This is a genomic window from Telluria sp. ZT3P39 (assembly GCF_059685935.1).
Genome location: NZ_JCASIH010000020.1, coordinates 1 through 57,671 on the forward strand (window position 1 = coordinate 1; position 57,671 = coordinate 57,671).

At 65.2% G+C, this 57,671-nt stretch carries 47 protein-coding genes; 25 read left to right on the top strand and 22 right to left on the bottom strand.

Translation table 11 applies throughout. The annotated features are described in order from the left end of the window. Nucleotides 1-210: 210 nt before the first annotated feature. Both AC56LR_RS16725 and AC56LR_RS16730 read right to left on the bottom strand, forming a co-directional pair. Nucleotides 211-1,788 carry an alkaline phosphatase D family protein gene (locus tag AC56LR_RS16725; RefSeq protein ID WP_497131950.1) on the bottom strand — a complete coding sequence of 526 codons (1,578 nt, stop codon included), beginning with the start codon at nucleotides 1,786-1,788 and terminating at the stop codon, nucleotides 211-213. Between the two features lie 6 nt (nucleotides 1,789-1,794). Further along, nucleotides 1,795-2,235, bottom strand: a complete 441-nt coding sequence (locus AC56LR_RS16730) for an acyl-CoA thioesterase (protein WP_497131951.1) — start codon at nucleotides 2,233-2,235, stop codon at nucleotides 1,795-1,797. 62 nt (nucleotides 2,236-2,297) lie between these two features. Between AC56LR_RS16730 and AC56LR_RS16735 the strand changes: the two genes are divergently transcribed. Further along, nucleotides 2,298-4,154: an ABCB family ABC transporter ATP-binding protein/permease gene (locus AC56LR_RS16735; protein ID WP_497131952.1), complete on the top strand. Its 1,857-nt coding sequence runs from the start codon at nucleotides 2,298-2,300 to the stop codon at nucleotides 4,152-4,154. A 187-nt stretch (nucleotides 4,155-4,341) separates the two neighbouring features. Here the strand turns inward: AC56LR_RS16735 and AC56LR_RS16740 are convergent, their stop codons facing one another. The 3 genes from AC56LR_RS16740 to AC56LR_RS16750 all read right to left on the bottom strand — a co-directional run bounded on the left by AC56LR_RS16740 (nucleotide 4,342) and on the right by AC56LR_RS16750 (nucleotide 8,078). Continuing rightward, a complete protein-coding gene (locus AC56LR_RS16740) occupies nucleotides 4,342-5,421 on the bottom strand; it encodes a type II asparaginase (RefSeq protein WP_497131953.1) in 1,080 nt (359 codons plus the stop codon). A 29-nt stretch (nucleotides 5,422-5,450) separates the two neighbouring features. Further along, complete coding sequence (locus AC56LR_RS16745) at nucleotides 5,451-6,734, bottom strand: metal-dependent hydrolase family protein (RefSeq protein WP_497131954.1); 1,284 nt, start codon at nucleotides 6,732-6,734, stop codon at nucleotides 5,451-5,453. Between the two features lie 81 nt (nucleotides 6,735-6,815). Beyond that, nucleotides 6,816-8,078 (bottom strand): dicarboxylate/amino acid:cation symporter, encoded by a 1,263-nt coding sequence (locus AC56LR_RS16750; protein ID WP_497131955.1) that lies wholly within the window; start codon nucleotides 8,076-8,078, stop codon nucleotides 6,816-6,818. A 236-nt stretch (nucleotides 8,079-8,314) separates the two neighbouring features. Here AC56LR_RS16750 and AC56LR_RS16755 point away from each other — a divergent pair, with 236 nt between their 5' ends. From AC56LR_RS16755 to AC56LR_RS16785, 7 genes are all read left to right on the top strand, one after another. Next, a complete protein-coding gene (locus AC56LR_RS16755) occupies nucleotides 8,315-9,040 on the top strand; it encodes an amino acid ABC transporter ATP-binding protein (protein ID WP_497131956.1) in 726 nt (241 codons plus the stop codon). 86 nt (nucleotides 9,041-9,126) lie between these two features. Next, nucleotides 9,127-10,176 (top strand): dihydroorotase, encoded by a 1,050-nt coding sequence (gene pyrC, locus AC56LR_RS16760; protein ID WP_497131957.1) that lies wholly within the window; start codon nucleotides 9,127-9,129, stop codon nucleotides 10,174-10,176. Between the two features lie 7 nt (nucleotides 10,177-10,183). Next, entirely contained in the window at nucleotides 10,184-10,975 is a 792-nt protein-coding gene (locus AC56LR_RS16765; protein WP_497131958.1) for a DUF3025 domain-containing protein, read from the top strand. 13 nt (nucleotides 10,976-10,988) lie between these two features. Beyond that, nucleotides 10,989-11,981, top strand: coding sequence for a Gfo/Idh/MocA family protein (locus AC56LR_RS16770; RefSeq protein WP_497131959.1), 993 nt, complete (start codon nucleotides 10,989-10,991; stop codon nucleotides 11,979-11,981). A gap of 101 nt (nucleotides 11,982-12,082) precedes the next feature. Next, complete coding sequence (locus AC56LR_RS16775; RefSeq protein ID WP_497131960.1) at nucleotides 12,083-12,418, top strand: hypothetical protein; 336 nt, start codon at nucleotides 12,083-12,085, stop codon at nucleotides 12,416-12,418. A gap of 1 nt (nucleotide 12,419) precedes the next feature. Further along, nucleotides 12,420-12,788, top strand: coding sequence for a glyoxalase superfamily protein (locus AC56LR_RS16780; RefSeq protein ID WP_497131961.1), 369 nt, complete (start codon nucleotides 12,420-12,422; stop codon nucleotides 12,786-12,788). A gap of 40 nt (nucleotides 12,789-12,828) precedes the next feature. Then, nucleotides 12,829-13,584 carry an NYN domain-containing protein gene (locus AC56LR_RS16785; RefSeq protein WP_497131962.1) on the top strand — a complete coding sequence of 252 codons (756 nt, stop codon included), beginning with the start codon at nucleotides 12,829-12,831 and terminating at the stop codon, nucleotides 13,582-13,584. 84 nt (nucleotides 13,585-13,668) lie between these two features. Here the strand turns inward: AC56LR_RS16785 and AC56LR_RS16790 are convergent, their stop codons facing one another. After that, the gene (locus AC56LR_RS16790; protein ID WP_497131963.1) at nucleotides 13,669-14,133 is read right to left on the bottom strand and encodes a GNAT family N-acetyltransferase; all 465 of its coding nucleotides are present in this window, start codon (nucleotides 14,131-14,133) and stop codon (nucleotides 13,669-13,671) included. Nucleotides 14,134-14,177: 44 nt separating this feature from the next. Continuing rightward, nucleotides 14,178-16,238, bottom strand: a complete 2,061-nt coding sequence (recG, locus tag AC56LR_RS16795; RefSeq protein WP_497131964.1) for an ATP-dependent DNA helicase RecG — start codon at nucleotides 16,236-16,238, stop codon at nucleotides 14,178-14,180. Between the two features lie 104 nt (nucleotides 16,239-16,342). Here recG and queA point away from each other — a divergent pair, with 104 nt between their 5' ends. From queA to secF, 5 genes are all read left to right on the top strand, one after another. Further along, nucleotides 16,343-17,365, top strand: coding sequence for a tRNA preQ1(34) S-adenosylmethionine ribosyltransferase-isomerase QueA (queA, locus tag AC56LR_RS16800; protein ID WP_497131965.1), 1,023 nt, complete (start codon nucleotides 16,343-16,345; stop codon nucleotides 17,363-17,365). Between the two features lie 9 nt (nucleotides 17,366-17,374). Continuing rightward, nucleotides 17,375-18,514: a tRNA guanosine(34) transglycosylase Tgt gene (gene tgt / locus AC56LR_RS16805; protein WP_497131966.1), complete on the top strand. Its 1,140-nt coding sequence runs from the start codon at nucleotides 17,375-17,377 to the stop codon at nucleotides 18,512-18,514. A gap of 138 nt (nucleotides 18,515-18,652) precedes the next feature. Next, nucleotides 18,653-18,985 carry a preprotein translocase subunit YajC gene (yajC, locus tag AC56LR_RS16810; protein ID WP_497131967.1) on the top strand — a complete coding sequence of 111 codons (333 nt, stop codon included), beginning with the start codon at nucleotides 18,653-18,655 and terminating at the stop codon, nucleotides 18,983-18,985. Nucleotides 18,986-19,043: 58 nt separating this feature from the next. Continuing rightward, complete coding sequence (secD, locus tag AC56LR_RS16815; protein WP_497131968.1) at nucleotides 19,044-20,930, top strand: protein translocase subunit SecD; 1,887 nt, start codon at nucleotides 19,044-19,046, stop codon at nucleotides 20,928-20,930. A gap of 2 nt (nucleotides 20,931-20,932) precedes the next feature. Next, nucleotides 20,933-21,955 carry a protein translocase subunit SecF gene (gene secF, locus AC56LR_RS16820; RefSeq protein WP_497131969.1) on the top strand — a complete coding sequence of 341 codons (1,023 nt, stop codon included), beginning with the start codon at nucleotides 20,933-20,935 and terminating at the stop codon, nucleotides 21,953-21,955. A gap of 451 nt (nucleotides 21,956-22,406) precedes the next feature. On the opposite strand, the gene AC56LR_RS16825 is transcribed toward secF, so the two are convergent. From AC56LR_RS16825 to AC56LR_RS16845, 5 genes are all read right to left on the bottom strand, one after another. Further along, nucleotides 22,407-23,807 (bottom strand): DUF1501 domain-containing protein, encoded by a 1,401-nt coding sequence (locus tag AC56LR_RS16825; protein WP_497131970.1) that lies wholly within the window; start codon nucleotides 23,805-23,807, stop codon nucleotides 22,407-22,409. Between the two features lie 9 nt (nucleotides 23,808-23,816). Further along, nucleotides 23,817-25,379, bottom strand: a complete 1,563-nt coding sequence (locus tag AC56LR_RS16830; RefSeq protein WP_497131971.1) for a DUF1800 domain-containing protein — start codon at nucleotides 25,377-25,379, stop codon at nucleotides 23,817-23,819. A 349-nt stretch (nucleotides 25,380-25,728) separates the two neighbouring features. Next, complete coding sequence (locus AC56LR_RS16835; protein WP_497131972.1) at nucleotides 25,729-26,562, bottom strand: HDOD domain-containing protein; 834 nt, start codon at nucleotides 26,560-26,562, stop codon at nucleotides 25,729-25,731. A gap of 92 nt (nucleotides 26,563-26,654) precedes the next feature. Next, nucleotides 26,655-26,936 (bottom strand): hypothetical protein, encoded by a 282-nt coding sequence (locus tag AC56LR_RS16840; protein ID WP_171088453.1) that lies wholly within the window; start codon nucleotides 26,934-26,936, stop codon nucleotides 26,655-26,657. A gap of 10 nt (nucleotides 26,937-26,946) precedes the next feature. Further along, complete coding sequence (locus tag AC56LR_RS16845) at nucleotides 26,947-27,354, bottom strand: MarR family winged helix-turn-helix transcriptional regulator (protein WP_497131973.1); 408 nt, start codon at nucleotides 27,352-27,354, stop codon at nucleotides 26,947-26,949. A 196-nt stretch (nucleotides 27,355-27,550) separates the two neighbouring features. On the opposite strand from AC56LR_RS16845, the gene AC56LR_RS16850 reads away from it, so the two are divergent. Next, nucleotides 27,551-28,492 (top strand): GlxA family transcriptional regulator, encoded by a 942-nt coding sequence (locus AC56LR_RS16850; RefSeq protein ID WP_497131974.1) that lies wholly within the window; start codon nucleotides 27,551-27,553, stop codon nucleotides 28,490-28,492. Between the two features lie 18 nt (nucleotides 28,493-28,510). Here AC56LR_RS16850 and AC56LR_RS16855 read toward each other — a convergent pair whose 3' ends face one another. After that, entirely contained in the window at nucleotides 28,511-29,698 is a 1,188-nt protein-coding gene (locus AC56LR_RS16855) for a M56 family metallopeptidase (RefSeq protein WP_497131975.1), read from the bottom strand. Further along, complete coding sequence (locus tag AC56LR_RS16860; RefSeq protein ID WP_497131976.1) at nucleotides 29,688-30,077, bottom strand: BlaI/MecI/CopY family transcriptional regulator; 390 nt, start codon at nucleotides 30,075-30,077, stop codon at nucleotides 29,688-29,690. The genes AC56LR_RS16855 and AC56LR_RS16860 overlap by 11 nt, the downstream gene beginning before the upstream one ends. A gap of 292 nt (nucleotides 30,078-30,369) precedes the next feature. Here AC56LR_RS16860 and AC56LR_RS16865 point away from each other — a divergent pair, with 292 nt between their 5' ends. From AC56LR_RS16865 to AC56LR_RS16895, 7 genes are all read left to right on the top strand, one after another. After that, nucleotides 30,370-31,611 (top strand): acetylornithine/succinyldiaminopimelate transaminase, encoded by a 1,242-nt coding sequence (locus tag AC56LR_RS16865; RefSeq protein ID WP_497131977.1) that lies wholly within the window; start codon nucleotides 30,370-30,372, stop codon nucleotides 31,609-31,611. A gap of 89 nt (nucleotides 31,612-31,700) precedes the next feature. After that, nucleotides 31,701-32,729, top strand: a complete 1,029-nt coding sequence (locus tag AC56LR_RS16870) for an arginine N-succinyltransferase (protein WP_497131978.1) — start codon at nucleotides 31,701-31,703, stop codon at nucleotides 32,727-32,729. Nucleotides 32,730-32,740: 11 nt separating this feature from the next. After that, a complete protein-coding gene (astA, locus tag AC56LR_RS16875; protein WP_497131979.1) occupies nucleotides 32,741-33,775 on the top strand; it encodes an arginine N-succinyltransferase in 1,035 nt (344 codons plus the stop codon). Then, entirely contained in the window at nucleotides 33,768-35,249 is a 1,482-nt protein-coding gene (gene astD / locus AC56LR_RS16880; protein WP_497131980.1) for a succinylglutamate-semialdehyde dehydrogenase, read from the top strand. Before astA ends, astD begins: the two co-directional genes overlap by 8 nt. A gap of 3 nt (nucleotides 35,250-35,252) precedes the next feature. Next, nucleotides 35,253-36,596, top strand: coding sequence for an N-succinylarginine dihydrolase (gene astB / locus AC56LR_RS16885; RefSeq protein ID WP_497131981.1), 1,344 nt, complete (start codon nucleotides 35,253-35,255; stop codon nucleotides 36,594-36,596). A 190-nt stretch (nucleotides 36,597-36,786) separates the two neighbouring features. After that, on the top strand, nucleotides 36,787-41,496 hold the full coding sequence (locus AC56LR_RS16890) for an NAD-glutamate dehydrogenase domain-containing protein (protein ID WP_497131982.1): 4,710 nt from the start codon (nucleotides 36,787-36,789) through the stop codon (nucleotides 41,494-41,496). A 3-nt stretch (nucleotides 41,497-41,499) separates the two neighbouring features. Next, nucleotides 41,500-42,501, top strand: coding sequence for a succinylglutamate desuccinylase (locus AC56LR_RS16895; protein ID WP_497131983.1), 1,002 nt, complete (start codon nucleotides 41,500-41,502; stop codon nucleotides 42,499-42,501). A gap of 413 nt (nucleotides 42,502-42,914) precedes the next feature. Here the strand turns inward: AC56LR_RS16895 and AC56LR_RS16900 are convergent, their stop codons facing one another. Continuing rightward, nucleotides 42,915-44,102 carry a globin domain-containing protein gene (locus AC56LR_RS16900; protein ID WP_497131984.1) on the bottom strand — a complete coding sequence of 396 codons (1,188 nt, stop codon included), beginning with the start codon at nucleotides 44,100-44,102 and terminating at the stop codon, nucleotides 42,915-42,917. A gap of 222 nt (nucleotides 44,103-44,324) precedes the next feature. Between AC56LR_RS16900 and AC56LR_RS16905 the strand changes: the two genes are divergently transcribed. Together AC56LR_RS16905 and AC56LR_RS16910 are read left to right on the top strand one after the other, a co-directional pair. Next, nucleotides 44,325-45,791: an APC family permease gene (locus AC56LR_RS16905; RefSeq protein WP_497131985.1), complete on the top strand. Its 1,467-nt coding sequence runs from the start codon at nucleotides 44,325-44,327 to the stop codon at nucleotides 45,789-45,791. 1 nt (nucleotide 45,792) lies between these two features. Continuing rightward, nucleotides 45,793-46,431 carry a CatA-like O-acetyltransferase gene (locus AC56LR_RS16910; protein ID WP_497131986.1) on the top strand — a complete coding sequence of 213 codons (639 nt, stop codon included), beginning with the start codon at nucleotides 45,793-45,795 and terminating at the stop codon, nucleotides 46,429-46,431. Nucleotides 46,432-46,530: 99 nt separating this feature from the next. Here AC56LR_RS16910 and AC56LR_RS16915 read toward each other — a convergent pair whose 3' ends face one another. The 3 genes from AC56LR_RS16915 to AC56LR_RS16925 all read right to left on the bottom strand — a co-directional run bounded on the left by AC56LR_RS16915 (nucleotide 46,531) and on the right by AC56LR_RS16925 (nucleotide 50,456). After that, entirely contained in the window at nucleotides 46,531-48,690 is a 2,160-nt protein-coding gene (locus AC56LR_RS16915; protein WP_497131987.1) for a S46 family peptidase, read from the bottom strand. A gap of 147 nt (nucleotides 48,691-48,837) precedes the next feature. Beyond that, the gene (gene cls, locus AC56LR_RS16920) at nucleotides 48,838-50,115 is read right to left on the bottom strand and encodes a cardiolipin synthase (RefSeq protein WP_497131988.1); all 1,278 of its coding nucleotides are present in this window, start codon (nucleotides 50,113-50,115) and stop codon (nucleotides 48,838-48,840) included. A 71-nt stretch (nucleotides 50,116-50,186) separates the two neighbouring features. Beyond that, nucleotides 50,187-50,456 (bottom strand): GlsB/YeaQ/YmgE family stress response membrane protein, encoded by a 270-nt coding sequence (locus AC56LR_RS16925; protein WP_497131989.1) that lies wholly within the window; start codon nucleotides 50,454-50,456, stop codon nucleotides 50,187-50,189. A gap of 271 nt (nucleotides 50,457-50,727) precedes the next feature. On the opposite strand from AC56LR_RS16925, the gene AC56LR_RS16930 reads away from it, so the two are divergent. Continuing rightward, the gene (locus AC56LR_RS16930) at nucleotides 50,728-52,233 is read left to right on the top strand and encodes a hypothetical protein (protein ID WP_497131990.1); all 1,506 of its coding nucleotides are present in this window, start codon (nucleotides 50,728-50,730) and stop codon (nucleotides 52,231-52,233) included. Between the two features lie 93 nt (nucleotides 52,234-52,326). Here AC56LR_RS16930 and AC56LR_RS16935 read toward each other — a convergent pair whose 3' ends face one another. Genes AC56LR_RS16935 through AC56LR_RS16945 form a run of 3 tightly spaced genes read right to left on the bottom strand, consistent with a single transcriptional unit; the run spans nucleotide 52,327 to nucleotide 54,039 of the window. Then, a complete protein-coding gene (locus AC56LR_RS16935) occupies nucleotides 52,327-52,893 on the bottom strand; it encodes a YceI family protein (RefSeq protein ID WP_497131991.1) in 567 nt (188 codons plus the stop codon). Between the two features lie 49 nt (nucleotides 52,894-52,942). Further along, entirely contained in the window at nucleotides 52,943-53,494 is a 552-nt protein-coding gene (locus AC56LR_RS16940) for a YceI family protein (RefSeq protein ID WP_497131992.1), read from the bottom strand. After that, nucleotides 53,491-54,039 (bottom strand): cytochrome b, encoded by a 549-nt coding sequence (locus AC56LR_RS16945; RefSeq protein ID WP_497131993.1) that lies wholly within the window; start codon nucleotides 54,037-54,039, stop codon nucleotides 53,491-53,493. Before AC56LR_RS16945 ends, AC56LR_RS16940 begins: the two co-directional genes overlap by 4 nt. A gap of 202 nt (nucleotides 54,040-54,241) precedes the next feature. Here AC56LR_RS16945 and AC56LR_RS16950 point away from each other — a divergent pair, with 202 nt between their 5' ends. Further along, nucleotides 54,242-56,182, top strand: coding sequence for a TOL_0244 family TonB-dependent receptor (locus AC56LR_RS16950; protein ID WP_497131994.1), 1,941 nt, complete (start codon nucleotides 54,242-54,244; stop codon nucleotides 56,180-56,182). 54 nt (nucleotides 56,183-56,236) lie between these two features. Here AC56LR_RS16950 and purB read toward each other — a convergent pair whose 3' ends face one another. Further along, a complete protein-coding gene (gene purB / locus AC56LR_RS16955) occupies nucleotides 56,237-57,616 on the bottom strand; it encodes an adenylosuccinate lyase (RefSeq protein WP_497131995.1) in 1,380 nt (459 codons plus the stop codon). Between the last annotated feature and the right edge of the window lie 55 nt (nucleotides 57,617-57,671).

Genomic DNA, 57,671 nt, shown 5'->3' on the forward strand with positions numbered 1-57,671 from the left:
CTGAACATGTTGCAGGGTTTGAGTTTTAAGTTTGGCGACTTCGGGTATACGCCCGTAACCCACTCCCTGCAACCCTTTCAGCGATTTCCCTACAAATTATTCCGGACAGCAGTGGGCCTTCGCCGGGATGACGTTTACAGGTAGCGGACTACGGTCGCGTCCTGTTTAGCTTGCTTAAAGACCGTCACCCCAATTCCGCACCGCACCACCTCAGCCCAGCCGCATCGCCCCCGCCACCCCATCATCCACCCTGAACGCCGCCAGCTGCCCGATCGCCGACTTCGCATCGTGCACGTCGTCCAGGCCCATGCAGCGCGCCACCGCCTGTTTCGGCGTGATCTCCAGCAGCAGGTAGCCGCGCTTGTCGCTGCGCCCGTACAGCATGTGCGGATTGTTTTCCATCTGCGCCAGGGTGCGCTGCTGCGGGCGCGAACTCGAGGTCACCGAAGTGCCCACGAACTCGGTCGCCACCACCGGGTTCTGCTTCGACACGGCTTTGGAAAAGTCCGGCCGCAGCGAGGCCGCATAGAAGGTGTGCACGTCGCCGCCCAGCACCAGCGGGTTGTGGGCGCCGTGTTTCACGATGGTGTCGAGCAGGCGCCGGCGCGCCGCCGGATAGCCGTCCCAGCCATCGGTCCAGAAGCGGCCATCATCCGGCGTGAGCACCGGCACGCTGCTCGACTGCGCCATCAGGGTCTGCTGGGCCAGGATGTTCCACTTCGCGCGCGAGGTCGCCAGGCCGGATTCCAGCCAGGCTTCCTGATCAAGGCCCAGCATCGTGCGGCGCGGATCGCGCAGCGCTTCGCAGCCGCGTGCGAACACTGCGTTCGAGCCGCCGCGGGTGCTCGATTTGGCGCACACCTGCGGCGAGCGGTACTGGCGGTCGTCGAGCACGTGGAAGCGCGCCAGCCGTCCCCAGTCGTAGCGCTGGAACAGCGGCACGGCGCCGAAGCCGTCACGCCTTACCTGGGGCAGGCGCAGCGGCATGTGCTCGTAGAAGGCCTGGTAGGCCGCTGCCCGGCGCGCCGCGAAGTCGCTTGCTAAGCGCTCGTCGCGCAGGGCGGCGTAGTCGTTGCCGACCTCGTGGTCGTCCCAGGTCACGATCCAGGGCGCGGCGTGGTGCGCCGCCTGCAGGTCCGGGTCGCTCTTGTACTGCGCGTAGCGCTTGCGGTACTCCTGCAGCGTGAACGACTCGTTGCTGCGCACCGCGCGCGCCGGGTGACGCAGCTGGTAGGGGCCCCATTCGTAGATGTAGTCGCCCAGGAAGGCGACCAGGTCGGGATTGGCGGCCGCGATGTGGCGGTGCGCCGCATAGCTGCCGAATTCCCAATGCTGGCAGGAGGCGACGGCCAGCTTGAGCATGCCCGGCATGCTGTCGCGGCCGGGCGCGGTGCGCGTGCGGCCGACCGGGCTGACGGCGTCGCCCAGCATGAAGCGGTACCAGTAGGGCCGGTCGGGAGCCAGGGCTTTCACGTCGACGTGGACGCTGTGGGCCAGTTCCGGCGCCGCGACGGCGGTGCCGCTGGCCGCAATGCTGCGGAAGGCCTCATCGCTCGCCACTTCCCAGCGCACCGGCATCGCCACGGGCGCCATCGGCGCGGCGCCCAGCGGATCGCTCAGGATGCGCGTCCACAGGATCACCGAATCGGGCAGCGGCGAGCCGGAGGCCACGCCCAGGCTGAACGGGTAGGGGCCTTTGCCGGACGAGGCGCAGGCGGCCAATGACACGCTCGACAGCGCTGCCGACAGGCGTGCGCCATCTAACAGGAAATGCCGGCGCGTCGGCATGGCGCCTTATTCGCGCGAGATCAGCGAATCGAGCGGCGGCAGCTGGCGCGGCTTGCGGTCCGGGCCGGTGGCGACATAGGTCAGCTGCGCTTCGGTCACTTTCACGACATCGGACTGCAGGCGGTTGCGCTCGGCATAGACCTCGACGCAGACGGTGATCGAGGTATTGCCGACCTTGACGATGTTGGCGTAGAACGACAGCAGATCGCCCACGAACACGGGCTGCTTGAACAGGAAGGAATTGACGGCAATGGTGGCCACGCGGCCATTGGCGCGGCGGGTGGCCGGCAGCGAGCCGGCGACGTCGACCTGGGCCATGATCCAGCCGCCGAACACGTCGCCGTACACGTTGGCGTCGGACGGCGCAGGCATCACGCGCAGTTCCGGCATCTTGCCTTCTGGCAGACGCGTGTGCGGGGCGGGTGGGGTGTTTTGGGGCGTGGTCATCTTGTTTTTCCGGTAAAAGCTACAATCGTCACGAATTGAACCATAAATCCAGAAGCCCTGCCATGCGACGCACCCCCGCCAGTACTGTCCCCCTGCCACCCGATTCGAAAGGCGTGCCCCGCAACGACTGGGCCACGCTGCGCACGCTGTTCCCCTACCTGTGGGTCTACAAGTGGCGCGTGCTGGCGGCGCTGGCCGCCCTGGTCGGCGCAAAACTGGCCAACGTCGGCGTGCCGCTGGTGCTCAAGCAGCTGATCGACCAGCTCGCGATCGACCCGGCCAATCCCAAGGCGCTGCTGGTGCTGCCGCTGGGCGCGCTGATCGCCTACGGCTTGCTGCGCCTGTCCACCACGCTGTTCACCGAACTGCGCGAATTTTTATTCGCGCGCGTCACCCAGCGCGCGGTCCGCACGATCGCCCTGCAAGTATTCCGCCACCTGCACGCGCTGTCGCTACGCTTCCACCTGAACCGCCAGACCGGCGGCATGACGCGCGACATCGAGCGCGGCACCCGCGGCGTCAATTCGCTCATCTCCTACTCGCTGTTCAACGTGCTGCCCACCCTGGTGGAGATCACGCTGGTGCTGGGCTACCTGGTGCTGAACTACGACATCTGGTTCACCATCATCACCGCCGTGGCGCTGGTCAGCTATATCGCGTTCACCGTGATCGTGACCGAATGGCGCACCCATTTCCGCCGCACGATGAACGACCTCGACTCGAAAGCCAACACCAAGGCCATCGATTCGCTGATCAATTACGAGACCGTCAAATACTTCGGCAACGAAGACTACGAAGCCAAGCGCTACGACCAGGGCCTGCAGAGCTACGAGAACGCCGCGGTGCGCTCGCAGACTTCGCTGTCGGTGCTCAACACCGGCCAATCGCTTATCATCGCCACCGCCGTCACCCTGATCCTGTGGCGCGCCACCGAAGGCGTGATCGCCGGCACCATGACCCTGGGCGACCTGGTGCTGGTGAACTCCTTCATGATCCAGTTGTACATCCCGCTGAACTTCCTGGGCGTGATCTACCGCGAGATCAAGCAGAGCCTGGCCGACATGGAGCGCCTGTTCTCGCTGCTCGACCAGAACCGCGAAGTGGCCGACAGTCCCGGCGCCCAGCCGCTCGTGACGGATCCCGTCAAGGGCGCCCGGGTCGAGTTCTCGCACGTCGAGTTCAGCTACGAAGCCAAGCGCCAGATCCTGTTCGACGTCGACTTCACCATCCCCGCAGGCACCACGACGGCAGTGGTGGGCCACAGCGGCTCGGGCAAGTCGACCCTGTCGCGCCTGCTGTTCCGCTTCTATGACGTCAACGGCGGGTCGATCCGCATCGACGGCCAGGACCTGCGCGCCATCACGCAAGCTTCGCTGCGCGCGGCGATCGGCATCGTGCCGCAGGACACGGTGCTGTTCAACGACAGCATCGAATACAACATCGCCTATGGCAAACCTGGCGCCTCGCACGAGGACATCGTCGCGGCGGCGCGCGCGGCGTCGATCCACGATTTCATCGAAAGCCTGCCGGACGGGTACAAGACCATGGTGGGCGAGCGCGGCCTGAAGCTGTCGGGCGGCGAGAAACAGCGCGTGGCGATTGCCCGGACCTTATTGAAAAACCCGGCGATCCTGATCTTCGACGAGGCGACGTCGGCGCTCGACTCCAAGGCCGAGCAGGCGATCCAGGCGCAGCTGAAAGAGATCGCGAAAGACCGCACCACCCTGGTGATCGCGCACCGCCTGTCGACCATCGCGGATGCGCAGCAGATCATCGTGCTCGATCACGGCAAGATCGTCGAGCGCGGCACGCACGGCACGCTGCTGGCGGCGCGCGGTTTGTATGCGCAGATGTGGGAACGGCAGCTGGCGCGGCCGGATGAGGAGTTGGCGTCGCCGCCGCTGGAGTTGGCGAAGTAGGGAGGGGGGCGGGACGGCAGTTGTGAGGCCGCTACTTCGTTTTCATCGTTACCCTCAAGACCGTCGTCCCGGCGAAGGCCGGGACCCAATTCCGTCGTGCTGTGAGTAAGCAAGCCGTATCTGAGCGCGTGCAAACTTGGATCCCGGCCTGCGCCGGGATGACGTGCTGACGGACGTGTCCTGACAATCAGTAGGTAGAAAACATCCGCTGAATCTCCTTGGTGCCGCTCGTCTTCGTCAACGCCAGCATCAGCAAGATCCGCGCCTTCTGCGGCGACAGGTTATCCCCCGCCACGAAATCGAGCTCGTCGTCATTGGCCTCGCCATTGCGCGCCACGATGCCCTGGCCGACCCGTGCCGAGCGCACGATGATCACGCCCTTCTTGCGCGCAGCGGACAAAGCAGGACGCACCTTGGCCGGCAGCGAGCCATTACCGACGCCCGCATGGACCAATCCCCTGGCGCCCGAGGCCACCAGCGCGTCGATCGCCACCGGCCCGACGTTTGCATGCGCATAGGCGACTTCGACCTGCGGCAAGACGGACAGGTTCATCACGTCGAACTCGGTATCGACCGTGTGGCGGCGGGTGGCGGTGCGATAGAAATACGGCTTGCCGCCCTGGATATAGCCGAGCATGCCCAGTTCCGACGCCTTGAAGGTGTCGGCCGTCGTCGTGTTCGACTTGGTGACGTCGCGCGCGCCGTTGATCTGGTCGTTCATCGCCACCAGGACGCCGCGTCCGACAGCCTCTTGCGAGCCGGCCAGTTGCACCGCGTTGTACAGGTTGATCGGACCGTCGGCCGACAGGGCCGTGGACGGGCGCATCGAGCCCACCACCACCACCGGCTTCCTGCTTTTGACGACCAGGTTCAGGAAATAGGCCGTTTCTTCGAGCGTGTCGGTGCCGTGGGTGATGACGATGCCGTCGACGTTCGGCTGGGCCAGCAGCACGTTGACGCGCTTGGCCAGGATCAGCCAGTGCTCGTTGCCCATGTTCTCGCTGGCGATCTGGAACACCTGCTCGCCGCTGACGTTGGCGACCTTGGTGATCTCGGGCACGGCCTGGATCAGCGCCTGCACGCCGACGGTGGCGGCGGTATAGCCCACCGTCGTGGTGCTGGTGGCGCCGGTGCCGGCGATGGTGCCGCCGGTGGCCAGGATGGTCACGTTCGGCAGCTTCGCCTGCTGCGCCTGCACGGCGCCGGTAAGCATGAACAGGAATGCGAACAGCGAAGCTGCCGCGTGCTTGGTCTTCTGGAATTGCATGGTCTCTCCTTGTCTTTATACGTGGCGCCTTACAGCTTCTTGTAGACGACGCCGTCTTTCATCACAAATTTCACCTGTTCGAGCAGTTTCACGTCGCGCAGCGGGTCGCCGTCGACGGCGATGATGTCGGCCGCGAAGCCCGGCTCGACCGAACCGAGGCGCTTGGGCTGGTCGAGCAGTTCGGCCGCGTGCAGCGTCGCCGCGCGGATCGATTCCAGCGGCGACATGCCCGCTTCCACCATGTAGCCGAATTCCTTGGCGTTTTCGCCATGCGGGAACACGCCGGCATCGGTGCCGAAGGCGATCTTCACGCCGGCCTTGTGGGCGCGGGCGAAAGTGGCTTGCAGCTGCGGCCCGATGGCGGCGGCCTTCGGGCGCACCAGCGCCGAGTAGTAGCCGTCGATTCTGGCCTTGTCGGCCACGTAGCGGCCGGCCGAGATGGTCGGCACGTACCAGTGGCCGGTCTTCTTGAAGAGAAGGATGGTTTCGTCGTCCATCAGCGTGCCGTGCTCGATCGAATCGACGCCGGCGCGCAGCGCCCGTTTCATGCCTTCGGCGCCGTGCGCGTGAGCCGCGACGCGGAAGCCATAGTCCTTGGCGGTGCTGACGATCGCGCGCAGCTCGTCCTCGGTGTACTGCGAGTTCTGCCCGTTGGCGGCCTGGCTCAGCACCCCGCCGGTGGCGGTGATCTTGATCAGGTCCGCGCCTTCCTTGTAGCGGGCGCGCACGGCCTGGCGACCCTGCTCGGGGCTGTCGATTACGCCCCGTTCCGGGCCGGGCGTGCCGATTTTCTCGCCCAGGAAGTGCGACAGGTTGTTGGTCGGGTCGGCATGGCCGCCGGTGGTGGCGATCGACGTCCCGGCGGTGAACATGCGCGGGCCGGGGATCGAGCCGGCGGCGATGGCGCGCTTGAGCGAGACGTTCAGGGCGTCCTCCGCACCGAGGTCGCGCACCGTGGTGAAGCCGGCCATCAGGGTGCGCTCGGCGAATTTCACCGAGCGGTAGGCCATGTCGGCCGGGTCGGCGGTGAGGCGGTCGCGGTAGGAATCCACCGCAGGCTGGGTTTCAAAGCTGAGGTGCACGTGCATGTCGATCAGGCCCGGCAGGCAGGACTGGCGCGACAGGTCGATATTGCCCAGCGCCTGGGTCATCGGGCCGATCGACTTGATTTCGCCGTTCTCCACCACGATGCTGACGCGCTCGCGCCAGACGCCGCTTTTCACGTCGAGCAGGCGGCCGCAATCGACTGTCTGGGTGGCGGCCTGCGCGCCACTTATTGCGAATACCATGCCAAACGCGTAAAGCTGCTTCATGTCCCGCTCCTCATTATAGTTTGGCTGCTTGTAAAAAAGGCCTCCCGTACTGGAAGGCCTTCGGTATCGTGCTTGCCCGCGTCAGCGCAGCGGCGCGACGCTGACGTCCTTGACCGGCTCTCCCAGCTCGCCTTCCCACTTGGCGACGACCGCGGTCGCAATGCCGTTGCCGATCACGTTGGTGGCCGAACGGGCCATGTCCAGGAAGTGGTCGATGCCCAGCAGGAGCAGCAGGCCGGCTTCCGGGATGTTGAACTGGGCGAGGGTGGCGGCAATCACCACCAGCGAAGCGCGCGGCACGCCGGCCATGCCCTTCGAGGTCAGCATCAGCACCAGCATCATGGTCATCTGGGTCGCCAGGTCGAGTTCGATGCCGTAGGCCTGGGCGATGAACACGGCGGCGAAGGTGCAGTACATCATCGAGCCGTCGAGGTTGAACGAGTAACCGATCGGCAGCACGAAGGCGGCCAGGCGGTTCTTGACGCCGAAGCGCTCCAGGCCTTCCAGGGTTTTCGGGAAGGCCGCTTCAGACGAGGCGGTCGAGAAGGCCAGCAGGGTCGGCTCGCGCAGTTCGGCGATCAGGCGCAGCACGCGCGGACCGAGGAAGGCCATGCCGATCAGGATCAGCACCACCCACAGCAGGACGATGCCGAGGTAGAACTCGGCCATGAAGATGCCGTAGGTCGACAGCACGCCCAGGCCGCTCTTGGCGATGATGCCGGCCACTGCCGCGAACACGGCGATCGGCGCGAAGTTCATGACGTAGCCGGTCACCTTGAGCATGATGTGGGCGACGCCGTCGACCGCATCGATCAGCGGCGTGGCGCGCGCGCCCACCGCCGCGGCAGCGGTGCCGAAGAAGATCGAGAACACGACGATCTGCAGGATCTCGTTCTTGGCCATGCCGTCCACGATCGACGACGGCACCAGGTGGGTGATGAATTCCTTCAGCGTCAGGCTCGTGGTGACGATGCCCGACGAGGTGCCGACCGGCGGCAGCGCGCCCGACAGCGCCATCGCATCGCCCGGACGGAACAGGTTCACCAGGATCAGGCCCAGCGACAGCGAGATGACCGAGGCGATCACGAACCAGCCCAGCGCCTTGACGCCGATGCGGCCGACTTCCTTGGCGTCGCCCATCTTGGCGATGCCCACCACCAGGGTCGCGAAAACCAGCGGTGCGATGATCATCTTGATCAGGCGGAGGAACAGGGTCGTCACCAGCGACATCGCGTCGGCGAAGCCGGCCGGATTGGCGAGATTGGCGTTGGCGAAGTAACCGACGACGATCCCGAGTGCGAGGCCGATCAGGATATAGATGGTCAGGCGATTTCGATTGTTCATAAAGCTTCCGGTGGACCTGTGCAAGACCGGCGGCAGGCGAGGGCTGTCGCTGGCGGATTTATTGGGGCATGACGCTGGCTTCAAGAGGGGAAACGGCCAGTTCGTTCTGTAGAATATGGCAAGTTCCGAAGTATCCTTGGCGCTGGAAATGCTGTCAAGCATGCTTACATTACCAGCAAGCGCGCACGCAACAGCGTACGACAAGCCCTGTAAAAGGGCGCATATACAGGCACCGCATGATCGAAATCGAGAACGTCAGCAAGTGGTACGGCAACTTCCAGGTGCTGCGCGAATGTAGCACGCGGGTCGCGCGCGGCGATGTCGTGGTCGTGTGCGGGCCGTCCGGCTCGGGCAAGTCCACCCTGATCAAGACCGTCAACGGGCTCGAACCCTTCCAGGAGGGCGTCGTGCGGGTCGACGGCATCTCGGTCGGCGACCCGAAGACGAAACTGCCGCAGCTGCGCGCGCGCATCGGCATGGTGTTCCAGAACTTCGAGCTCTTCCCCCACCTGTCGGTACGCGAAAACCTGACGCTGGCCCAGGTCAAGGTGCTCGGCCGCAGCAAGGACGAGGCGCTCGAGCGCGGACTCAAATACCTCGACCGCGTGGGCCTGCTGGCCCATCAAGACAAATTCCCGGGCCAGCTCTCGGGCGGCCAGCAGCAACGGGTGGCGATCGCGCGCGCCCTGGCGATGGATCCGGTAGCCATGCTGTTCGACGAGCCGACGTCCGCGCTCGACCCCGAAATGATCGGCGAAGTCCTCGACGTAATGGTCGGGCTGGCGCAGGAGGGCATGACGATGATGGTCGTCACCCACGAGATGGGCTTCGCGCGCAAGGTGGCCGACCGCATCGTCTTCATGGACCACGGCAGCATCGTCGAGGACAGTCCCAAGGAAGAGTTCTTCAACGCCACCCGTTCGGAACGGGCGCGCGAATTCCTGGCCCGTATTATTCATTAGTCAAGGCGCACGGCGGAATGGACGGCGGCGCGCTGCCCGGGCGGCGCTGCGGGTAAAATGTCGGCATCCGAAAATCGAGAGCTGCCATGTCCCCCATCGAGACCCCAGATAGCATCACCATCACCCGCCCTGACGACTGGCACCTGCACCTGCGCGACGGCGCGGCGCTGGCCGACGTCCTGCCGCATACCGCGCGCCAGTTCGCGCGCGCGATCGTGATGCCGAACCTCAAGCCACCGGTCACCACGACCGCGCAAGCCGCCGCCTACCGCGACCGCATCCTGGCGGCTCTCCCCCAAGGTATGCGCTTCGAGCCGCTGATGACGCTTTATCTCACCAACAATACCGACCCGGACGAGATCCGCCGCGCCCAGGACAGTGGCTTCATCCACGCGGTCAAGCTGTACCCTGCCGGCGCCACCACCAATTCCGATGCCGGCGTGACCGACCTGCGCAACTGCTACAAGGTGCTGGAAACCATGCAGGAAGTCGGCATGCCGCTGCTGGTGCATGGCGAGGTGACCGACCACGACATCGACCTGTTCGACCGCGAAGCCGTGTTCATCGAGCGCGTGATGCGCCCGCTGCGCCGCGACATGCCGGTGCTGAAGGTCGTGTTCGAGCACATCACCACCAAGGAAGCGGCGCAATACGTGGCCGAGGCCGAAGGCCCGATCGCGGCCACCATCACTGCCCACCACCTGCTCTACAACCGCAACGAGATCTTCAAGGGCGGCATTCGCCCGCACTATTACTGCCTGCCGGTCCTCAAGCGCGAAGAACACCGCCTGGCGCTGGTCACCGCCGCCACCAGCGGCGACGAGCGCTTTTTCCTGGGCACCGACTCGGCGCCGCACGCGGTGCACACCAAGTACGCCGCCTGCGGCTGCGCCGGCTGCTACACCGCGCTGCACGCGATGGAGATGTACACCGAGGCCTTCGCCCAGGCCGGTGCGCTCGACAAGCTGGAGGCCTTCGCCAGCCTGAACGGCCCGGGCTTCTATGGCCTGCCGGTCAACGAGGGCTCAATCACGCTCAAGCGCGAAGCCTGGACCCTGCCCGAGACCCTGCCGTTCGGCAAGCACCAGCTGGTGCCGCTCAACGCCGGCGAAACCATCAACTGGAAGATGGTGTAAGCCGCAGATGCTGGCGCAGATCGACTGGTCGCACCCGTGGTACGACTCGGTGCGGCCGGCGTTCGCGCGGCTGGCGCTGACGGGCGACGAATTCATCGAGGCGTTCAACCGCAATGCGGCGGCGCTCGGGCTGCATAACGATAGCGGCCTGCCGCTGCGCTTCGTGCCCCAGGGCGCGCTGCCCGAAGGTACCGCCTACGAGGAATTCATCGGCGCCACCGGCCAGGTCCCCACGCGCGACAACCTGCACGACTTCTTCAACGGACTGGTCTGGCAGACCTTCCCGCTCATCAAGCGCCAGCTCAATGCCCTGCAGGCGGCCCAGATCGCCCAGGCGGGCGTGGGCAAGTCGCGCGGTCCGGCGCGCGACGCCGCCACCATCTTCGACGAGAACGCCGCGCTGCTGGTCGTACGTGCCGACAGCAGGGGACGTGCACTGGTGGACGAGCTGCGCGCGCACTGCTGGCTGGCCGCCCTGTTCGAGAAGCGCGCCCTGTTCGGCCCTGTCGCCCAGGTCTGGTTGTTCGGCCACGCGCTGATGGAAAAGCTGGTGGCGCCGCGCAAGGCGATCACGGCGCATACCCGGGTCTTGTTCGTCGAGGACGAGTACTTCTCGCTGGCGCCGGATGCGCAGCGCGCCTGGCTCGACGCCCACGTGGCCGCGCAGCTAGCCCGTGAGGGCTTGAGCACAGCCGGCTTCACGCCGCTGCCGGTGCTCGGCGTGCCGGGCTGGTGGCCCGGACAGGACCAGGATTTTTACCTCGACACCACCGTCTTCCGCCCGAAGCGGACAAGCTGACAAGGAACAGCCAATGGCACACGCAGTACGCTGGGGTATTCTCGGCACCGGCAAGATCGCGCGCGCCTTTGCCGATGCGCTCAAGGACGTGCCGGGCGCCGTGCTGGCTGCCGTGGCCTCGCGCAGCCTCGACAAGGCGCAAAGTTTCGCCCACGAATTCGGCGGCGCCGCAGCTTTCGGCTCCTACCAGGAGCTGGTCGACTCCGACGGCGTCGACCTGGTCTATGTCGCCACGCCGCACCCGCAGCATGCCGACAATGCCTTGACTGCGCTGCGCGCCGGGAAGGGCGTGCTGGTCGAGAAACCGTTCACGATGAACCTGCGCGAAGCCGAGCAGGTGGTCACGCTCGCGCGCACACGCCGCCTGTTCCTGATGGAGGCGATGTGGACGCGCTACCTGCCGGCCTTCGAGGAGGTGCGGCGCATCATTCTATCGGGCGAGATCGGTGAAGTGAGCCAGGTCGTGGCCGATTTTGGCTTCACCGCCAGCTTCGGCCCCGAGCACCGCGTCTTCAATCCGGAACTGGGCGGCGGCGCGCTGCTCGACCTCGGCATCTACCCGCTGTCGATCGCGGCCGCGCTGCTCGGCCCCGTGGCCGGAATCAAGGCGCAGGCCGTGATGGGCGCCACCGGCGTGGACGTGCAGACCGGTTTCACGCTCAGGCACGAAGGCGGTGGCATCTCGGTATGCAGCTGCTCGTTCCAGGCCCGCACGCCATGCGAGCTGACGGTATCGGGCACGCGCGGCCATGTGCGCATGAACACGATGTTCCACCGCGCGCGCAGCGTGACTGTCACCCTGGAAGACGGCAGCGCGCGCACGGTCGACACGCCGTACCTCGGCAACGGCTACGTGCACGAAGTGATGGAAGCGCAGCGCTGCTTCCTGGCGGGCCTCACCGAGAGCCCGGCCATGCGGCTGGGAGAAACGCTGGCGCTGATGGGCGTGATGGACGAGATCCGGCGCCAGATCGGACTGGCCTACAGCGCCGACCGTGCCGCATAAACGACGCGTCTAAGCGCTGTGCATGGCCCGGCGTCTGCATGTTGACATTGCAGCCGGGTGTGCGAATACTGGACTTCGTTTCCTCATCCAGTGGAGCCCCCATGCGCATCGCCTCTTCCCTCATCCTCGCTGCCGGCCTGCTCTGCAGCGCCGCCCACGCCGCGCCCGTCCCGGCAGACAAGACGGCCTATGTCGGCAACTGGCAGGGCAAGGACATGCAGCTATCGCTGGCCCAGGACGGCAAGGTCAAGTACAAGCGCGACCAGCCAGGCAAGAAGCTCGACCTGAGCCTCGAGCTGCAGGGCTTCAACGGCGACCATTTCGACGTCGGCTGGGGCATCGTGCGCTCCACCTTCATCGTCAGCAAGCCGCCGCACCGCGAAGGCAAGCAGTGGAAGATGACCGTCGACGGCGTCGAGCTGACCCGGGGCGAATAACATGACACTGCGCACCGTTACGCCGATCCTCCGCATCTTCGACGAAGCCAAGGCGCGCGAATTCTACGTCGATTTCCTCGGCTTCAAGGTCGACTGGGAGCACCGCTTCGAGCCCACGCTGCCGCTCTACCTGCAGGTCTCGCGCGACGGCTGCATCCTGCACCTGAGCGAACACCATGGCGACTGCTGCCCCGGCGCGGCCATGCGCATCGAAACCGGCGACGTCGATGCCTACCAGCGCGAGCTGATCGCGAAGCAGTACGGCTACGCCCGCCCCGGCGTCGAGGACATGCCGTGGGGGACGCGCGACATGTCGGTGAAGGATCCGTTCGGGAACCGGCTGACGTTTACCAGCGCGATCAGTACCTGACCATCGCCATGGCACATGTTCATGCTGGGAGCTGAAATTGGTGACTGACCAACGCGTTGCGATCATGATCGATTGCGACAACGCGAATCCGATGGTCCTGGATTATGCGATGCGGTGCGCTACTGTCTATGGCCGTGTGGTCCTGAAGCGGGCCTACGGCAACCACACGACGCTTGCCAACCGGTGGAAGGACGCTCTCGTGCGAATGGGGTTCGCGCCCTGCCTCCAGTTCCAGTATGCGAACGGAAAGAATACGTCCGATATCGCTCTTGCCCTGGATGCATTCGAGGTCTTGCTCGACAACCGCGCAGACAGCTTTGTCATCGTGACAAGCGATTCCGACTTTGTCTACCTTTGCCACAAGCTCAGAGAACGCGGCGCGGCGATCCATGTGGTCGGAGAGGCAAAGACTCCGGAAGCATTACGTAGCGCTTGCGAGCGGTTTTTTGAATTCTGCCCTGCCGAGCCGGCAAAGGCGGCGCCGAAGCAAGCGCCTCTTGCGCCTGGGCCGCTGTCGGCGGTGCCGGCCGCTCCGCCGACCAAGACGAAAACGCTGCCACAGTTCATGCTCGATGCGGTCTCGCAGCTAGCTGCATGCACGCCGGATGGCAGGGTGCAGCTGTCTTTGCTGGGCGGCCATCTCGGCAGCAGGCCCCAGGGTTTCAAGGCGAAGAACTACGGTTACCCGAAGCTGATCGACATGTTGCGCGCTTATCCATCCCTCAAGCTAAGCAGTCCGGGCGACAAGACTTGCACCGTTCGATTCGTGCAAGAGCCGGGCAGCCGGGCTGCTTGAGCGGCGTAACATAATCGATAGGACAGCGCCGCATACAGGCAACAGGCCTGCCGAGCTGCCTGCCAGCAAACGAAGAAAGGCGGCTTAGTCCTGCAGCATCAAGGTGTACCCGACGAAGGTCTCTTCGCGCTGCCAGCCGGTCGACCGGTATAGGGCCTGCGCGTCCTCGTTGGTTTTTGCGGTCGACAGGGTGAGGAACCTTGCGTCGAGCGACTTCGCATACGAAGCCGCCGCCGCGATCAATGCCTTGCCCACGCCGCGTCGGCGCCCGGCCTCCGCCACGAACAGGTCGTTGAAGACGAACGCGCGCTTGAGCGACACCGACGAAAACGATGGGTACATCTGGGTGAAGCCCAGGACCATGTCGCCATCCTGGGCGATGAACAGGACGGATTCACCGTGATTGAAGCGATCGAGCAGGAAGCTGCGCGCGGCCGCCAGGTCGCTGGGGCGCTGGTAGAACTGGCGATACTGGTCCAGCATTGGCGCCAGCAGGTCGAGATCGGCCAGCACGGCCTGGCGCACGGTGAAGGTCGGAACTGTCGTCATGCCTGGTTTCCTGGTGAGTGATTGAAAACGAATCCGCTGGGATGCTAGACCTTGAGGAATTCCTCACGCCCGCCCAGCCAGCGCGACAAATGTGCATCCACGATCGCCATGTATTCCGGGCGCTCGCTGTCGAGCAGGTATTGTGCCACGTCGCGCGCCTGGTCCACGATCCACTGGTCCGCTTCCAGGTCGGCGAAGCGCAGCATCGCTTCGCCCGACTGGCGCGCACCGAGGAATTCACCAGGGCCGCGGATTTCCAGGTCGCGCCGCGCGATCTCGAAGCCGTCGGTGGTTTCGCGCATGGTCAAGAGGCGCTGCTTGGCCACCTGGCCCAGCGGGCTTTGATACAGGAGCAGGCACACGCTCGCAGCGGAACCCCGGCCGACGCGGCCGCGCAGCTGGTGCAGTTGCGACAGGCCGAAACGCTCGGCGTGCTCGATCACCATCAGCGAGGCATTCGGCACGTCCACGCCCACCTCGATCACGGTGGTCGCCACCAGCACGTGTACTTCGCCCGCCGTGAACGCGTCCATGACCGCCTGCTTTTCGGCCGGCTTCATGCGCCCATGCACCAGGCCCACCACCAGGTCGGGCAGGGCTTCGGCCAGGGTCTCGTAGGTTTCGGTGGCGGTTTGCAGCTGCAGTACTTCGGATTCTTCGATCAGCGGGCAGACCCAGTAGACCTGGCGTCCTTCCTGCGCGGCCGCATGCACCCGTTCGATGACCTCGTCGCGCCGGTTCTGGTCGATGGCGCGCGTGACGATCGGGCTGCGCCCCGGGGGCAGTTCGTCGATCACCGACACTTCGAGGTCGGCGTAATAGGTCATGGCCAGGGTGCGCGGGATCGGCGTGGCCGACATCATCAGCTGGTGCGGCACCAGGCCGTCGCTGCCCTTGTTGCGCAGCGTGAGGCGCTGGCCGACGCCGAAGCGGTGCTGTTCGTCGACGATCACCAGGCCGAGCCTGGCGAAATTGACCGTGTCCTGGATCAGCGCATGGGTGCCGATCACCAGGTTGGCCTGGCCCGACTCGATCAGTTCCTTGGCCGCTTCCTTGTCCTTTTTCTTGAGGCTGCCCGTGAGCCAGGCGACCTTCACGCCGAGCGGCTCCATCCAGGCGGCGATCTTGCGGAAGTGCTGCTCGGCCAGGATCTCGGTGGGCGCCATCAGCGCGGCCTGGTAGCCGCTGTCGATCGCCTGCGCGGCGGCCAGCGCCGAGACCACGGTCTTGCCGCTGCCGACGTCGCCCTGCAGCAGGCGCTGCATCGGGAAGTTTTCAACCAGGTCGGCGCGGATCTCTTTCACCACGCGCTGCTGGGCGCCGGTGAGCTGGAAGGGCAGGGCGGCCAGGAAGGATTCGGACAACTTGCCGACCGCGCGCAAGGTCGGGGCGCCTTTCTCGCGGCGGGCGCGCTGCGCCCGTTTCATGGACAGCTGCTGGGCCAGCAGCTCGTCGAACTTCATGCGGGTCCAGGCCGGGTGGCTTCGCTCGGTGAGCGCGTATTCGTCCACGTCCGCCGGCGGATAGTGCAACAGGCGCACCGAGGGCTCGAAGTCCCACAAATGCAGGCGGCTCAGGAAAGCGTTGGGCAGGGTGTCGCGCCAGTCGATCCGTTTCATGGCGTCGCCCACCGCACGGCGCAGGATGGTTTGCGACAGCCCTTCGCCGGACGGATACACGGGCGTGAGCGAAGTGGGCAGCGGCGCGCCCTCGTTGATCACTTTATAGGTGGGATGCACCATCTCGGCGCCGAAGAAGCCGTGTTTGAGCTCGCCCCGCGCGCGGATACGCACGCCTTCGGCCATCTGCTTGAGCTGGCTGCCGTAGAAGTTCATGAAGCGCAGTTGCAGCTCGCCCGTCTCGTCGGCGATCTGCACCAGGAGCTGGCGGCGCGGCTTGTAGGTGATCTCGTTCTTGGTGACGACGCCTTCCACCTGCCAGGTCTGCAGGCCGCGCATCGTCGCATCGCGGATCGAGACCACCTGGGTCTCGTCCTCGTAGCGCATCGGCAGGTGCAGCACCAGGTCCATGTCGGTGCGCAGGCCCAGCCGGGCGAGCTTCGATTCGAGTGTTTTTGGGGCGGTAGGTGTCTTTGGGGCGGGCATATCGCGGCATTCTAGCTTTGCTGGCGTAAAATAGAAGGTTCGCCGCACGCAACGCAGCCTCTATTGTAAGGCTGTCAGCATCCATTTTCCCAGAATTGACAACAATGTATTCGCTTTCCGATTTCGATTTCGACTTGCCGCCAGAGCGGATCGCGCAGTTGCCGCTCCCTGACCGCAGCGCCTCGCGCCTCTTGCAGCTCGATGGCGACCGCATCACGGACCGCCATTTTGCCGACATCCTCGACCAGCTCCAGCCGGGCGACCTCCTGGTGATGAACAATACGCGCGTGCTCAAGGCGCGCTTCTTCGGCGTCAAGGAGACTGGCGGCCAGGTCGAAGTGCTGGTCGAGCGCGTGCTGGACAACCGCACGGTGCTGGCCCAGGTGCGCGCCTCGAAGTCGCCCAAGCCGGGCAACCGCATCCGCCTGGCCGACGCTTTCGACGTCACCACCGGCGAGCGCGCCGGCGAGTTCTTCACCCTGCATTTCGAGGGCGACGTGTTCGACCTGATCGAAGCCCACGGCCGGCTGCCGCTGCCGCCCTATATCGAGCACACCGCCGACGAGTTCGACGAGCAGCGCTACCAGACCGTGTACTCGAAAGAGCCGGGCGCGGTGGCCGCACCGACCGCCGGCCTGCATTTCGATCAGCCGCTGCTGGACCGCCTGGCCGCGAAGGGCATCCAGTTCGCCTACGTGACCCTGCACGTGGGCGCGGGCACCTTCCAGCCGGTGCGCGTGGAAGACCTGTCTGCGCACCAGATGCATACCGAGTGGTACACGATCCCGCAAGAGACGGTGGACGCGGTGCGCGCTGCCAAGGCGGCCGGGCGCGACGTGGTGGCGGTCGGTACCACTTCCCTGCGCGCGCTGGAATCGGGCTCGCAGACGGGCGAACTGGTTGCCGGCAGCGCGGACACCGCGCTGTTCATCACACCGGGCTACACGTTCAAGACCGTCACCCGCCTGGTGACCAATTTCCACCTGCCGAAGTCGACGCTGCTGATGCTGGTGTCGGCCTTTGCCGGCTATGCCGAGATCCGCAAGGCTTATGCCCACGCGATCGCCAACGAATACCGCTTCTTCAGCTATGGCGACGCCATGCTGCTGACCACGACCTCCAGATAATAGATACCGATGCTCGAATTTACCCTGCTTAAAAAAGACACCAGCGGCCTGTCGCACGCGCGCCGCGGCCGCCTCAAGCTCAACCACGGCACCATCGAAACCCCGATCTTCATGCCGGTCGGGACCTATGGCTCGGTCAAGGCGATGGACCCGACGGAGCTCAAGGCCGTGGGCTCGCAGATCATCCTGGGGAACACCTTCCACCTGTGGCTGCGCCCGGGAACAAAGGTGCTCGACAAGTTCGGCGGCCTGCACAAGTTCATGGGCTGGGACGGCCCGATCCTGACCGACTCGGGCGGCTTCCAGGTGTTTTCGCTCGGTGCGATGCGCAAGATCACGGAAGAGGGCGTGAAGTTCGCCTCGCCAATCGACGGCTCGCGCCTGTTCCTGTCGCCGGAAATCTCGATGCAGATCCAGCGCTCGCTGAACTCCGACATCGTGATGCAGTTCGACGAATGCACCCCCTACGAAATCGATGGGAGACCCGCGACGGCCGAAGAGGCGGCCAAGTCGATGCGCATGTCGCTGCGCTGGGCCCAGCGCTCGATGAACGAATTCAAGGGCGGCGAGAACCCGAACGCGCTGTTCGGCATCGTCCAGGGCGGCATGTACGAGCACCTGCGCGACGAGTCGCTGGCCGGCCTGGAAGACATCAACTTCCCGGGCCTGGCGATCGGCGGCCTGTCGGTGGGCGAGCCGAAAGAAGACATGAAGCGCATCCTGGCCCACGTCGGCCCGCGCCTGCCGGAAAACAAGCCGCACTACCTGATGGGCGTCGGTACGCCGGAAGACCTGGTCGACGGCGTGGCCAACGGCGTCGACATGTTCGACTGCGTGATGCCGACCCGGAATGCCCGCAACGGCTGGCTGTTCACCCGTTTCGGCGACGTGAAGATCAAGAACGCGCGCTACAAGGAAGACACGGCGCCGCTGGACGAGTCGTGTGACTGCTACTGCTGCAAGAACTTCACCCGCGCCTATTTGCATCACCTGCACCGCTCGAACGAGATTTTGGGCGCGCGCCTCAATACGATCCACAACCTGCACTATTACCTGAAGCTGATGCAGGAGATGCGCGATGCGATCGATGTGGATGGGTTCAACGAGTTCCGGATCAGGTTCGCGGCTGACCGCTCGCGCGGGGTCTAACCCCAAGTCCTGGCTTATTTTTCCAGCAACATCTTGCAATTAAGAATTGCGAACCTACCTGGCTCCAGATTGGTCCGGGCCGCATCGCCGGTGCTAGAATACACCGCTTATTTTTTTAATCTCACAATTGGAGTTCTTGTGTTCATTTCCAACGCGTACGCGCAAACCACGGCCGCAACTGATCCAGGCATCATGGGTAGCCTCACCACCTTCCTGCCGCTGATCCTGATGTTCGTGGTCATGTACTTCCTCATGATCCGCCCGCAGCAAAAGCGCCAGCGTGAGGCGAAGGCGATGATGGATGCGCTGGCCAAGGGCGACGAAGTGGCGACCGCAGGCGGCATCCTGGGCCGCGTGACCAAGGTGGCGGACACCTATGTGACGATCGAAGTCTCGACCGGCACCGAAATCGTGGTCCAGAAAAACGCAGTGACGACGCTGCTGCCAAAAGGCACCCTGAAGGCCCTGTAAGCACCCCATGCGGCCCTCCGGGGCCGTTTCCGTGCTCAACATCGAACGCTGGAACACTATGAATCGCTATCCCGTCTGGAAATATCTACTGATTGCCGTCGCGCTCCTGCTGGGCGCGCTGTACACGGCGCCGAACTACTTCGGCGAATCGCCGGCGTTGCAGGTTACTACCGGCAAATCGACGGTCAACGTCACCAGCGCCACCACCGGCCTGGTTGCGGATGCACTCAAGCGCGCCGGCGTTCCGGCCACCGCGGTCAGCCTTGAAGGCGCCGGCAACAGCACTTCCGTGCGTGCCCGCTTCGCCAGCACCGACGCCCAGTTCAAGGCCAAGCTCGCGCTCGAGCGCGACCTGAACCGCGACCAGGAAAATCCGGATTACATCGTCACGGTCAACCTGGTCAAGAACACCCCGACCTGGATGGAAAAAATCGGCGCCAGGCCGATGAACCTCGGCCTTGACCTGCGCGGCGGCGTGCACTTCCTGCTGCAGGTCGACGGCAAGGCCGTGCTCGAGACCAAGGTTAAGGGCTTGCAGGCCACTATCCGCAGCCAGCTGCGCGACAAGAACATCCGCCACGCCGGCATCGAGCGCGTCGGCAATTCCGTGGAGGTGCGCTTCCGCGACGCCGCCATCCGCACTGCCGCCCGCGCCGAGCTGGCAAAGCAGACGGAGCTGGCCTTCGCCGAGACCGCCGACGGCACCGACCTGAAGCTGGTCGTGACCCTGAAGCCGGAAGCGATCAAGCGCACCGTCGAAGACGGCGTCAAGCAGAACATCGCCACCCTGTCCAAGCGTATCAATGAACTGGGTACCACCGAGCCGCTGATCCAGCAGCAGGGCGCCGACCGCATCATCGTGCAACTGCCTGGTGTGCAGGACGTGGCGCGCGCCAAGGACATCATCGGCCGCACCGCCACCCTCGAATTGCGCATGGTCGACAACAGCGTCACCCCGGGCACCGAGCAGACCGCGGCCATTCCGCTGAACTCGGAACTGTTCCTCGAGGGCCGCGGCGCCCCGGTCGTGGTGTCGAAAGACATCGTGCTGTCAGGCGAACAGATCTCGAGCGCCGTCGCCAGCTTCGACTCCAACCAGCAGCCTGCCGTCTCGCTCGACCTGAACGGCGACGGCGGCCGCCGCATGCGCCAGACCAGCCGCGACAACATCGGCAAGCGCATGGCGATCCTGCTCAAGGAAAAGGGCAAGTACAGCGTGCTGTCGGCCCCGGTCATCCAGAGCGAATTCGGTTCGACCTTCCAGATCACCAACATGGGCACCTCGGAAGACGCCAACGAACTGGCGCTGCTGCTGCGCTCGGGCGCGCTGTCGGCGCCGATGGAATTCATCGAAGAACGCGTGATCGGCCCGCAGCTGGGCGCCGAGAACATCGAGCGCGGCCTGTATTCGACGGTCTGGGGCTTCGTGGCGATCGCGATCTTCATGATCATTTACTACCACCTGGTCGGCTTCTTCAGCGCACTGGCGCTGGCGGCCAACGTGCTGTTCCTGCTGGCCTTGCTGTCGATGATGCAGATCACCCTGACCCTGCCGGGTATCGCGGCAATCGCGCTGGCGCTGGGTATGGCGATTGACGCCAACGTGCTGATCAACGAGCGCATCCGCGAGGAGTTGCGCGCGGGCGCCGCGCCGCAGGCGGCGATCTCGGCCGGTTTCAAGCATGCCTGGGACACCATTTTCGACTCCAACGTCACCACCCTGATCGTCGGCCTGGCGCTGCTGGTCTTCGGCTCGGGCGCAATCCGCGGCTTCGCCGTGGTGCACTGCCTGGGTATCCTGACCTCGATGTTCTCGGCCGTGTTCGTGGCCCGTGGCTTCCTGAACCTCTGGTACGGCCGCAAGAAGAAACTGACCCACATCTCGATCGGCACGGTCTGGAAAGACGGTTTCACGCCTAACAAGCAAAACGCTACTCAGGAATAAAGATGGAATTCTTCAAGATCAAACGGGACATCCCGTTCATGCGCCACGCGTTGATCCTCAACGTGATTTCGGCGGTGACTTTCCTGGCTGCCGTGTTCTTCCTGGTGACCAAGGGCCTGCATTATTCGGTGGAATTCACCGGCGGTACCGTGATGGAACTGCGCTACCCGCATGCGGCCGACCAGGAAAAGATCCGCACGACGCTGCGCGCCACCGGCTACGAAGCGCCTGAAGTGACCACCTTCGGCAACGCGCAGAGCATCCTGCTGCGCCTGCCGATCGTCGAAGGCCAGGGACAGGCAGGCGCCTCGGCCCGTGCCTTTGCCGCCATCTGCACCTCCGAGCAGGGCACGCCGAAAGTCACCCAGGTCACGACCGACAAGGGCGAACAGGTCAGCCGCACCAGCTGCGTGAATGCGGCCGGCCAGGAACAGGTGAGCCTGCAGCGCGTCGAATACGTCGGCCCGGCGGTCGGCGAAGAGCTGGCCCAGAACGGCCTGAACGCGCTGCTGATGGTGATCGTCGGCGTGGTCGCCTACCTGGCGATCCGCTTCGAGTGGAAGTTCGCCGTCTCGGCCATCATCGCCAACCTGCACGACGTGGTCATCATCCTGGGCTTCTTCGCCTTCTTCCAGTGGGAGTTCTCGCTCACGGTGCTGGCGGCGATCCTGGCGGTGCTGGGCTATTCGGTCAACGAATCGGTCGTCATCTTCGACCGGATCCGCGAGATGTTCCGCAAGCAGCGCAAGATGAGCGTGCCGGAAGTGATCGACCACGCGATCACCAGCACCATCTCGCGCACCATCATCACGCACGGCTCGACCCAGCTGATGGTGCTGTCGATGCTGTTCTTCGGCGGCCACGCACTGCACTACTTCGCGATCGCGCTGACCATCGGCATCTGCTTCGGTATCTACTCGTCGGTGTTCGTCGCCGCCGCGCTGGCCATGTGGCTGGGCGTCAAGCGTGAAGACCTGATCAAGCCGGTCAAGGAAAAGGACGAGACCGACGGCGCCGTCGTTTAAGCCTGTCCCCTCGAAAAAAAATGCCGCCCGGTTATCCCGGCGCGGCATTTTTTACATTTGGATCAAGGAATGTGACAAGTTCGGGATTTGTGTGTGCTGTCGCACAGAGCCGGTCCCGGCCGATCCCTATAGTGGAACTGTCTCTTTCAGGACATCCCTAGTTTTGGACTTCACCCGCTCCCTCAACCGGAGCGGGTTTTTTTTGTTCGGTGACGCTGCCCTGCAGTTCTCCGCGAAACAGACGATTGTCGGATATTGACGGGCTCAGCCATAGAAAGTGTATTTTTTCTACGTCGCTGCGGAAATAACGAACATGAAATATCGCGCCTGTGTGAATCAGCGCACTGAGCGGCCTACGCCGGACCCCTATAGTGGAACTGTCTCTTTCAGGACATCCCTAGTTTTGGACTTCACCCGCTCCCCAACCGGCGCGGGTTTTTTTTTTACCGCGTCAGAGGAAGCCGATATTGCGTGCACTGGCATCGAAGTTGGACAGCCCGGGCAGCATCGCCAGCAGTTCGCTATCGGTCACGCCCAGCCATTTGCCCAGCGTCGCGGCGAACTGGTCGACCGATGTGGTCGGCAACAGGCGTCCCTGTCCGACATCGTCCGGTCCGCCGTTTGCGACGACCGGCGCCTTGCCATAGAAGCGCTTGCCCTTGACGGCGCCGCCCATCACGAAATGCATGCTGCCCCAGCCGTGATCGGAACCGTCGCTGTTCCCGGCCATCGTGCGGCCGAAATCCGAGGCCGTGAAAGTGGTGACACTGTCGCCCAAGCCCAGTTCGCGCATCGCTGCCTGGAATGACGCCAGGGCGGAGGCGAGGTTCGATAACAGGGCCGGATGCGTGCCGAGCAGGTTGTCGTGCGTATCGAAGCCTCCCATCGACACAAAAAACACTTGCCGCTTCGCGCCCAGTTTGGGTGCGGCGGAGACCATCCGCGCGACCATGTTGAGCTGGCTGGCCAGGCTGTTGCCGGCAGCGAAAGGCGTGGCCAGGGCCGGCGACGACGCCAGCGCGCCGGTGAGGATGCTGTCTGCCTCGATCGAGCGCTTGGTCACACGCGTATATTCGTTCTCCAGCACGTGCGCGCGCGGCTGGCTCACCAGGGTCGCGAGCGCGGCACTGGCTGCGGCCGATCCGAACAGCGGCGACTTCACGCCGGCCAGCGGCACCGAACCGCTGCTCGACACCTGGTATTGCACTGCCGATTTCCCCGACATGAATACGGCGTTGCCCGATACGTTGACGCAGGTGAAGGTCGCATTCCCGTTGCCGCTTTCGAACAGGTCGCCCAGGCGCCCGCCCCAGCCGGACGTGGCGCCCTCCGGGGAGGACGATTGCCAGACCGACTGCTGGTCGTTGTGCGAGAACAGTTTGGGCGGCAATTTGACGGAACGGTTCAGGTATTGCTGCTTGGAGGTCGGTTGCACCAGGGTGCCGACGTTGAGCATGACCGCCAGGTTGCCGGCATTGAAGAGCGGCAGCAGTGGGGACAGTTCCGGCGCCAGCGCATACTGGTGCCCGAAGCCGGCGCTGTCGACCGGGGCCTCCACCGGCGCGAGCGCGGTGGCGTCGAGGCTGGCGCGGCCGTAGGCGAAGCCGGGCCGCATCTGCTGATAGGCCGCATGGCTGCCCACGTCGTAGGGCACGAGGGTGTTGGCGTAATCGTTGCCCCCATAGAGGAACACGCAGACCAGCGCCTTGTAGTCGCCGGCCGTGGCGGCCGATGCCTCGGCCATCGCTGCCAGGTTGAGCGCCCATGGCGCGGCCACCCCGGCTACCGAGAGGGCCGAGGCCCGTTTCAGGAAGGCACGGCGCGATGCAGGTTGTTGGTGCTTGATGGCCATGGCGACTTCCTATTTTTGAATGATGAATTCAGGCGCGGCGAGCACGAGCGTCAGGGCCGCATGGATGCGGTTGGCGCGTGCGCCCTCGCTGCCGGCCGGCATGGCATCGATGGCGCCTTTCAGCAGGGACAGGGTCGGTGCGGACAGCTGGCCTGCTGCGAGGACGAGATTGAGTTCGTCGAGCAGCTGCTGGGCGGTATCGGCCAGCGGCAGCAGCGCCGTATAGTCTGCCTTCACGTCGCCGATCCCGCGGCTGACCACGGTCTGCATGAAATTGATGTAGCCGACCACGCTCGACTCGTTGGTCAGCTGGAATTCCGGTGCGACCATGCCGGCAGTGGCGACGGCGCTGTTCGGAGGCACGTAACCCGGGCGGAAAAAGTTGAAGACGCTGGCGGCGCGCAAGGGACTTTGTCCGAGACGCGTGGCTGGATCCGAGGTATTGCCGACCGCCCATGCATCACTGGCGGAGCTGGCCTTGCATGCACGTGCCCAGGCGGCCAGCCGGAGTATCGGTTCCCGCTGCTTGCCAAAGCGCAGGTCGCCCGGCAGCGGCGCCGTGCGCGCTTCGCTGTCGAGCAGGATGGCCTTGACGACGGCCGCGAGGTTGCCCTTGGCACCGGCGCCGTCGTTGTTGAAGACCGTCGCCACGCGCGTGACATAGGCCGGTGAAGGGTTGCTGCAGACCAGGCGCATGATCAATTGGCGGCTCACGAAGGGCGCCACGTTGGCGTGCGCAAAGATCGTGTCGAGCGCCTGCCTGAGGCTTTCTTCGCCGCTTACGCCTGCCGCAATGGTTTTTCCCAGGAAGGTCTTGGTGCCCGTTTCGTGCGCGCTGGCGTTGACGATCATCGGGCGGCGCTTGTAGTCCGGGGAGTCGGTATTGCCGCCGGCAAGGTCGTAGTTCCATCCAGTGAATACCCGCGCCAGGCCGGCGATATCGTCCAGGCCATAGGTTTCTTCCTGCTGGCCGCCGACGAGCTTGGGCGTGCCGTCCAGGTTCAGGGTGACCAGGCCGATGGTAAATAACTGCATCAGCTCGCGCGCATAATTCTCGTCCGGCAGCGCGCCGGTGCTGGCCCTGAACTTGACGCTGCCGCGGTAGGTCAGGTATTCGCCCATTGCCGCGCTGGTCGAGACCTTCTCCAGCAGGCGGCGGTAATTGCCGAAGGCTTCCGCTTCCAGCAGGTCGAGAAATGCGGCCGCAGTGAAGGCCTTCCATCCGCCGCTGAAGCCCGAGACGGAAGTGACCAGGATTTCGGACAGGGCCAGGGTAATGCGCTGGCGCAGGGTGTCGGACGAGGACAACAGCTTGCGCCAGATCGCTGCGTCGGCGCCCGCTTCGCCATTCTTGTTGGTGAGACCGTTCAGCCCGCGCGACACCAGGTAGTCCCAGCGCGTGGCCGAGGCTGGGGCGGCAAGTTGTTCATCGAGCCAGGCGGCGTAGCCGATCGACTGGACGCGCGCGATCTGTTCGCGCGTTGCGCCCATCGATGCCTGGGCCAGGAAACGCGACGCTTCCGCCGCGGTGGGGCCGGCCGGCGGCGGCGTTGCCACCGGGACCGTTGCCACGGGCGGCGACGCAACCGGTGCGGGAGCGGCACTATCGCCGCCGCCGCAGGCTGTCAGAAGGGCCAGGGGCAAGGCCGTGGCCACGGCTGCCGGTGCCGGCGAGCTGACGTGGTCGCTGCAGGCGATCGTTGAACCGGAGTGTGCCATGGCGTGGGGAATTGACTAGTGGAAAGTATTTACGATCCTAGCCAGTTTTTCGTTTGATGACAACTTGAGAGTTGCAACACCCCTGTGTGTGAATCACCGCACGGAAGCGGCCTAGGGCGCGGCCTATAGTGGAACTGTCTCTTTCAGGACATCCCTAGTTTTGGACTTTGCCCGCTTTCATGAGCGGGCATTTTTTTGTCCGCTAGAGCAGCGCTGCTGTCAGGCTCTTCACTTCTTCCGCCGATTCGGCCAGCACCTGGGCCAGCGTGCCTTCGCCGGTCGTGAAATCGATGGTCGCGGCACTCTCCGGCGTGGTGGCGCCGGGGCGCTGGTGCAGCGGGGAAGGGAAGGGCGCGAGGTCCTTGGCCAGCAGCAGGGTGTCGCCCAGGGTTTCCGGCGGCAGGGCGCGCATGCCGTTCCAGAGCGCCTCGATCGCACCCATCACGGGTACAGGCACGCCCAGCTTGAGCAGCACGCCGCGGCCGATCGCCACTTCGCCATGCTCGAGCCAGTCTTCGGGGCCGCCGTCGAGCAGGCCGGGGAATTCCTCGGCGCGCGAGAGCAGGTAGAAGCCGCCCACTTCATGGACGATGCCGGCGAACATGGCCGTTTCAGGATCGACGAAGGAGACGCGGCGCGCAATCACCTGGGCCAGGGCGGCCACGTGGGCCGAGTGGATCCACAGGGCGTCGGCCTTGGCGCGCAGGCCGGGATCGCTGATTTCGCTGGCCAGCTGGCGCACGATCACGGAGGCGGCCAGCGCCCCGAGCGTGCGGAAACCGACGCGCTGCACCGCCGCGCGAACGTTGGTGACGTCCTGCCCGGCGCGGTTGTAGGCCACGGAGTTGGCGATCGCGACGGTGCGCGCCGCCAGCAGCGGCTCGGCCTGCACCAGCCGCGCCGCCATGTCGGCATGGCAGTCGGGCTCGCCCAGGGCGCGCTGCAGCTTGAGCGTTGCATCGACGTTCGTGGGGAAGCTGAGGTCGCCGCGGCTGGCCTGGGCGGCAATACTCTTGAGGGCAGAGAGTCGGTCCATCGAAAAATTATACCCCCATTGCACCGCCGGGCTAAGAAATATTGCCTTGTGGCATTAAGTCTTTGCCGGCCAGTGCACGGCGGCGAGCCGGATCACAGCTCGCTGAAGATGGCGTCGCAGCCTTCCTTCTGCTCTTCGGTGTCTTGCAGCTCGTCGGTCAGGCCCAGGTCGATGAGTTCCTCGACGGCGTTCATGAAACTGTTGAGCTTGGTTGCGCCGATGAGACGGTAGATCTCGCCGGAGTCGTTGCGCACGCCGATCAGCATGCTTTCCTGCTGCACTTCGTCGAGCGGGGCGACGTCCAGCAGGATGTTGCCGATGATGTGCTTGTCGAAATGGGCAGGCTTCTTGCCGTCGATCAGGGAGGTTTTCAAGGCAATTCCTTTATGTGTCAGAAGGTGGGGAGGCGCCGCCGGCGGCGATCTGGTCGCGCAGCTTGCGCAGTGCGGCGTCGAGGGCATCGAATTCGGTCGTGCCATAGCCGGCGAACAGCTGTTTGCCGTGTGCCACGACCTTGGGGAAGACGTCGGAGAATACCGTCTCGCCGGCGGGCGTCAGGCGCACGTAGAACGAACGCTTGTCCTCAAGGCTGCGTTCGCGCACGACCAGGCCTTTCTGTTCCAGCCGCTCGATCACGCCGGTGAGGGTGCCCTTGGTGATCAGGGTGCGCTCGCCCAGTTCCTTGTAGCTCATCCCGGGCGTGTTGCCCAGCGTGGCAATGATATCGAACTGCGCGTGCGTCAGCCCGTGCTGGCGCACCGACTCGCCGGAAAAACGCTCGAAGCCTTGCATGCACTCGGCCAGCAGCCGGACACTCTTTAAATATCGTTCCCCCATGGGGCAGGATTATAGCCGCCTGCGAGGCATTATCCGAATGCCGGCCGGGACGGCCTCCCATTGTCCTGCGCATTGTTCTGTATGATAGCGGGCGATGCGTACTACCGGGCGCCATGCCCCTTTCCCCGTATGACACCGCCAAACCGTTCCGATGCAGCCTGCTGACCTGTCCCTGCTGGCACAGGAACGCCCGCTGCGCGTGGTCCTGGTGAACGCGGGCGAGCCGGACATGCTGACCTGGTCCGGCCTGGTGCAGCCGCTGCGCCTCGCGGCCAAGCTGCTGGGCCCCGAACTGCTGCACGTGGACGTGCGCAGCCCCGACAAATTCATGGCCGATGCCCAGCGTTACTGGCACCTGGTGCTGCTGGTGGCCGACGAGGCCGAAGCGGCGCTGCGGCCCGCCAACTGCCGCGCCCTGGTCGAGCGCTGCCGCGCCGCGCCCTTCTGGGGCGGGGTCGGCGCCGGCGTCCTGTGGCTGGCCGATGCCGGCGCACTGCACGGCATCCGCACCGCGCTGCCTTGGGCCTTGTACCCCGACACCAATGCGCTGGCGGAGCAGGCCATGTTCACCCCCAATCTGTTCGAAGTCGACGGCAACCGCCTCACCTGTTGCGGCGGCGCGGCCAGCATCGATTTTGCGTTGACCCTGGTCGAGCTGCTGTTCGGCGGAGCGGTCCAGGCCCAGGTCAAGGAGATCCTGTGCGTGGACCGGGTGCGCGGCAAGGACGAGCGCCAGCGCGTCGCGCTGCAGGCCAGGTTCGGCACCCTGCAGCCCAAGCTCACCGAGGCGGTGGCGCTGATGGAGGCGAACATCGAAGAGCCGCTCTCGACCGACGAGATCGCGGGGCTGTCGGGCGTGTCGCGGCGCCAGCTCGAGCGCCTGTTCAAGCAATACCTGGGCAGCCTGCCCTCGCGCTACTACCTTGAGCTGCGCCTGCAGCGGGCCCGCAAGCTGCTCATCGAGACCAACCACTCGATCGTGCAGGTGGGGCTGATGTGCGGGTTTTCCTCTGGCTCGCATTTCTCAACGGCCTTCGGCGCGCTGTTCGGGAATACGCCGCGCGAGGAAAGGCAGCGCAAGCTGGGTCAGTAGCGCCTGGTCCGGCGCCGGTCAAGGCTGGCGCGTGACGACCATCGAGACACTGAATGGCGCGCCCGCCTCGCCCACCTTGATCGTCGCCTGTTCGCCGAGACGGGCCAGCAGGGTCGGCGCGCTGACCACTTCCGCACCCTTCAAGACCCGGCCTTTCAGCCAGACGTCGCCCGCCGTTTGCCCGGGGCGCACGCTCATCTCGATGCGCCACTCGCCCGAGGCCACCGCAAACTGCTCTCCCGCCCTGGTCACGACACGCGGCGTCGATCGTTCGCCGCCGGCGTCGAATGTCATCGCCACCGAATAGGACGGCGCCGTTGCCGCCTCTTGTGCGCGAACGCCGAGCGTTCCGGTAAGGGCGCCCGCGGCCAGCAGGGCAAGCAGGCAGCGGCTGGCGAAGCGGCGAAGGGTTCCGGGCGGGGTGTGCTGCAGGTGCATGAGACGCTCCTTGGTGGGGTGGTGGGTTTTCCAGTGACAGCGAATGCCGGGGCGAAGATCGAAGGCGCCGGCATGGGACTTGAGCAGCGCTTGCGCATACGTCCGGCGCTGCTGCGGATGGCGCTGCATGACGAGGGCATCGCAAGCCAATTCCTGGTCCTGGCGAAGATGGCGCGCGCCCAGGTGAACCAGCGGATTGAACCAGAACAGGCACTGGAAGAGGGCCGCCAGCAAATTGGCCAGCGCGTCGCGGCGGCCGATGTGGGCCTGCTCGTGGGCGATCACGAGGGCTTGCTCGGATGGCGAATACTGCTGGGCGAAATCATGTGGCAGGATGATCCGGGGGCGCAGCAGGCCGACCGACGCGGGGCCGGCATCGGCTTCGCTGAAGTACACCTCGCCGGCCCGCGTCAGCCGGCCCGCCCGGCGCAGGAAAGCCCGGTGTCCCACAACGAGCCAGGCAACCGATGCCGCCACGCCGCAGGCCCACAGCACCAGCAGCGCATCGACCCGGGCCGGGGTCGTCGGGACGGCCTGGGCGGCGAATGCCTGCACCGGGCGCAGCGCCGGCGCAGCCAGCACGATCGGCATCGAGCGGACCGGCAGGATGGCGGCGACGGTCACCAGCGGGACGAGCAGCCAGGCCTGGTAAGCGAGGGCGGCGCCGCTCCAGCGCCGCAGCGGCGTGCGCACCACCAGCAGGACGACGATGGCAAGGCCGGCAAAGCAGGCCGCGCGCAGTATGAGCAGCGTGAGTTCACTTGCCATCGTCGAATTCGTCGATCAGCTTGCGCAATTCCTGGATATCCGCCTGCGACAGCTTGCGCTGGCTGCCGAAATGCGCCACCAGCGGGGCGATGCGCCCGCCGAACAGGCGCTGCAGCAAGCCTTCGCTTTCGCGCGCCAGCCATTCCTCGCGCCGCAGCACGGCATGGTAGAGGAAGCGCCGTCCATCCTTCTGCGCAGCGATCGCGCCTTTCTTGAGCAGGCGGTTGAGCAAGGTCTTGACGGTGGCGGCCTGCCAGGCCTGGGTGTCGGACAGCGCGGCGATGACTTGCTCGGCCACGACAGGGGCGCCTGCGCGCCAGAGCACTTCCATCACTTGGGACTCGGCGTCGCTGATGCCGGGTTGTGGAGAGTCGGTCATATCTTTTCATTTACATGTGTAATCTCAGTTGATAATTACATCTGTAATCGATGCTGTCAAATGCTTTTGTCGACAGTCCTCTGCGGTCATTTTCTCGACTACCGGCAGCGATGTGCGGGAGGGGAGCCTTGCAGGGTGGGAAGGCTTTGTCATTCCCATAATATTTCTCCGACTAAAAACGAAAATCCCTGTCGCAGTTCTGCAAGAACTTGTGGGGGTGCCTTCCTATAATGGCTTCAACCTGCGCGGCGATTGGCCCGCGCACAACCTTCTTGAAGATGAGGAAGAAGCCATGAACGCAAAGCTCGACTCCGGTGTCACCACGCGGCCTGTCACCCGGCAGACCTTCGACGAAGTCCTCGTCCCGACCTATGCCCCGGCAGCCATGGTGCCGGTGCGCGCGGCGGGCCTGGAAGTGTGGGACCAGGAAGGCAAGCGTTACCTCGACTTCACTTCGGGCATCGCCGTCTCGAGCCTGGGTCACTGCAACCCGGCCCTGGTCGATGCGGTGACCAGGCAGATCAACACCCTCTGGCACCTCGGTAACGGCTACACCAACGAGCCGGTGCTGCGTCTTGGCTCGGCCCTGACCGAAGCCACCTTCGCCGACCGCGCCTTCTTCTGCAACTCGGGCGCCGAAGCCAACGAAGCGGCCCTGAAGCTGGCGCGCAAGTATGCGCACACCAAGTTCGGTCCGCACAAGTCGCGCATCGTGTCCTGCCTGTCGTCCTTCCACGGCCGTACCCTGTTCACCGTGTCGGTCGGCGGCCAGCCGAAGTACACCGAAGGCTTCGAGCCGTTGCCGCAGGAACTGAGCCACATCCCGTACAACGACATCGAGGCCGCGCGCGCCGCGATCCTGGAGGACGTCGCGGCCGTGATCGTCGAGCCGATCCAGGGCGAGGGCGGCGTCATCCCGGGCGACAAGGCTTACCTGAAGGCGCTGCGCGAGTTCTGCGACGCCACCGGCGCGCTGCTGGTATTCGACGAAGTGCAGTCGGGCGTGGGCCGTACCGGCAACTTCTACGCCTACATGGACATGGGCGTGACCCCGGACATCCTGACCTCGGCCAAGGCGCTGGGCAACGGCTACCCGATCGGCGCCATGCTCACCACCGAAGAAATCGCGCAGCACTTCGGCGTCGGCTCGCACGGCACCACCTACGGCGGCAACCCGCTGGCGGCGACCGTCGGCCTGAAGGTCGTCGAGACCATCAGCCAGCCAGCCTTCCTGGCGCGCGTGCGCGAAGCCAGCGACAAGATCTTCGCCAACCTGAACAAGCTGGCCACCGACTACCCGCAGGTCTTCGGCAAGCCGCGCGGCATGGGCCTGCTCATCGGCCTGCCGATGGCCGAAGGCTACAAGGGCCGTTCCAAGGACTACACCAAGCTGGCTGAAAAGCTCGGCCTGATGCTGCTGATCGCCGGTCCCGACGTGGTGCGCCTGGCGCCGGCGCTGGTGGTGTCGGACGAGCAGATCGCCGAAGCGGATCGCCTGATGCGCGAAGCCGTCGAGGCGTTCATCGCCGCCTAATCCAGGCCTCGCCCGGGCCGGCCCGCTTGTTTTCAGGCGTGGCCGGCCGCGTCGTTTGACAGATCGATTGATCTCTTTCAGGAGTTCGCATGTATGTAGTTCGTCCGGTAGAGCGCGGTGATATCGGCGCCCTCGAGGCATTGGGGGCGGTCTCGATTCCCGGCGTGCACACGTTGCCGCGCACGCGCGAAGCCATCGTCGCCGCGGTCGAGCGCTCGATCGCTTCCTTCGCCGCCCATGTCGACATCCCGAGCGAGGAGTCCTACCAGTTCGTGCTGGAAGACCTGCGCACGCATGAAGTGGTCGGCACCTCGTCGATCCATGCATCGGCCGGCTCGAACGGCACCTATTTTGCGTTCCGCAACGACGTGATCCAGCAGGTCTCGCGCGACCTGAACATCAGCCACAGCGTGCACGCGCTGACCCTGTGCTCGGAGCTGACGGCCTATTCGCACCTGTCGGGCTTCTACATCCGCAACCGCGACAGCGCCGGCACCGAGGCCGCGCTGCTGTCGCGCGCACGCCTGCTGTACGCGGTGCTGGCGCCGCACCGCTTCGGCGACCGTTTCTTCGTGCCGCTGGCCGGCGTCACCGACGCCGACGGCCAGTCGGCCTTCTGGAATGCGCTGGGCCGCAAGTTCTTCAAGATGGACTTTTTAGAAGCCGAGCGCGTCATCGACGGCGCCCGCAACCGCACCCTGATCGTCGAACTGATGCCGCACTATCCGGTCTACGTGCCGCTGCTGCCGGGCGACGCCCAGGCCGCCCTCGGCCAGATCCACCCGAGCGGCGAACTCGCCTTCGACCTGCTCACGCAAGAAGGCTTCGAGGCCGACGAATACATCGACATCTTCGACGGCGGCCCCATTTTGCAGGCGCACCGCAATTCGCTGCGCTCGTTCAGCGGCTCCCACCTGCGCCAGGTGGAGAATGCCCGGATCGATGCGCCGCACGACTCGCTGGTGACCTATGCGGTGGCCAGTACTGAACAGGCCTTCCGCGCCGTCATCACCGCCTGCCCGCCGGTCGATACCGCCCAGGCCATCTGCCTGTCGCGCGAGGCCCAGCAGGCGCTGGGCGTCTCTCCAGGTGACAGCGTCACCTGCGTGCGCATCTGAAAGAGGACTCCATGCTCGTAATCCGTGCAATCAAAACGACCGATCTGGACGCCCTGATGGAAATGGCGCGCCAGGCCGGCAGCGGCATGACCACCCTGAAGCCGGACGTCAAGATGCTGGGCGACCGCATCGCCACCGCGGTGGCCTCGTTCGCCGAGATCATCCCGCCTGAAGAGCGCGACTACATGTTCGTGCTCGAGCATACCGACGACGCCCGTATCGCCGGCGTCTGCGCCATCAAGGGCGCGGTCGGACTCACCGAGCCGTTCTACAACTACCGTATCGGCACCCTGGTGCACTGCAGCCGCGAACTGAACGTGTTCACGCGGATGGAAACCCTGTACCTGTCGAACGACCTGACCGGCTCGACCGAACTGTGCTCGCTGTTCCTGCTGCCGCAGTACCGCGCAGGCTTCAACGGCAAGTGGCTGTCGAAAAGCCGCTTCCTGTTCATCGCCCAGTTCCAGCACATGTTCACCGAGAAGATCATCGCCGAGATGCGCGGCTACCAGGACGACCAGGGCGTCTCGCCCTTCTACGAAGGCCTGGGCCGGCACTTCTTCAAGATGGACTTCAACCATGTGGATGGCCTGACCGCGATCGGCAAGAAGTCCTTCATCGCCGAGCTGATGCCGCGCCAGCCGCTGTACGTCGACTACCTGCCGGAATCGGCGCGCGAAGTCATCGGTCAGGTGCACACCTCGACCCTCCCGGCGAGGAAGCTCCTGGAAAACGAAGGCATGCATTACGAAGGCTATGTCGACATCTTCGACGCCGGCCCGGTGCTGCAGGGCCGCGTGTCCGAGCTGCGCGCGGTGCGCGACAGCGTGCTGGCGATTGCCGGCGAAGGCGTGGCGGAAGGTGAGACCGAGCACGTGCTGGTCTCGAACACCAAGCTGGCCGATTTCCGCATGATTCTTACCCGCGCCGTCCCCGGCGCCAACCGCGTCGCATTGACCGCCCAGGAACTCTCGCAGCTGCACGTGCAGGCCGGCGACGAAGTGCGGACGCTGACACTCAACGCAAGGAAGAACGCGCATGGCTAATCTGTCGAACTACATCAATGGCGAATGGCTCGCCGGCAGCGGCACGGAACTCGCCACCATCGACCCGTCGACCGGCCGCCAGACCTGGACCAGCAAGCAGTCGACCGCGGAAGACGTGCAGCAGGCAGTGACCGCCGCACGCGAGCAGTTCGAAGCCTGGGCGCTTATGCCTTTGGATGAGCGCATCGCCGTGGCGACCCGTTACCGCGACCTGCTCAAGGAGCATGCCGAGGAGCTGGCCGGCATCATCGCCGAGGAAGTCGGCAAGCCGCTGTGGGAAGCGCGTACGGAAGTGGCCACCATGGCCAACAAGATCGACATCTCGGTGCAGTCCTACGGCGCGCGCACCGGCGAGACGGCTGCCAAGGTCGCCGACGGCAATGCCGTGCTGCGCCACCGCCCGCACGGCGTGTTCGCCGTCTACGGTCCCTACAACTTCCCGGGCCACCTGCCGAACGGCCACATCGTGCCGGCCCTGATCGCCGGGAACACCGTGGTCTTCAAGCCGAGCGAATACGCGCCGCGCACCGCGGTGAAAACCGTGCAGCTGTGGGAACAGGCCGGCCTGCCCAAGGGCGTGCTGAACCTGGTCAACGGCGGGCGCGACACCGGCGTGGCGCTGGGCCAGGCCCAGGACATCGACGGCATCCTGTTCACCGGCAGCAGCCAGACCGGCGCGGCCCTGCACAAGCAGTTCGGCGGCCAGCCGGGCAAGATGCTGGCGCTGGAAATGGGCGGCAACAACCCGCTGGTGGTATGGGACATCAAGAACGAGCCGAAGGACATCGACGCGGCCGTGCACCACGCCGTGATGTCGGCCTTCATTTCGGCCGGCCAGCGCTGCACCTGCGCGCGCCGCCTGATCATCCAGGACTCCCCAAGCGGGCAGGCATTCCTTGACCGCCTGGTGCAGGTCGCCTCGACCCTGCAGATGGGCGCCTCGAAGGCCGAGCCCCAGCCTTTCATGGGCCCCGTGGTGTCCGCGGCCGTTGCCGCGCGCCTGGTCGAAGCGCAGGCCGGGATGGCAGCCAAGGGCGGCAAGGTGCTGCTGCAGATGAAACAACTCGACCCGAACGCCGGTTTCGTCACCGCCGGCATCGTCGACACCACCGATGCTCAGGGCATTCCGGACGAAGAGTGGTTCGGCCCGCTGCTGCAGGTGATCCGCGTGAAAGACTTCGACGCTGCCCTGGTTGCCGCCAACGCCACCGAATTCGGCCTGGCCGCGGCATTGTTGTCGCCGTCGGAAGAACTCTGGAAGCGCTTCGCCGTGCGCGCCCGCGCCGGCATCGTCAACTGGAACCGCCCGACCACGGGCGCTGCCAGCTCGGCGCCGTTCGGCGGCGTCGGCAAGTCGGGCAACCACCGCCCGAGCGCCTATTACGCGGCCGATTACTGCGCCTACCCGGTCGCCTCGATCGAGACGGCCGAACTCGAGATGCCGGCCAAGCTGTCGCCGGGACTACACTTTTAAATCATGCGTACCGCTCGCGAATACAACTTCGACGGCCTGGTTGGCCCGTCCCACAACTACGCCGGCCTCTCGTTCGGCAACGTCGCCTCGTTCAGCAATGTGCGCAGCGCCTCGAACCCGCGCCAGGCCGCGCTGCAGGGCCTGGCCAAGATGCGCGCGCTGGCTGCGCGCGGCTTCGCCCAGGCCGTGATGCCGCCGCAGGCGCGCCCGAACTTCCGCCTCCTGCGCCGCATCGGCTTCTCGGGCACCGACGCCGACGTGCTGGCCCAGGCCATGCGCGAGGCGCCGGTGATCCTGGCTTGCGCGTACTCGGCCGCGCCGATGTGGACTGCGAACGCGGCCACCGTCAGCCCCTCCGCCGACGCGCGGGACGGGCGCGTGCACTTCACGCCGGCCAACCTGAACAACAAGCTGCACCGCTCCGAAGAATACGTGCAGGCCACCCGCACGCTGCGCGCCATCTTCGGCGACGCCGATCACTTCATGGTGCACGACGCGCTGCCGCCGGTGCCGGCTTTCGGCGACGAGGGCGCGGCCAACCATACCCGTTTTGCAAGCTCGCACGGCGCGGCCGGCGTCGAATTCTTCGTGTACGGCCGGGTGGAGTTCGATCCGTCCGCCCCGAGCCCGAAAAAATACCCGGCGCGCCAGACCCTGGAAGCCTCGCAGGCGGTGGCGCGCCTGCACGGCCTGGACCCGGCCCGCACCGTGTTCGCCTCGCAGAACCCGGACGTGATCGACCAGGGCGTGTTCCATAACGATGTGATCGCGGTCGGCAACGGCAACGTCTTGTTCTATCACGAGCAGGCCTTCCTGGATGAAGCCGGCACCCTCGACGCGCTGCGCGGCGCGATGGAGAGCGTCGATACCGGCCTGCTGCCGGTGCGCGTGGCGACCGGGCAGGTGCCGGTGGCCGATGCCGTGGCCAGCTACCTGTTCAACAGCCAGCTGCTCACCAGGCCGGACGGCGGCATGGCGCTGCTGGTGCCGCACGAATGCCGCGAGAACCAGGCGGTGTCGCGTTACCTCGACGGCATGGTGGCCGGCGGCGGCCCGATCGACGAGCTGCTCGAATTCGACCTGCGCCAGAGCATGCGCAACGGCGGCGGGCCGGCCTGCCTGCGCCTGCGCGTGGCGCTCACCGACGACGAAGCGCGCGCCATGCACCAGGGCGTGGTCATGACCGAGGCCCTGTATGCGAAGCTGGTGCCCTGGGTCGAGCGGTATTACCGCGACCGCATCGAGCCGAAGGACCTGGCCGACCCGCAGCTGGCGATCGAATGTCTGGCCGCCCTCGAGGAACTCGAACGCATTCTTGGCCTGCCGGGTCTTTACGACCTGTCTTGAGCCTACACCGGGCCAAGCGGAACAGGCGTGACCCAGCTCGCATGGCATGTTCTAATAACGGATTGCCGCACCGGGGAATGCTGCGGCGCACACGGAATTCGGACGGGACACCCCCGTCCAATATAGAGCCAGGGCAGCGCAAAGCCACAAGCTGACAAGCGCGCCGGGCACACAAACTTTGGAGAAGCAAATGAAAGACATGCCACAAGATCTGCGTAACCAGACGCTCGCTCTGGTGAATGCAAACCACGCCGCCACCGGCGCTCCTGCGCAAGTGGGCGCGCTGATCAGCGCGTGGCTCGGATCGCTCGACGACGAAGACCTGGCCGGCACCTCGCCCGAGAGCCTGGCGCCTGTGCTGTGGGAAGGTTTCTCGCAGCTGGCCCAGCGCACCGGCCCTGGCTGCCAGATCGCGCAGATGCAGTATTCCGACGGACGTGGCGGCATGGCCACCGCATTGCTGATCCTGAACGCCGACATGCCTTACCTGGTCGATTCCTTCGTGATGGCCCTGCGCAAGGAGCGCCAGATCGCGACCGGCGTGATGAACGCCGTGCTGGCCGTGCGCCGCGACGCCGCCGGCGCCGCCACCTCCGTCGGTGAAGCCGGCGCCCCGCTCGAATCGATCGTGCTGGTGCTGCTCAACGACGAACTCGAATTCGCCGAACTCGACGCGCTGACCGCGCGCATCCGCATGGTGGCCAACGATGCCGCCGTGGTGCACCGCGACGCCGTCAAGATGGCCGACCGCATGACCACCGTCGCCGCCGCCGCCGCCCAGGCAGGCACCGCCGAAGGCCAGGAAGTCGCGGCCTTCCTCGAATGGGCCAAGAACGAAGGCTTCGAGCCCTTCGGCTACGCCTACTACATGGTCAAGGAAGGCGTGCGCGAACTCGAGCGCGACGTCCCGAGCCGCGTCGGCGTACTTGCCGATACCGCGCATCCGGTCTATGGCAGCTGCCTGGCCAACATCCCGGGCGACTTCGAAACCCTGTCGCGCCGCGCCGACACCCTGTCGATCGTGAAAGCCGACGTCGAAGGCACCCTGCACCGCGACCAGCCGCTCGACTTCATCGGCGTGCGCAACACCGACGCCCAAGGCAAGATCCTGGGCGAGCATTGCTTCGTGGGCCTGTTCACCCGCGCCGCTACCTCGACCCCGCTGGCGCGCCTGCCGTTCGCGCGCGGCCGCGTCGCCAAGGTGCTGTCGATCGCCGGCGTGCGCCAGGAAGGCTTCCGCGCCGAGAAATTCGTCGAGATCCTCGAGTCGCTGCCGCGCACCGAAGCACTCGAAGCCGATCCGGAGTGGCTGGCCCAGGTCTGCAGCTCGGTGGTGTCGCTGTACAAGCAGCCGCGCCCGAAAGTCTTCGCCCGCCGCGACGTCTACGCGCGCCACCTGAACGTGCTGGTCTACCTGCCGCGCGAGCGCTACAGCGCCCAGGTGGCATCCGGCCTGGCCGCGGCCCTCAAGCAAAGCTCGGGTGCAAGCGAGGTGCGCGTGCAGACCCTGGTGGCCGACGGCCCGCTGGCCCGCGTCTACCTGATCGCCCACGCCGCGCGCAATCCGCTCGACCTCGAAACCGACATCCAGCAGCCGCTGCTGTCGGTGCTGGACGGCTGGCATGACCGCTTTGCCGCAGTGACCAACACCATCGAAGACGCCGGCCTGCGCAGCAGCCTGCGCAAGCTCGGCACCAACCTGCCGGTGTCGTTCGTCACCAACACCGCGCCGGAAACCGCCTTCCGCGACCTGCAGGCCCTGATCAACAACGGCCAGCAGAACCGCGTCACCGCGCGTGTCGAACCGGGCGACGACGCCAACGGCATCGATGCTTCGATCCGCCTGTACTCGGGCGAAGTCGTGCCCTCGCTGTCGCGCATCCTGCCGGCCCTGCAGAACGCCGGCATCGCCGTCGACCGCGAGCAGACCTGGTCGTTCACCACCGCCGACGGCAGCCGCCACCACGTCACCGCCCTGGCGGTGGACGACGAGAGCGGCGCCAAGCTGGTCAAGCAGGGCGTCGTCCCGGTGGCCGAAGAGCTGTTCACCGCGCTGTTCAACGGCGAAGCCGAAGACGGCCGCATGAACGGCCTGACCATCGAAGGCGGCCTGGCCATGCGCGAAGTGCAGCTGGTGCGCGCCTACATCAGCTACTGGCGCCAGCTCGGCTCGAAGTTCTCGGTGCGCTACATGGCCGAGACCCTGCGCACTCAGCCGGCCCTCGTCAAGGAATTCGTCACCGCCTTCCTGCTGCGTTTTGATCCGAAGCTGGGCGAGTCCGAGCACGCCGCCGGCACCGCCAAGCTGGCCGCGCTCAAGGCCGGCCTGTCGAGCGTGAACCACGCCGACACCGAAGAAATCATGGCAGCACTGGTCGACCTGGCGCTGGCCACCGTGCGCACCAACTACTTCCAGAACGACGGTGAAAAGCTGATCTTCAAGGTCGACACCAGCAACCTGGCGCTGGCCCCGGAGCCGCGTCCTTACCGCGAGATCTACGTGTTCTCGCGCCGCTTCGAAGGCGTGCACCTGCGCGGCGGCCCGGTCGCCCGCGGTGGCCTGCGCTGGTCGGACCGCATGGAAGACTACCGCACCGAAGTGCTGGGCCTGGTGAAGGCGCAGATGGTCAAGAACGCCGTCATCGTGCCGGCCGGCTCGAAGGGCGGTTTCGTGTGCAAGCAGATGCCGACCAATGCCCCGCGTGAAGCCGTCGCGCTCGAGGGCGAATCGGTCTACCGCCTGTTCATCGCCAGCCTGCTGGAAGTGACCGACAACCGCGTGCGCGGCGCCATCGTCCCGCCGGAAAACACCGTGCGCTACGACCAGGACGACCCGTACCTGGTGGTGGCTGCCGACAAGGGTACCGCGACCTTCTCGGACATCGCCAACAGCATCGCCGTCAAGCGTGGCTTCTGGCTGGGCGACGCCTTTGCCTCGGGCGGCTCGAACGGCTACGACCACAAGAAGATGGGCATCACCGCCAAGGGCGCGTTCGAAGCCGTCAAGCGCCACTTCTATGAACTGGGCCACGACATGATGACCACCCCGATCACCATGGTCGGCGTGGGCGACATGTCGGGCGACGTGTTCGGCAACGGCGTGCTGCTGTCGCGCCAGCTGAAGGTGCTGGCTGCATTCGACCACCGCCACATCTTCCTGGACCCAACGCCAGATGTCGAAGTCTCGTTCAACGAGCGCCAGCGCATGTTCGCGCTGCCGCGTTCGTCGTGGGAAGACTACGACAAGAGCCTGATCTCGCAGGGCGGCGGCGTCTACCCGCGCTCGGCCCGTTCGATCGACCTGACTCCTGAAGTGCGCGCTGCGCTGGACATCCAGGAAACCTCGCTGGCCCCTGAAGAACTGATGCACCGCATCCTGCTGGCGCCGGTCGACCTGTTCTACAACGGCGGCATCGGCACCTATATCAAGGCTTCGAGCGAGACCCATGCGCAGGTGAAGGACCGCGCCAATGACCGCATCCGCGTCAACGGCAGCGAACTGCGTTGCAAGGTCGTGTCCGAAGGCGGCAATTTGGGCGCGACCCAGGCCGGCCGTATCGAGTTCGCCCTGGCCGGTGGCCGCATCTTCACCGATGCGATCGACAACTCGGCCGGCGTGGATTGCTCCGACCACGAAGTCAACATCAAGATCTGGCTCGACACCGAAGTCAATGCCGGCGAACTGCTTGACGCCGACCGTAACCGCATCCTGAACGAGATGACCGGCGACGTCGAACGCCTGGTCCTGCGCGACAACACCCAGCAGACCCACCTGCTGACCCGCGAAGCGCAGGCGCAGGCCACCGGTTCGACCGTGGATGGCTATGCCGCCCTGATCACCAACCTGGAGTCCGATGGTTCGGTCTCGCGCGAACTCGAACAGCTGCCGAGCGACGCCGAGCTGCAGCGCCGCAAGGCACTGGGCCTGGGCCTGTCGGCGCCGGAACTGGCGGTCGTCGTTGCCAACGTCAAGAACCGCTTCAAGCGCACCCTGTCGGCGCTCGACCTGACCGGCGAAACCTGGGCCGATTCGCTGCTGCGCCCTTACTTCCCGGCGCAACTGGTGGCGACCCGCAACCCGCTGAACCACCCGCTGGCCAATACCATCCTGGCCACCGTGCTGGCCAACGAAGCGGTCAACCGCTGCGGCCCGCTGATGCTGCGCGACCTGGCAGCCGAGCACCGCGTGGATGAAACCGAAGTGGTCAAGGCCTGGGCCCGCGCCTGGGCGGCGCTGCACCTGGCGCCGGTGTTCGACGCACTCGACGCCGATGCCCTGACCGTGCCGCGCGACGTGTCGATGGCAGTCGACCTTCGCACCCGTGCGCTGCTGCGCGCCGTGATCGAAGGCGTGCTGTCGCTGCCAGCCGGTCTAGAGGGCATGGCGGAACTGTCGTCGCTGTTCGGCCAGGCCGACCAGCTGCGCAGCCTGACCCCGGCCCGTTCAGAAGCCGATGGTCACAGCGGCCTGCCGGCATCGTTCACCGCAGCCTGGAAAGCCGTCGAGACCATCGAGTCGCTGGCGACCTTCCTGTTCGCGGCGGTCTCGGTGCAGCGTCCAAGCGGCATGAGCCTGGCCCAGTTCCTGCAGGTCGGCATGGCGCTGCGCCAGCAGGCCGGCATCGACACCCTGGAACGCGGCCTGAAGCTGCCGGCCCAGGGCAAGGCCCAGGAACAGCTGCGCAACTACGCGATGCAGGCACTGCGCCGCACCCAGCAGCGCCTGCTGCTGCAGGTGATCGAGCGTGCCGGCCATGGCGGCGATGCGCTGGCGGCGGTTGCCGAGGTCACCAAGGCGCGCGGCCTGACGGGCTTTGCCCAGCCGGTCGAGCTCGAGCAAGCCATGCTGGACGTCTGGGCGCTGTCGGAAGGCTCGAGCCCGGACCGCCTGGCAGCGTAAGGCATGAGCGCAGCTGAACCTGGTGCGCTGCCGGAAGCGGTGCGGCTCCTCGCCGGAGGCGACTTCGGCACGGTGGCGCAACGCTTCACCGAGGCTGGCTTTGCGGTCGGCCTGCCGGCCGCCGGCATCCTCACGGTCAAGGGGGGCGCACCCGACGCGGCCCGCCCGGCCGTGCTGGTGTCGGTGGGCGTGCATGGCGACGAAACCGGGCCGATCGAAATGGTCGCCTGGCTCATCGAAGCCCTGTCGCGCACTCCGCGCGCGCTGGCGGTGGACCTGATGCTCTGCGTCGGCAACATCGATGCGATCGCGGCGGGCAAGCGTTTCATCGATGCGGACCTGAACCGCATGTTCCGCAGCGAACGCGGTGCGCTGGCCGGCAGCTTCGAGGCGGGGCGCGCCGATACGATCATTGCGGTGACGGAAGCGTTTTTTGCGGAGGCAGGGCCGGCGCGCTGGCACCTGGACCTGCATACGGCCATCCGTCCATCGCACTACCCGATGTTCGCGATCGTGCCGGAGCTGATCCCGGACGCGCCGCGCAAGGCCCTGATCGACTGGCTGGGACAGGCGGCGATCGGCGCCGTCATCATGAACCCGAAGTCGGTCGGCACCTACAGCTATTATTCGAGCGAGCACCATGGCGCCGCGGGGACCACCGTGGAGCTGGGACGGGTCGGTACGCTGGGGCAGAACGATTTGTCGCAGTTTGCCGATGCTTCTTCGGCACTGGACCGGCTGCTGCGCGGGCAAGCCGGCGAGGCGGCCAAGGCGGCGCCGCATGTGTTTGCGACGGCGCGCCAAGTCATCAAGCTGTCCGATGCCTTCACCATGTCGGTGGGGCGCGAGACCTGGAACTTCACGCCGATGAAACAGGGCGAGGTCATTGCGAGCGATGGCGACACGGTCTATACCGTGGAGCACGACGAGGAGCTGGTGGTGTTTCCGAATCCGGATGTGCGGGTCGGCTTGCGTGCGGCGCTGATGGTGACGCGGATCGGCTGATCGAGCGATCAAGCAAACTTGGGCCCCGGCCTTCGCCGGGGCGACGGTTTTAAGGGGAGTGGTCGAACGGTCGGTTGGCTATTTGAATTGTTAGCCTAAAAACCGTCATCCCGGCGAAGGCCGGGACCCAATTTCCTCACCAACGTCGCAACATCAAATCCCCCTCTGCACTAGACTCAAACCTTTGCAAACGCGCGGAGGCCTCATGAGCATGCTCTTCTCCCCAGTCACCCTGGAACCCCTGCAACTCCCGAACTGCATGACAAGGCTGGGGCAGCGCTGACGTAGGGTGGCCGGCTTCGCCGGCCGCGCGTTCACATACTGCATGCGTCGTGGCGAAGCATCTGCTGGTTGAACGCGCGGGCAGGAGGACCTGCCCACCCTACGGTGTTCGACCGATCAAGCGGTGCGGATTACAGCAGGTTATCCAGCAAATCCGGCCCGAACACTTCGCGGTGCAGGCGCGCGGCCGGCGCACCGGCGGCCAGCAGCGCATTCCACTGCGCCTGCATGAAGGGCAGCGGACCGCACATGTAGACATTGGTCTCGCTGCGCGGCCACGACGGCAGGCGGGCCAGGTCCATCTTGCCCGGCAGGGCGCCGTCGGCGGCGTCTTCTTCATGGAAGTTCACGACCTGCAGGTACGGCATGCGCGCCCTGGCGGCGGCGACATCGAGCTGGTGCGGGTGATGCGCCGCATTGCGCGCGGCGTGGGCGAAGATCACGCGGCGCTCCGGGTTGACCATGGCGATGCGGTTCAGCGCCGCGATCATCGGCGTGATGCCCACGCCGGCCGAGAGCAGCACCACCGGCTCGTTCGATTCGGTATCCGGCTGGAAGTCGCCGAATGGGTGGGTCACATGCAGCAGATCGTCGACGTTCACGTTGTCGTGCAGCCAGGTCGAGACCTCGCCACATGGCACCGCGCTGTCGCCATCCTCGCGCTTGACCGAGATGCGCAGGCTGTCCTTGCCAGGCGCGTCCGACAAGCTGTACTGGCGCAGCTGGCGGCGGCCGTCCTTGAAGTCCACGGCCACGCTGACGTACTGGCCGGCCTTGAAGGGCGGCAGGGCGCCGTCGACCGGATTGAGGCGGATCGAGGCGACGTTGTCGCTTTCGCGCACCACCTCCAACACGCGCATCGGGCGCGTTTCGCCCGGCTGCACGCCGGCGTCGGCATACATCTTCGCTTCCGCATCGATCAGGAGCTTCGCCAGCGAGGTATAGGCTTCTTCCCAGGCCTTGAGCAGCGGCTCGGTGGCGGCATCGCCCAGGATCGTCTTGATCGCGCCGAGCAGGTGATGGCCGACGATCGGGTAGTGGTCGGCGCGGATGCCGACCGAGGCGTGCTTGTGCACGATGCGGCTCACGACCGGACCGAGCGCCCCCGCATTGCCGATATTGGCGGCGTAGGCGAACACCGCCGACGCCAGCGACTGCTGCTGCGCGCCGTTGGCCTGGTTGCCCATGTTGAACAGGCGGGTCAGCTCCGGGTGCGCCGCGAACATGCTGCGGTAGAACTCGGTGGTGATGGCCACGCCGTGCTCACGCAAGACAGGAACGGAGGCATCGATATAGGGGCGGGCAGCGGTCGAGATCATGATGTTTTCCTTATGATGCATTCAATTTGCATGTTTAATGCCAAAAAAAGGTCCGGACAGGGGCAATTTGTGCGGACGTATCCATTCTATCAAAGAGGCAAACGAGATGCATCTTTGAGCAAACTATTTTTCGGTGATAACACAACAACCCCTATAATCGCAGGCTTTGATTGGCGGATCATTAACGCCGCCGACCTTGCCAACCGCACCAAAGGACTTGCCGTGAATCTGACCCTGGGCCAAAAGCTGATCCGCACGAAACCCGCTGGACGTCATCATGACGACAGCGACGGCACGAGCGACGGTGGCCTGCAGCGGTCGCTCGGCCTGTTCCCGCTGACGATGATCGGCGTCGGCGCCACCATCGGCACCGGCATCTTCTTCACGATGGTCGAGGCGGTGCCGAAGGCGGGGCCCGCCGTGATCCTCTCGTTCTTGCTGGCCGCCCTGACCGCCGGCCTGACCGCGCTGTGCTACGCCGAGCTGGCAGGGCGCGTGCCGGCCGCCGGCTCGTCGTACTCGTTCGCGTATGCCACCGTCGGCGAGTTCGCCGCCTTCATCGTGGCGGCCTGCCTGCTGCTCGAATACGGCCTGGCGGGAAGCGCGGTGGCGATCGGCTGGTCCGACTACCTGAACAATTTTTTGACCAATGCGATCGGCTGGGAGATCCCGGCCCACCTGCGTTCGCCGATGTTCGTGTCGGACCACCATAACGTCCACTTCACGCCGGGGAACTTCAACCTGCCGCCGGTGCTCCTGATCGCCATGTGCTGCATCATGCTGGTACGCGGCACCAAGGAATCGGCCACCACCAATGCCATCATGGTGCTGATCAAGCTGGCGATCCTGATCTTCTTCTCGGTGATCGCCTTCACCGGCTTCGACGCCAACAACTTCACGCCCTTCTTCAATACCGACAACAGCAACGGCTATGCGGGCATGGCCGGCGTGACCGCCGCCGCCGGCACCGTGTTCTTCTCTTTCATCGGCCTGGACACCATCGCCACCGCCGGCGAAGAAGTGAACAACCCGCGCCGCAACGTCCCGATCGGCATCCTGGCCGCGCTCGTGATCGTGACCGTGTTCTACCTGGTGGTGGCGTTTGCCGCGATGGGCGCCCAGCCGGCGCACATGTTCGAGGGCCAGCAGGCCGGCCTGTCGGTGATCCTGCAGAACGTGACCGGCCAGGCCTGGCCGGCGCTGGTGCTGTCGGCGGGCGCCGTGGTGTCGGTGTTCTCCGTGACCCTGGTGACGATCTACGGCCAGACCCGCATCCTGTATGCGATCAGCCGCGACGGCCTGATTCCGAAGACCTTCCAGAAGGTGAACAAGCGCACCCTGGCCCCGACCGCCAATACCGTGATCGTCTGCATCGTGGTGGCCCTGGTGGCCGGCCTGGTGGACGCGACCTTCCTGTGGGACATGGTGAGCATGGGTACGCTGACCGCCTTCATCGTGGTGTCGATCGCGGTGCCGGTGATCCGCGCCAAGCAGGGCGAAGGCGAGGGCGGCTTCCGCGTGCCCTTCGGTCCCTACCTGATCCCGGGCCTGTCGATCATCGCCTGCCTGTACATCATGAAAGACTTATCAAGCACCACCTTCCGCGTCTTCTTCATCTGGATGGCGGTGGCCGTGGCAACCTACTTCCTGTACAGCGTGCGCCACAGCCGCCTGAACAAGGCGTCGTAAGTTGGAGAATTTCGACCGGCGGCGCGACCGCTTCGAGCTGTTCGACGGGATGGACAGCGCGGCGGTCAACCTGTGCTTCCCGCTCGAGCTGCCGGACTTCCGGCCCTGGTGCAAGCAGCAGGGCCTGGCCCCCTTCCATGTGCTGCTATGCGCGGTGCTGCGCTCGGTGCTCAAGATCGAGAATTTCCGCTGGCGCCTGCTCGACGGCGAGGTCTTTGAAATCGACCGCCTGCGGCCCTCGTTCACGGTGGTGAACCACCACAGTGATTTGAATTTCGCCCAGTTCGCCTGGACCGACGACCTGCGCGACTTCGTCGCCCGCGGCATCGCGGCCCGCGAAGAGGCCAGCGCCATGACCGGGCTGAACGCCACCTACAGCAACATGTCGCCGCGCGAGGCAAAAGAGCAGGTCTTCGTCACCTGCATTCCGTGGCTCGCGTTCACCTCGATCCAGCATCCGAGCATGTCGCTGGCGCATCCGGACATTCCCTCGTTCGCATGGGGGAAGTTCCGGGATGCCGGCGGCGGGCGCCTCGAATTGCCGTTCTCGGTGCAGGCCCACCACGGGTTCGTCGACGGCTTCCATATCCACCAGCTGGCGCAGCAGGTAGCAAGCGAGCTGGAAGCGATGATGCGCTAGCGCTTCCTTCCCGAATAGCTTCCTCCAGACGAAAAAAAGCCACGCGGCCTTGCGGCGGCGTGGCTTCCTGCATGGCGCCCGCAGGCGCCACCCGAACGCTTATTGCACGTTCATTTCCTTCAGCAGGTTGTCGGCCTTGTCCACGTGCTTCATGTTCCACAGGATGTAGCGCACATCAACCTGGATGTCGCGGGTGTTGGCCTTGTTGAAGTCCCAGTCCGAGATGATCGAATCCAGGGTGCCGTCGAAGGCCAGGCCGATCAGTTCGCCCTTGGCGTTCAGCGCGGCCGAACCCGAGTTGCCGCCGGTGATGTCCAACGTCGCCAGGTAGTTGACCGGCACGGTCTTGAGCTTCGGATCGACATACTTGCCGAAGTCCTTGGCCTTGATCGCCGCCAGCTGTGCGGCCGGAGCGTTGAACTCGCCTTCGCCGGTGTGCTTCGCGACCACGCCCTTGATGGTGGTGAACGCCGTCCACGAACCGGTGCCGTCGGCGCCGTGGGCGCGGCCGGCGATCTTGCCGAAGGTAACGCGCAGGGTGCCGTTGGCGTCCGGGTAGACGGCCTGGCCGCGGCTGTTCATGTAGGCGATCTTGGCCTTCATGTAGTTGCCATAGGCTTGCTGGATCTTGCCTGCCAGTTCCTGTTCCTTGGCTTCATCCTGCATGTCGGCGTCGTACATCGCGACGGCGGCCTTGATGAAGCTGTCGTTCGAGGCCTGGAATTCGGCCGGCGACTTCTTCAGCCATGCGCTGCGTTCGTCCTTGTTGGCCAGTTTCGAACCGGCATAGATGCGGTCCAGCGCGGCCTTCAGTTCGGCTTCGCTCATGCCCGCGCGGATGCCGAGGGCGGCATCGAAGGCGGCGTCATGCTCGGCTGCCGGCTGCGCGTTGTACTTCTGCAGGAAGTTCAGCACCAGCGCCTTGTCGACTTTTTCGTCGTAGGTGCGGTCCTGGCCGGCGATGACCGAATTCCAGCGCGGCATGTCGCGTTCCTGGAAGCCCGTCTTGCGCTCGGTGTCCGGCTTGGTGCGCTCGTTGGCCAGGCGGTAGAGCGAACGGGCCGAGGACAGGAATTTCGGCTGCGCATAGCTCAGGAAGAAAGTCTTCCTGGTGCCGGCGTCGCGCTCGGCGATCAGCTGCTCGACCTGCTCGATGTCGGCGCCGAACTGGGCCTTGCGGGCCGCGTTGGCATTGACCCAGGTCTTCAGTGCGGTATGCTCGGCGGTCTTGCGCTGCAGGAAGTCGCTACCCTCGTAGGAGGTCAGCATGCCCTTGCGGTTCTTGTAGTAGTTGTTGACGTTGGCGACCTGGCCGGCGTACTTGAGCTTGGCGGCCGGATCGTTCTTGGTCTCGCGCTCGATGATGGCCAGGGTCTCGCCCGATGCCGCCACGAAAGCAGGATAGTTCCAGTCGAAGGTCGATGCCACTTCCGACGGCAGGCGGTGGCGGTTGGTGCGGCCAGGGTAGCCCAGGACCATGATGAAATCGCCTTCTTTCGAGCCTTCCTTGGCGATTCGGATGTGGTGCTTGGGCTGGTAAGGCACGTTGTCCTTCGAGAACTCGGCGGCCTTGCCGTCCTTGCTCACGTAGGCGCGGTAGAAACCGTAGTCGCCGGTGTGGCGCGGCCACATCCAGTTGTCGGTGTCGCCGCCGAACTTGCCTACGCCGGCCGGTGGCGCGTGCACCAGGCGCACGTCGCGGATCTCGAGCTGCTTGAGGCGGTAGAACTCCAGGCCGCCGTAATAGCTCGCCACGGTGCAGCGGTAGCCGGCGTCTTTTTCGCATTCGGCCACCAGTTTCTTCTGGTTCTTTTCGATGGCGTCGATGCGTGCCTTGCCGTTCAGCTTGGCGACTTCAGGGGTGATGATCTGGTCGGTGACGTTGGCGACTTCTTCGGTCACGTAGACGCGGCTGCCCGGGGCGGCCGGCAGTTCTTCGCCAAAGTTTTTAGCCAGGAAACCGTTGGCGAGCAGGTCGCGCTCCGGGGTCGAATTGACCGCCACGCTGTTGTACACGCAGTGGTGGTTGGTCACGACCAGGCCTTGCGGCGACACGAACGAGGCCGAGCAGCCGCCCAGGCTCACGATGGCGCCCATCGGGAATTCGGTGAGCTTGGTCAGGCTGGCCGGATCCAGCTTCAGGCCGGCGGCTTTCAGTTGCTTGGCTACTTGTGGCAGCTGCTGCGGCATCCACATGCCTTCGTCCGCTTGTGCGGCGAAGCTGGTCAGGATGGCCAGCGAGAGGAGAGTCTTTTTCATTCGCGTCAGTCTGTTAGGGAAGGGAACACTCTTGGGGCTCCATGAGCAGCCAAGAGTATCCGTAATACATATCCCTAACGTCAAGCACTATGTCGACTGCGCAAATCGAATGTTTTCCAGACAGTAAACACCCCGGAAGCGGCGTCTTTACAGCTGGGCTTTGACGAGCGAGGCCAGGCCGGTCGTCACGCGCTGCCACCACGGGCGTTCGCGGAAGGCTTCCTTGGTCACCTGCTTGGCCAGGCGCCAGTCCGCTTCGAAAATGGTTTCCTGCGCGCGTGCGAAGCCAGGGTCCAGCACGTTCAGGTTGGCTTCGTCGTTGATGCTGAACGAGCGGTTGTCGAAATTGGTCGACCCGACCGACACCAGCAGAGAATCGACGATCAGCGCTTTCACGTGGTACATGGTGGGCTGGTATTCGGCCAGCTTGACGCCGGCCGCCAGCAGCTCGGGCCAGCGCTCGCGCGAAGCCGCCTTGACCAGGTCGGAATCGATGAACTTGCCCGGCATGATGATGCGCACCCGCACGCCGCGCTTGGCCGCTTCCATCAGGGTGCGGATGGTCAGGTCGTCTGGCACGAAATAGGCGGCCGACAAATCGATCGTCTTGCGCGCCGAGGTGATGGCCATCAGGTACATCAGATGCATGGACTCGCTGCCGCCGGTGGGCGAGCTGGAGAACATCTGGGCCGGCATGGTCCCGACCGGCTTCAGGGCCGGGAAATAATCGGCGCCGTCGAGCACGGTACCGGTGGACTTGAGCCAGTTATCGTTGAACACGGCCTGCATCTGGCCGACGGCCGGGCCTTCGATGCGGAAATGGGTGTCGCGCCAGTGCTTTTCGTCTTGGGCATTGCCGCGCCATTGGTCGGCGATGCCGACGCCGCCGGTAAAGCCCAGCTTGCCGTCGATGACGAGCAGCTTGCGGTGGGTGCGGTTGTTCAGGCGTGCCAGTTTCCACCAGACCGGCTTGTGGTAGCGCTGCACCTTGACGCCGGCGGCCTTGAGCGCATCGATCTGCGCCAGGTCCATCTTCACGCTGCCCATGAAGTCGAGCAGCAGGTGCACCTTGACGCCGGCGCGCGCGCGCTCGGCCAGGGCATCGGAAAATTCCTTCCCGATTGTTTCGGACCAGTAGATATAGGTCTCGAAGGTGATGGTTTTTTCGGCCGAGCGGATCGCCGCCAGCATGGCGGGGAAGATCTGGTCGCCATTGACCAGCGCCTCGACCTGGTTGCCTTCCACGATAGGCGGGCCGAGCAGCACGCCGAGCGAGCGGCGGAACTGGGCGTCGTTGGTATCGTAGTGGTGGGTGAGGCGGGTTTCGATCTGCTTTTCACCCGGCATGAAATTCAACGCGAGCACGCCCAGCACAAGGCTGGCGGCGCTCGAGATCAGGACTATCCAAAAGATTTTTGCGGTCATATCGACTTTAAGACGTAAAAAAACCAACGCATGAAGCGTTGGTTTTTAGTAAGGGCTATCCACTAACTCTATTAACGAACGCGGCCGCGACGCAGCAGGTTCACGATAGCCAGCAGGACAACGGCGCCCAGGAACGAAACCAGCAGCGACGACACGCTGAAGTCGTCCGAATTGATGGTGCCCGAGCCAAACAGCGGCGACAGCAGCCAGCCGCCCAGGAAGGCGCCGACGATACCAACCACGATGTTGAGAATCATACCCTGCTCTGCATCGGTCTTCATGACCATGCTGGCGAGCCAACCGAGAATACCACCGACGACGATCCAAATGATAAATAACATGGCTTACCTCCTTCAAAGTGAGAAAACATACCCCCAGGTCCATTAATTGCCGTGACCATGTTGACAAGTTTAGGCACCCGTCCCCATCAGGTCGGTGCGGCAACGAACGTTAGACGGCGAATCGCAAGCGCCGTTCTTTCAATTTTAAAAACAAGCGGGGTGGGTGCGTCAGCGAACAGAAGAGCGCTCGTGTGAAGAATATGGTTGCACTACTTGCAAGACATTCATTGTTTGCACGACCACGCACTTGAACCTTTGAAAGGATTTCGCCATGAGCAGCTACGATTCGAATAACAACCAGAATTCCCGTATGGTCACCGGCCTGTTCCCTGACCGTGCAAGCGCAGAACGCGCCTACAGCTCGATCTCGACCCGCGGTTATACCAAGGACGACGTCAACCTGATGATGTCGGACGACGCACGCAAGACCCATTTCAATGACACCGATACCGACCTGGGCAGTAAAGCTGCCGAAGGCGCGGGCATCGGCGCCGGCATCGGCGGCACCATCGGCGCCGTGCTGGCCGGTATCGCTGCCGTCGGCACCACCCTCGTGCTGCCAGGCCTGGGCCTGGTCGTGGCCGGCCCGCTGGCCGCAGCCCTGGCCGGCGCCGGCGCCGGCGGCCTGACCGGCGGCCTGATCGGCGCGCTGATCGGCGCAGGCATCCCTGAAGATCGCGCTGCCCACTATGAAGAAGGCATCAAGCGCGGCGGCATCGTGATGGGCGTGAATGCCCGTTCGGACGAAGATGCACGCCATATCGAGCAATCGTTCACCGACAACGGCGGTAGCCATGTGATCGGCGCCGGCATCGGCGCGGTCGGCGGCGCCATCGTCGGCGCCGGCATCGGTTCGGTAGCCGGCCCGATCGGCACCGTCGCTGGTGCAGCCATCGGCGCCGTCACCGGCGGCATGGCCGGCAAGGGCGTGGGCGAAGTCGTGAACCCGAAAGCGGGCGACGACCTGTCGGAACACTACCTGGCCAAGGGCACCGGCGCAGGTACCGGCGCGGCAGTGGGCGCGATGGCCGGCGCTGCAGCCGGTCCGATCGGCATGGCTGCCGGTGCGATCGTCGGTGGCCTGGCGGGCGGTGCAGCCGGCAAGGGCGCGGGCGAAGTCGTGAACCCGAAAGCGGGCGACGACCTGAACGACCATAACCTGGCGCAAGGCGTCGGTGGCGCGGGCGGCGCAGCCGTCGGTGCGGCAATCGGCTCGGTTGCCGGTCCGATCGGCACCGCGGCAGGCGCCATCATCGGCGGCATGGCAGGCGGCGCAGCCGGCCAGGGCACGGGCGAAATCGTCAATCCGAAGCCGGGCGACGAACTGCGTGACCACCACCTGGGCACCGGTGTCGGCGCAGCAGGCGGCGCAGCCGTCGGCGGCACCGTGATCGGCGCGGCCGTGGGCGGCCCGATCGGTGCAGTGGCAGGCGCCGGCATCGGCGCAGCCCTCGGCGGCATGGCCGGCAAGGGCGTGGCCAAGATGGCCAATCCAGCGGAAGAAGATGCCCACTGGCGCACCCAGTACCAGACCCAGCCGTACTACACCCCTGGCTACACCTACGACGATTATGCTCCGGCCTATGCGCTGGGCTATAACGGCGCCGGCCGCTATCCAGGCGGCTACGACATGCACGAGAGCGAGCTGTCGAGCGAATGGGAACGCACCAAGGGTGCTTCGCGCCTGAACTGGGAGCAGGCCAAGCAGGCTTCGCGCGCTGCATGGCACAAGGTCGAGCGCGCGATCCCGGGCGACCTGGACCGCGACGGCCGTTAATCCTTGATGCCGCCGCCCGCACGGGGCGGCTTCAATGAAAAAAAGCCCCGCTGCCGTCATGGCAGCGGGGCTTTTTCCTTGGGACGGCCGGTATTACTGCTTGACGGCTTCGACCTGGATCGACAGCTTCACTTCCGGCGAGAAGCGCGGCAGGCCGAAGTTCACGCCGTAGTCGCTGCGCTTGAACTGGGCGCTGACGTCGGCGCCGCAGACTTCGCGCTTGAGCATCGGGTGCTCGATGCACTTGAATTTGTTGATGGTCATGGTCAAGGGCCTGGTCACGCCGTGCAGGGTGAACTCGCCATCGGCCGAGGTCGGCACGTCGCCGGTGAACTTGATCGATTTGGCCTTGAAGGTCGCGGTCGGGAATTTGGCGACGTCGAAGATGTCTTCCTTCTTCGCGTGCTCGTTCATCTTCTCGTGGCCGAAATCGATGCTGGTGGTGTCCACGGTGATGTCGATGGTGCCGGTCCTGGCGGCGCGGTCCAGCGTCACGCTGCCTTCGGTCTTGTTGAACTTGCCGCGCCAGACCGAGATGCCCATGTGGTCGGCTTCGAAACTCGGGTAGGTGTGGTTCGGGTCGATCTTGTAGGTGTCGGCGGCAAAGGCGGCGCCTGCGCTCAGTGCGGCGGCGGCAGCGATCAGGTGGCTGATTTTCATGTGGCGTATTTCCTTATGAGGGTGGGTATTGATGAGCTAGATTACTGGATTACGGCGCCGCGACGACGCGGAACCTGATGACAACTTCATCGGCGACCATGCTCGTGTCTTTCCACTCGCCTTCGCCAATATTGAAGGCCAGCCGCTTGATCGGCAGCTGGCCCTCGAACACCTGTTTCGCGCCTTCGGTTTTCATCGTCAGCGGGAAGCTCACGTTGGCGCTGCGGCCCTTGATGCTGAGCTTGCCGGTGACATTGAACTTGCCGGCGCCTGCCGGGGCGATCGCCGTCGACACGAAATTCGCCTTGGGGAATTGCGCGGCGTTGAACCATTCTTTCTTGGCCACTTCCTTGTTGTATTCGGGATCGCCCAGGTCGAGGCTGGCCGTGGCGATATCGACGCTGGCCTTCGAGGCGGCCGGCTGGGCCGCGTTGTAGTCGATCTGGGCGGTGAACCTGGTGAATTTCGCTTCGACCGGCACGCCCATCTGCTTGAACACGGCCGAGACGCTGCTCCTGGCGGCATCGGTTTTCAGCGGTGCGGCGCCGGCGACGGCGCTGGCCAAGGCGGAGGCCAGCAGCAGGCCCTTGAATGGTGTCATTGGTGTTCCTTCGCAGTAGAGAAAGGCAGCATGCGTCCCATCACGCCGTCGCGGTCGACCAGCACATGCTTGAACGCGGCCGCCACGTGCACGCCGACGAGAAGCGCCAGCAGCATGTTGAGCCAGTAATGGACGTCTTTCAGCACCAGCTTGAGCGCGGGATCGGCGCCGATCAGCACCGGCAGCTGGTACAGGCCGAAATACACGACCGGGATGCCCGCCGCCAGGGTGTAGAAATAACCGGACAGCGGCACCGCGAACATCAGCACGTACAGCAGCCAGTGCAGGCCGTGGGCGGCGCCGCGCTCCCAGGCCGGCATGGTGTCGGCATAGGCGGGCGGCTGACGCAAGAGACGCCACAGCAGGCGCAGGGTAGCCAGGCCGAGCACGGTCACGCCGGCCCATTTGTGCCAGGAAAAATATTTCAGCTTGGTTGGCGTCAGGCCCGGAATATCCGTCATGACCAGCCCGAGCGTGAAGGTGCCGATGATCAGCAGGGCAATCGTCCAGTGCAGCAGGATGGATGTGTTAGTGTAGCGATGCATTGTTTCTTTATGGAAATCTGTACGCGTTAGAACTAACTATACCAAACTTCCTTTCCTGCCGCTGCGGGTGGTTTTTTTCGCTTCGTACACTAGCACGGATTGTAAAGAGTGCGCAGCAGTGACGGCTGGAATGTAAAATCCAAAACCTAGCTGTTTTTCAAACATTACTGGCAGACATGATAGTTGCCCGAAGGCAGGAATAATGCGCAATTCAAGCTTCGCCTGCCTGGGCGCTGCGCTGGCACTGATGGCGGCCGGCGCCGTGGCCGATGAACACGACGCTACGCGGTCGGTTGATCTCGCCGATTTGTCGATCGAGGAGTTGGCCAATATTCAGGTGATGTCGGTCTCCAGGCGTCCCGAACGCCTGCAGGACGCCGCCGCCGCGGTCTTCGTCATCACCGCCGAGGACATCCGGCGCTCCGGCGCCGCCTCGCTGCCGGAAGTGCTGCGCATGGCGCCGAACCTGCACGTGGCGCGCATCAATGGCTACAGCTATTCGATCAGCGCGCGCGGCCTGAATCAGAGCGGCAACAGCTTTTCGAACAAGCTGCTGGTGCTGATCGACGGCCGCTCGGTGTACACCCCGCTGTTTGCCGGCGTGTTCTGGGATGCCCAGGAAGTGCTGCTCGAAGACGTCGAGCGCATCGAAGTGGTCAGCGGCCCCGGCGGCGTCATGTGGGGCCTGAATGCGGTCAACGGCATCATCAACATCACCACGCGTTCGGCGCGCGATACCCAGGGCAGCATGGCCGTGCTGCAGGCCGCCACCGACGGCGCCACGGCCAGTTTCCGCCATGGCGGCACCACCAAGGGCATCGCCTGGCGCGCCTTCGGCAAGACCACGCGGCGCAAGGACGGCGAGCTGGCCACCGGCGCGCTAGTGAACGATTCCTACCGCCGCACCCTGGTGGGCGTGCGCGCCGACTGGGAGCGCGGCGACGAGCGCTTCAGCGTGATCGGCAATGCCTATCGCGGCCGCTTCGACCAGCCTTTCCCCGGCGAGATCGCCGCACCGGGCGTACCCACCACCTTGGGCGGCGTGCGCTCAGACGGCGTAAACCTGACCGCGCGCTGGGAGCATGCGCTCGAGCGCGGCGGCAGCCTCATGGCGCAGGCTTATTTCGACCACACGCTGCGCCGTGCCGATCCGCTGTTCGGCGAGCGCCTCTACACCACCGACCTGCAGTTCCAGCACACGCTGGCAGCGCTGGGCCGGCACAGCATCGTCTGGGGCGCCAGCTACCGCAGCAGCCGCGACCGCGTCGACAACACCGCCGTCGTCGCCTTCCTGCCGGCGCGCACCACGCAGCAGTGGGCCAGCCTGTTCGCGCAGGACGAGATCGCGCTGAAGCAGGACTGGTACCTGACCCTGGGCAGCCGCCTCGAATACAACGAGTACACCGGCGTCGAATGGCTGCCGAGCGCGCGCCTGTCGTGGCGCCTGTCGCCGCAGCACGCGCTGTGGGCGGCGGCCTCGCGCACCGTGCGCGCGCCCTCGCGGCTGGATGCCGACGCCTTCCTGCCGGGCAGCCCGCCTTACCTGCTGCGCGGCGGCCCGCGCGTGCGCGGCGAGGTGGCCAAGGTGTTCGAGCTGGGCTACCGCGGGCAGCCGGCGCCGCAGCTGTCGTATTCGGCCACGCTGTTCCACCACGATTACGACTACCTGCGCACCACCGAATACGACCCCACGCGCAGCTTCATCACCTTCGACAGCCTGATGGAAGGGCGCTCGAGCGGCATCGAGGCCTGGGGCACCTGGCAGGTGATGCCGCGCTGGCGCCTGTCGGCCGGCTGGACCGCGATGCACCAGAAGCTGCGCCTCAAGCCCGGCAGCACCGATACCGGCGCCACGCTGGTGGCCAGCCGCGACCCGGCCCATACCGTCCAGCTGCGCTCGATCTACGGCATCGATGACCGGCGCGACGTGGAAGTCACGCTGCGCAAGGTGGCGGGGAAATCCTTCCCGGACGTGCCGGCCTACACGGCGTTCGATGCGCGCTTCGGCTGGCGCATCCGGCCGGGGCTGGAGCTGTCGGTGACCGGCGAGAACCTCACCGGCGGGCATGGGGAATACGGCTCGATCCTGGCGCGGGCCGAGCTGGAACGCCGCTTGGGCGTGAAGGTGGTGTGGGAGTATTGAGGCCGCGCTACAACGAACAAGCGCGTGGGCGGCAAAGCCGCCCACGCTACAGCATCAGATGGCCGCAGCCAGCTGCGCAGCCAAGCCGATGTAATTCGCCGGCGTCATCTGCAGCAGCAAGTCCTTCGCCTCCTGCGGAATCGCCAGCTTCCCGATGAACTCCTGCAGCGCGTCGCGCGTAATGCCCTTGCCGCGGGTGAGTTCCTTGAGCTGCTCGTACGGGTTCTCGATGCCGTAGCGGCGCATCACGGTCTGCACCGGCTCGGCCAGCACTTCCCAGTTCGCATCCAGGTCCGCTTCCAGGCGGGCGGCGTTCACTTCCAGCTTGTTCAGGCCGCGCAGGCAGCTGTCATAGGCCAGCAGGGTGTAGCCGAAGCCCACGCCGATATTGCGCAACACGGTCGAATCGGTCAGGTCGCGCTGCATGCGCGACACCGGCAGCTTCTCGGCCATGTGGCGCAGCACCGCGTTGGCCAGGCCCAGGTTGCCCTCGGAGTTCTCGAAGTCGATCGGGTTGACCTTGTGCGGCATGGTCGACGAACCGATCTCGCCGGCGCGCAGCTTCTGCTTGAAATAACCGAGCGAGACGTAGGTCCAGATGTCGCGGTTCAGGTCGAGCAGAATGGTGTTGGCGCGCGCGATGGCGTCGAACATCTCGGCCATGTAGTCGTGCGGTTCGATCTGGATGGTGTACGGGTTGAACACCAGGCCCAGGCGCTGCTCGATCACTTCTTGCGAGAAGGCCGCCCAGTCGAAGCCCGGATAGGCCGACAGGTGCGCATTGTAGTTGCCGACCGCGCCGTTCATCTTGCCGAGGATCTCGACGCGTTCGATGCGCAGAATAGCGCGCTGCAGGCGTGCGACCACGTTGGCGAATTCCTTGCCGAGGGTCGTCGGGCTGGCGGTCTGGCCGTGGGTGCGCGAGAGCATCGGCAGCGCTGCATTGGTATGCGCGATCTCGGTCAGCTTGGCGATGATGGCCTGCAGGGAGGGCAGCAGCACGCCGTCGCGCGCGGCTTTGAGCATCATGCCGTGCGAGGTGTTGTTGATGTCTTCCGAGGTGCAGCCGAAGTGGATGAACTCGCTCGCCGCCACCAGTTCCGGCACGTCCTTGACCTGCTCCTTGAGCCAGTATTCCACCGCCTTGACGTCGTGATTGGTGACCGCTTCGATCTCCTTGATGCGCGCCGCTTCTGCATCGCCGAAATTCGACGCCATGCGTTCGAGGTGGGCGTTCGCCTCGACGGAGAACGGTTTGATCTCATCGAAACCGGCCTGCGACAGCGCCTGCAGCCACGCGATTTCCACTTTCACGCGGTGGTGCATGAAGCCCGCTTCGGACAGGATCGGGCGCAGCTTGTCGGTTTTCGACGCGTAGCGGCCGTCCAATGGGGACAGGGCCGACAGGGTAGGGGAAGAGACGGTAGAGGTCATGGCGGGCGGTCCGTGCAAAAACGCGGATTTTACCACCGGCGGTCTCCGAGGGCCG

Bases quoted from the DNA above. Each gene is read 5' to 3' on its own strand.
- recG (WP_497131964.1), bottom strand. From the start codon at position 16,238: ATGCCCGCCCCAAAGACACCTACCGCCCCAAAAACACTCGAATCGAAG.
- AC56LR_RS16855 (WP_497131975.1), bottom strand. From the start codon at position 29,698: ATGGCAAGTGAACTCACGCTGCTCATACTGCGCGCGGCCTGCTTTGCC.
- astD (WP_497131980.1), top strand. From the start codon at position 33,768: ATGGCTAATCTGTCGAACTACATCAATGGCGAATGGCTCGCCGGCAGC.
- AC56LR_RS16755 (WP_497131956.1), top strand. From the start codon at position 8,315: ATGATCGAAATCGAGAACGTCAGCAAGTGGTACGGCAACTTCCAGGTG.
- AC56LR_RS16850 (WP_497131974.1), top strand. From the start codon at position 27,551: ATGCAGCCTGCTGACCTGTCCCTGCTGGCACAGGAACGCCCGCTGCGC.
- pyrC (WP_497131957.1), top strand. From the start codon at position 9,127: ATGTCCCCCATCGAGACCCCAGATAGCATCACCATCACCCGCCCTGAC.
- AC56LR_RS16945 (WP_497131993.1), bottom strand. From the start codon at position 54,039: ATGCATCGCTACACTAACACATCCATCCTGCTGCACTGGACGATTGCC.
- AC56LR_RS16835 (WP_497131972.1), bottom strand. From the start codon at position 26,562: ATGGACCGACTCTCTGCCCTCAAGAGTATTGCCGCCCAGGCCAGCCGC.
- AC56LR_RS16845 (WP_497131973.1), bottom strand. From the start codon at position 27,354: ATGCAAGGCTTCGAGCGTTTTTCCGGCGAGTCGGTGCGCCAGCACGGG.
- astA (WP_497131979.1), top strand. From the start codon at position 32,741: ATGCTCGTAATCCGTGCAATCAAAACGACCGATCTGGACGCCCTGATG.
- AC56LR_RS16940 (WP_497131992.1), bottom strand. From the start codon at position 53,494: ATGACACCATTCAAGGGCCTGCTGCTGGCCTCCGCCTTGGCCAGCGCC.
- secD (WP_497131968.1), top strand. From the start codon at position 19,044: ATGAATCGCTATCCCGTCTGGAAATATCTACTGATTGCCGTCGCGCTC.
- AC56LR_RS16865 (WP_497131977.1), top strand. From the start codon at position 30,370: ATGAACGCAAAGCTCGACTCCGGTGTCACCACGCGGCCTGTCACCCGG.
- AC56LR_RS16770 (WP_497131959.1), top strand. From the start codon at position 10,989: ATGGCACACGCAGTACGCTGGGGTATTCTCGGCACCGGCAAGATCGCG.
- purB (WP_497131995.1), bottom strand. From the start codon at position 57,616: ATGACCTCTACCGTCTCTTCCCCTACCCTGTCGGCCCTGTCCCCATTG.
- AC56LR_RS16775 (WP_497131960.1), top strand. From the start codon at position 12,083: ATGCGCATCGCCTCTTCCCTCATCCTCGCTGCCGGCCTGCTCTGCAGC.
- AC56LR_RS16870 (WP_497131978.1), top strand. From the start codon at position 31,701: ATGTATGTAGTTCGTCCGGTAGAGCGCGGTGATATCGGCGCCCTCGAG.
- AC56LR_RS16935 (WP_497131991.1), bottom strand. From the start codon at position 52,893: ATGAAAATCAGCCACCTGATCGCTGCCGCCGCCGCACTGAGCGCAGGC.
- AC56LR_RS16780 (WP_497131961.1), top strand. From the start codon at position 12,420: ATGACACTGCGCACCGTTACGCCGATCCTCCGCATCTTCGACGAAGCC.
- AC56LR_RS16725 (WP_497131950.1), bottom strand. From the start codon at position 1,788: ATGCCGACGCGCCGGCATTTCCTGTTAGATGGCGCACGCCTGTCGGCA.
- queA (WP_497131965.1), top strand. From the start codon at position 16,343: ATGTATTCGCTTTCCGATTTCGATTTCGACTTGCCGCCAGAGCGGATC.
- AC56LR_RS16890 (WP_497131982.1), top strand. From the start codon at position 36,787: ATGAAAGACATGCCACAAGATCTGCGTAACCAGACGCTCGCTCTGGTG.
- astB (WP_497131981.1), top strand. From the start codon at position 35,253: ATGCGTACCGCTCGCGAATACAACTTCGACGGCCTGGTTGGCCCGTCC.
- AC56LR_RS16825 (WP_497131970.1), bottom strand. From the start codon at position 23,807: ATGGCCATCAAGCACCAACAACCTGCATCGCGCCGTGCCTTCCTGAAA.
- secF (WP_497131969.1), top strand. From the start codon at position 20,933: ATGGAATTCTTCAAGATCAAACGGGACATCCCGTTCATGCGCCACGCG.
- AC56LR_RS16915 (WP_497131987.1), bottom strand. From the start codon at position 48,690: ATGAAAAAGACTCTCCTCTCGCTGGCCATCCTGACCAGCTTCGCCGCA.
- AC56LR_RS16735 (WP_497131952.1), top strand. From the start codon at position 2,298: ATGCGACGCACCCCCGCCAGTACTGTCCCCCTGCCACCCGATTCGAAA.
- AC56LR_RS16730 (WP_497131951.1), bottom strand. From the start codon at position 2,235: ATGACCACGCCCCAAAACACCCCACCCGCCCCGCACACGCGTCTGCCA.
- AC56LR_RS16895 (WP_497131983.1), top strand. From the start codon at position 41,500: ATGAGCGCAGCTGAACCTGGTGCGCTGCCGGAAGCGGTGCGGCTCCTC.
- AC56LR_RS16950 (WP_497131994.1), top strand. From the start codon at position 54,242: ATGCGCAATTCAAGCTTCGCCTGCCTGGGCGCTGCGCTGGCACTGATG.
- AC56LR_RS16925 (WP_497131989.1), bottom strand. From the start codon at position 50,456: ATGTTATTTATCATTTGGATCGTCGTCGGTGGTATTCTCGGTTGGCTC.
- cls (WP_497131988.1), bottom strand. From the start codon at position 50,115: ATGACCGCAAAAATCTTTTGGATAGTCCTGATCTCGAGCGCCGCCAGC.
- AC56LR_RS16900 (WP_497131984.1), bottom strand. From the start codon at position 44,102: ATGATCTCGACCGCTGCCCGCCCCTATATCGATGCCTCCGTTCCTGTC.
- tgt (WP_497131966.1), top strand. From the start codon at position 17,375: ATGCTCGAATTTACCCTGCTTAAAAAAGACACCAGCGGCCTGTCGCAC.
- AC56LR_RS16860 (WP_497131976.1), bottom strand. From the start codon at position 30,077: ATGACCGACTCTCCACAACCCGGCATCAGCGACGCCGAGTCCCAAGTG.
- AC56LR_RS16745 (WP_497131954.1), bottom strand. From the start codon at position 6,734: ATGAAGCAGCTTTACGCGTTTGGCATGGTATTCGCAATAAGTGGCGCG.
- AC56LR_RS16765 (WP_497131958.1), top strand. From the start codon at position 10,184: ATGCTGGCGCAGATCGACTGGTCGCACCCGTGGTACGACTCGGTGCGG.
- AC56LR_RS16790 (WP_497131963.1), bottom strand. From the start codon at position 14,133: ATGACGACAGTTCCGACCTTCACCGTGCGCCAGGCCGTGCTGGCCGAT.
- AC56LR_RS16750 (WP_497131955.1), bottom strand. From the start codon at position 8,078: ATGAACAATCGAAATCGCCTGACCATCTATATCCTGATCGGCCTCGCA.
- AC56LR_RS16930 (WP_497131990.1), top strand. From the start codon at position 50,728: ATGAGCAGCTACGATTCGAATAACAACCAGAATTCCCGTATGGTCACC.
- AC56LR_RS16740 (WP_497131953.1), bottom strand. From the start codon at position 5,421: ATGCAATTCCAGAAGACCAAGCACGCGGCAGCTTCGCTGTTCGCATTC.